This window comes from Alcaligenes sp. Lyrl_28 (assembly GCF_051948705.1).
GTDB classification, from domain to species: domain Bacteria; phylum Pseudomonadota; class Gammaproteobacteria; order Burkholderiales; family Burkholderiaceae_B; genus Alcaligenes; species Alcaligenes ammonioxydans.
Genome location: NZ_JAYJLG010000004.1, coordinates 285,709 through 341,955 on the forward strand (window position 1 = coordinate 285,709; position 56,247 = coordinate 341,955).

Genomic DNA, 56,247 nt, shown 5'->3' on the forward strand with positions numbered 1-56,247 from the left:
ACACCTTCCTGGAAGTATGGGTAAGATACGGGGGGCTTGCTTTACTGGCGCTGACTGGGGTGATAATCAGCTCGGCTTGGCATTTTCTGAGGTATCTGCGCCATCCCGATACTATTGTGCGCAGCTACGCTTTGGCAGGCGTTTGCTTGATCCTGGGCTACGTCGTGTACAGCCAGAGTCAGGTTATGCTCATACGCAACAACACGTTGATGTTCTTTTTATTGATGCTAGCGGTATTAATGGGGCTGCTGAGCCAGCGCTGCTTGCTCTTGGAGCAGCGCTGACTTAGCGTGCGCCAAATCCTGTTAGCACCGTGCGCGCCGTCAGCAGCAGTATGTAGATGTCCAGATAGATCGAAGCGTGCTTGATATAGTAGAAATCGTGCTCGATTTTTGCCTGTGTATCGCTTTCGTCTGCCGCGTAGCCGTAGCGCACTTGAGCCCATCCGGTAATGCCGGGCTTTATGACATGGCGGTACGTATAAAACGGTAGGGTTTTGTCGAACTGTTCCACGAACTCGGGCTGCTCCGGTCGAGGGCCGATAATAGCCATTTCCCCCTTAAGTACATTCAGTAATTGGGGGAGTTCGTCAATACGCAGTTTGCGGATGATGTGGCCTACCCGAGTGATGCGTTGGTCGTCTGTTTGGGCAAAACGGGCCTCTTTTTGTAGGCACGCCTCGGTCCTCATGCTGCGAAATTTATAGATGCGAAAAGGCTGATTGCCTCGGCCAATCCGCATTTGTGTGTAAAAAATAGGGCCTGGGCTATCAAGTCGTATGCATAGTGCGGTGATCAACACTAGCGGCAGCAACAACGGCAGGGCCAAGATGACCATGCAGAAGTCCAGCAATGTCTTCAGTCGTTCGTAGCCACGCGATGGCAGCAGGGCGCCCAGGTTGTTGTCCGCCATGCGCACTAGGCGCACGCGGCCTGTAATGGCCTCGTACATAGCTCGTGCGTCGTAAACCGCAATGCCGTTCAGAACGCACTGAGTAATGAAGCGTTGCCATGTGCTGTCGAGGCCGTTGAAGTCAGCCACTACCGCGTCGTAGCGCACTCCGGCCAGATTTGGGGCGCTCAGCACTCGGGAGTCGATCTCGCCCAAGTGAATCAGCTCATTGGCCATGCCGCCTGGAATGATGGCGATCTTCGCTCTAAGATAACGCTTGGTAAGCAGGTGTTCAGCAATGAACCAATTGATGCTGATGAATGTACTGGCAAATAGCATGTACCGGGACAGCTCGATGCGCAGGAATAAGGTGGTCAGTGCTCCAGCCAAGTAGATAAACAAGACATTCGAGATAATAAGGCCCATGCTTTGCCCACCCGGATAATTGTTCACCGTGCGGGAAATGCTTACATAACACATCAGTAGACAAACAGAGGCAAGAGTGATTGCCGTCCAGCGTCCTGGATCCTTGGCCTCCCAGAAGGGGTGGCCCCAGTACACGGTGGCCGGGATGGCCACGGTCAGAAGCCATCCGCATAGGAACGAGAAAGTGCGCGAAAGCAGGATCTGTTCGTGGAGCCGGGTGTAGCGTCTAGTGTGCAAATGGGTCATAAGAAGTGTTAAGCAGGCGGTGGCAAAGTTTACACGACTTGACCCGCCTTGGACGTTGAACCGGGTATGCGCTCTTGCTGCGCGGAAAAGGCTTAGGGGGACTTAGAACAATGTGTAGGCTCTTGGGGCTTACGATACGCTAATCCCTTCGTAAAAATAGGAGATTTTTCCGGATGCGGTTAAGCATATGACGGTTTTCTTGCAAGGCAATGTAGTGATCTGGCTGCGTTGTTTTATTGCACTGCACGGCTGGCTGTCATGGGACGTTGTGTTACAAACATAGACTGTTTTACCCATCGATTCCCGTCATCATGAAAGCCTGAGGCGCTTCCCAAACCGCGCGGTCGTTTTCCACCCCGATGCTCGCGAAAGGCCCTGCGCACTTTCTTTGCTTGTTATGTCCATACCATTCAGTTTGCTGATGTCCACTTATCACGGGGACCATCCAGAGTATTGCCGGCAGGCCCTTGAAAGCGTTTGTCAAGGAAGCGTGGTGCCCGATGAGTTGGTCTTGGTGCTGGACGGGCCCGTGCCACAATCACTGCGTACCATAATCGATTCATTTCTGGAACGGTTGCCTCTCGTGCTTGTGTCCCTGCCAGAAAATCGTGGCTTGGGTCCCGCCTTAGCGGCGGGCTTGCCATACTGCCGTCACGATTGGGTGGCGCGCTTTGATACGGATGACCTGTGCATGCCTGATCGATTCGAGCGCCAGTTGGCCTTCATCGACTCGCATCCGCATATTGATGCCTTCAGCTCGCCTATATGGGAGTTCGAGCATAGCCATCTGGAGTCGGGCCTGCTTCTCAAGTCCGTGCCAGTGGGGCAGGCTGAGCTGGCTCGTTATGCCCGGTTGCGCAATCCATTCAATCATATGACGGTCATGTTTCGCAAGCAGCGTGTTCTGGATGCGGGCAGCTATCAAGATGATCGTTATTTTGAGGACTATGCGTTGTGGGTGCGCTTGCTGCTTGACGGCGCGCAGTTGGACAATATGCCTGAGCCTACTGTCTGGGCACGTGCAGGTCGGACCATGCTAGCCCGCCGCGGTGGCTGGCATTATGCGCGTCTTGAATATGCCATTCAGCGTAAATTCTTGCGATGGGGGTTTACCAACATTTTTGAGTTCACCCGAAATTTAAGTATTAGAATTCCGGTGCGCTTGCTTTCGGACTCCCTGCGGGGAGCCATCTATGCCGGCCGGTTGCGGCGTCGGGCCTGAATACAGGCTGACAGGCTGGTTTTTTTCTAGGTTAGGGAATGAATCGATTTTTCAGTGTTGGCTACCAGGATATGGCGCAGAGTCTGCGCTCCAGTAGCCTTTGGCTTTTGCTGGGTTGGGTGGAAATCCGCCAGCGCTATGCTAGGTCCAAGATTGGGCCGTTCTGGTTGACGATCAGCATGGCCATTCTGGTGACGGCCTTGGGGTTGGTATATGGAACCTTGTTTCAGGCAAAGCTGAGTGAGTATTTGCCTCTGCTGGCCATTGGTTTCGTATTCTGGGCCTTCATCTCGACGTCGATCAATGACGGCTGTAATGCCTATATCAGCGCCAGTCCTTATTTGAAGCAGGTGCCGTTGCCGCGAGGGTTGTTCATCTTTCAGACGCTATGGCGCAACATGATTGTGCTGGCACACAACTTCGTTATTGTTATCCTGGTTCTGGTGATTTTCCAGATCGATTTCATTCATCAATTGCATTTCTTCATATTGGGATTTGCGCTGGTGGTATGGAACTTGATGTGGGTAGTTACGCTGTTGGCATTGCTGTGCGCTCGTTTTCGAGACTTGCCGCAGATTGTGGCGAGCTTCATCCAGGTCATTTTCTATATCACGCCTATTCTGTTCAAGCGTGACATGCTGCAGAAGTATCCGCTGCTGATCGACTTGAATCCATTCGCCCATCTGATCGAAGTGGTGCGTGGGCCGTTACTGGGCACGTCCGTTCCGCTGCTGAGCTGGATGGTTTGTCTGGGGCTGGCTGTTGTCGGGACCCTGTTAAGTCTTTTCATGCACGGTAAATATCGTGCGCGTATTCCGTACTGGGTCTAGGAGCAGCCAAATGTCACATGTAATAGCAAAGAATCTGGTTGTGGAGATGCCGGTCTACGAACTGAGCGGCCGTTCCATGAAAATGCGTATGCTTAACAAGCTGGCCTCGGGTCGGATCGGAGCGGGCGACAATGGCATCACGGTGGTACGAGCCCTGCAGGACGTCAGCTTCGAATTCGGTGATGGCGATCGGGTGGGGCTGATAGGATCGAACGGGTCGGGCAAGTCCACTTTGCTCCGTGTGCTCGCCGGTATCTATGAGCCTTCGGCCGGGCATCTGGAGGTTCAAGGCAAAGCGGTCGCTCTGTTGGAAATGGGCTTGGGCATGGATGACTCCATGACGGGCTATCAGAATATCAAGTTGCGTGGCATGCTGCTGGGCATGTCGCCCGAAGAAGTCGAGGCCAAGACGGCCGAAATCGCTGAGTTCACCAGCTTGGGCGACTACCTGCATCTTCCCATTCGCGCTTACTCGTCGGGCATGCGCATCCGCTTGGCCTTTGCCATTTCTACGGCGGTTGAGGCCGAGTTGCTGCTACTGGACGAGGTTATCGGCGTTGGTGATGCCGCTTTTCTGGAAAAGGCTAACGCACGCTTGAAAGCGTTTCAGGACAAAGCCAATATTGTGTTTATTGCCTCTCATTCCGGAGCGGTGATTTCCGAAATGTGCAATAAAGTCATGTGGCTGGAAGGCGGCCACTTGAAGTTTATCGGAGATGTTGCTCAAGGACTTAAAGCATATTCGGATTACTTGGAGCAGAAATGAGCGTTGGCGTTGATTCGCCGGCTGCCGCATTATCTGTAACGGGCGATGTGGTGGTGAAACCGCGCAAGATGGCTTTTGTCGTGGACATCCGTGGCTGGGCCTTCGATACGATTGCCCGCTCTATGCAAGCCAGGCTGGCGCCCCTGATGGATGCGTGCGAAATCATTTATTGGGAAGACTTCGACGATCCCAACGCGCTCGTCACGCATGTGAATGGGCAAGAGCTGGATCTGGTGCACTTTTTTTTCCGAGAGCATCTGGATCTGATCCTGAAAACCGCTGCAGGGCAAAGCGACGCCTTTTTTGCGTTCTGCCGTCATGCCTTTACCACGCATATCCCCGACTACCTATATTCAAGCAGTCATGAGCTGGCGGCCCGTGCGACTTTGTTTGATTTTGTCGACGGCTACTTCACGACTTGTCAGGATTTATTTGATGTTTATGCCCGTGACCCACTGATCCGTGATCCGGATGGTGTGATCTTCGATTGGCCCGACGTTGCGGCCCCGACAACCTTTCCTACGAAATCAGGGGGGGGGAGATTGCGCGTTCTGTGGTCCGGCAACTCGAAGTGGGGGGAGTATGCGGGTTTTGTTGATTACAAAGGTTTGGATTCCGTCATTCGTCCCGCGTTGAAGCAGGTGCAGGCTCGATCTTCCGATGTGGAGTTCGTGTGTTTTGATTCGGCAGAGCAAAAGGTATCCCATGAAACGATCCTGTCGGAGCTGGAAAGGGCGGATGTTCTGCTGATTGCCTCCGAAAAAGAAGGAACGCCTCTGACCTTGATCGAGGCAATGTCCCGTGGCTGCGCTGTGGTGACAACGCCGGTAGGCATCGCTCCGGACGTGCTGCCTGAGATTCAACAACAACTGATTTGTGCGCGTAATGCGGATTCTTTTGCGCAGGCTTTGATAAGTTTGTGTGAACAGACCGAGCTGTTGAATTGCATCCAGCAAAGTAATTGGCAGACTTATCAAGAAGCTTTTGGCCCAGGCAGCCCCTTGTTAGACAAATGGGCACAGTTTTTGAATTCAGCCTATGCGCGGCATCAAGAGCGGGGATTGGCGCGCAAGCAAGCTATTGCCAAGGCCGCGACGGGCAGTGCAGTTCGTCGACTGGTCGTTACGGCCCTGAGGTCAGGGGTTCGAGTTGCCAAGCGTTTTGGGCTTGTCGAGCGCTTGAACCGCTTGTCGCCGCACTTCGCCGGCTTTTATAACCGGGTCTTGCATGGCGGCATCCAGCAGGGTGCGCCGGATTATGAACGTATTGGTTTGTCTTACCAAGAGCAGCTACAGGATTGGCCAGCGGATAAACCGTTGGTTGTGTATGCGCCAATGTGGAAAGGCGTGGCGGCCTCGACCGAGTCTTTGTTTGGGGAACAGGCATTGCGCTTTCCCTACTTTGACTCCGAGTTTCCTGAGGTGGAAAGCCATTCCTATCTGGATAAGCTGGCTGCTCTGCTGGCCGATAAGCTCCGGACACCGTTAGTGTATAGCGGTGGATCGGTATTGCATTTGGCGTTGGCGCAGCGTCTGCATCAATTGAACCCCCAGATTCGTCAGTTCTTCATGTGGCATGGTTCGCCCGCGCAATGGGTGGATAAGGGGCAGGCGGCACATTTTCAGATGTGGCATACCGCTTATCGCAATGGGACGATTCAGGGAATGGTGACGGTCAAGCCGGGGCTGCACCTGACGTTGGAGCGCATCGGCATTCGAGCCTGGGATATCTTCAATCCAGTGCCGGACTTGTCTGTTAGCCATCAGCAGAGTCAGGGCGGAGATTCTATCGTTCAGATCGGTCTCTTTTCGGCAATCAGCTCTTGGTATAAGAATCCGTATGTTCAATTGCTTGCTGTAGCTGGGCGGCCAGATGTTGTATTGAACACCAATCTGCATGAGGATGATGTACGACATATGAATCTGGGCATCAAGGCGATACGGCATTATCACCACATGCCGCGCCCCAACTTTTTGCAGTTGATCGCTCAACAAGATTTGAATCTCTATGTCACCAACACGGAGTGTTCCCCCATGACTGCGCTGGAAAGCTGGGCATTGGGGGTGCCGTGCATCGTGGGGCCCGCTGGCGACGTGTATTCGGCTGTCTCAGCGCGGCTGGCAGAGTTGCTGGTTGAGCCGAAGGTGGATAATCCGACGGCTATTACTGCGCGTATTGATCTGGTGTTGGCGCATCGAGATGAGATTGTGAGCCTTTTATCACAGCATCGGGCAAACTATAACGCTTTATTCCGGCAGAAAATGGACGGTTTGCTGCAAGAGCTCTGCAGTGCATGAGCTGTAGACTCTACCCATCTGTTAAATAACATGTTTCTTTCGAGGCTTAGGTTGGCTGAAGAAGACGACACGCATTCACTAACTTGAAAAATAAATTATGGAACGCTTAGATCTGTCTGCCCGTCCCGAGCATTCGACGCAGGAGTCGACGATTCATCTGGCGCGCTACGCCTGCATCCTGCCTTTCGTCAAAGATAAGGTGGTGCTCGATATTGCATGTGGCGAGGGCTATGGTTCGGCTTTGATGATGCGAGCAGGCGCCAAGCGGGTTGTGGGTGTTGATATCTCGGCCGAAGCTGTGGCTAAAAGTCAGAAAGTGTTCGCCGATTCCAAGGCTGAGTACATCCAGGCAGATGCCACCCGTTTGGAAGAGCTCTTCGAGCCTGGTACGTTCGATGTCGTGGTCTCGATTGAGACCATTGAACATGTCACAGATGATGAAACCTATTTGATCGCACTGAAGCGAGCGGCCAAACCAGACGCAGTGTTCTTGATCTCCTGCCCGAATGATCATTGGTACTATCCTCAGCCAGACCAAGCGAATCCTTTCCATCTGCGCAAGTACCGTCTTGAAGAGTTTCAAGCTGTTAGCACTAAGGTCTTGGGCAATAATGTGCATTGGGGGGTTGGCTCTGCTGTCTTCGGCTTTGGGACTGCTCCACTGGAGAAAAAAGAGTTCGAGCCTTTATATGATTCGTGGATGAAGGCAAATCAGGTTGGTGCATCGTTTGTCGTTGAAAACGACGAACTGGAGCCATTGGGTGCGCAAAACAGCAGTTATTTCATGGGGATCTGGAATGCACAGGGATTTTCCTACGGGGCTGCTTATTTCGGCGTAGGAATGGATGCGTATGCCCGGATGTTTGATGCCTTGGCTTATGATTCTGTGAAAAGCCTGAAATTTGCTCTGAATGATGAGGTCAGCGAGAAGGACGCTTTAGCCCTGCGTTGTAAGGAGCTGGAGCAAGACCTAGATAAGATAGTTCAGGAGTTGGAGCAGGAGAATCGCGAGGTGCGCAACAAGACACTATTGTTGGCAGCGGTTCAGTCTGAGAACAAGCTCATCCGTGAAAACATCAATGGGTTGTGGGACAAGATATGCCTTTTGGAAGGCACGGTCAGCGAGATGCAGACGGGGTATTGGCGCTATCGTCGTATTAGCGAAAAAATTCCCGAGTCACTGCGTCGTGCAGTGATCAAGTGCGTGCGTGCTTTCAAAAGGTAAGCTGGATGGACAATAAATTAAACCTGGTTGGGGGTCTGGCCGCGCTTCCGTATGTATATGAGCCTAATCACCGCTTGCTTAGCAAGGATCTGATTGGCAAGGGCGGCGCAAATATCGGACTTAATGGGGAAAATCTGACAATTACTTTTTTGTCGATGAATCGGGTGTCATTGTCAGAAAAGTTGATGCAATCGATTTGCTCCATGATCCCCGGATATAAGGGAAAAGTTCTGATCATTGATAATGGTTCAGAAAAAGAGGAGCTGAACAAGCTGCGCGCCATTTCAGAACAGCTTGATCTGGATATAAAAATTGTTGAGCTGGGCAAGAACTACGGCGTCAGTGGCGGACGCAACAGGACGATCGAGCACGTCGAGACCGAGTGGATCATGTTCTTGGACAATGATATCTACTTCGTTCGTAACCCGTTGCCGCGCATTCAAAGTGACCTCGAAGTATTGGGGTGCCACTTTATGAGCTTGCCTTTGCTGAATCCAGACGGCAAAACGCTGTTTGCCAAGGGCGGCAATATCTACGTCAGCTTTGATGACGAGCATGTTCACGTGGGTGCCGGCAGCGCGACGCCTCAAGTTGAAACAGCAGATTTTGATGGGCAAGGGTTTCTGTCTACCTTTTTGTTTGGCGGTGCGTGTGTTCTGAAGAAGCAGTCCTTCCTGAAAAAAGGGGGGTACGACGAAGCCATGTTTATTGGCTTTGAAGATATAGATTTTTCCATACGATTGTTTCAGGAAGGTGTCAAAGTCGGAGCCAGTGGTGCCGTTGCATTGGTCCATGATCACCCCAAGCCGGTTACGACGGAAGACGTTGCTTACGAACGAGCCCGTTTTACAAGGGATATCCTGCATCAGGCCGCTTTGCACCTGCAACGCAAGCATGGCTTTCAGTTCTGGTCCACTGGGGTGGAGTTCTGGCTGGAGGACAAGCATCGCTCATTGGATATTTCAGCCGGAACTCATCTGGAGGGCAATGAGCAGGTTGCTGAGCCTGCTGTTGCACCCGGCTACGTTCTGGGCAAGCCCAAGATCGCGTTGATCGTTGACTCGGACAACTGGGCATTTGCCAATATTGCCCGGCAAATCGTCAAGCACTTGGGGCACCGCTACGACTTTCAGATCATTCCGACGGAAGTGGTGGACAACATCGCCCAGATTTTGATCATGACCGCTGATTGTGCTGTTACCCACTTTTTCTGGCGTGAATATTTGAATCTTGTCCGACACGAGTTTGCCCAAGGTTATGCGCGCTTGCTAGGGTTTGCTCCTGGCGAGTTTATCGAGAAGTACGTTTATAACCGCGTCATCACAACATCGGTCTACGATCATCTGTTTTTAACAGACGATGAAATCCAAGCACGCATCCCGCTGTTCAATGATTTGTGCAAGGGATATACCGTCAGCTCTCAACGCCTGCTGGATATCTATAACGATATTGATGTTTATCCGGCGCCAGTTGAACTGGCGGAGGATGGCGTGGATTTGGGTTTGTTTGGACCTGTGAATCTTGAGCGCTTTGACTCCTTGGGCAAGCGTACTCTTGTTATCGGTTGGGCAGGGAACTCAAAGTGGGCGGCAGGGGCTGGCGAGGACTTCAAAGGGTTTCATTCAATTTTGAAGCCCGCTGTTGAGCAGCTTCAGCAGGAAGGCTTGGATATTCGTCTGGAGTTGGCCGATCGTCAACAAGGGTTTATCGCTCACAAGGACATGCCTGCCTATTACGCTAAATTGGATGTCTATGTATGTCCATCGAAGATAGAAGGTACACCAAACCCTGTACTCGAGGCCATGGCGTGTGGTGTGCCCGTCATAACGACGAATGTGGGCGTGGTTCCGCAGGCATTAGGTGACGATCCATTCTCCTTGATACTGCCTGAACGCAGTGTAGAGGCTCTGAAAGAGCGCTTGCGGACATTTTATCGGGGTGGTGCGGCGGAAGCGCAGAGCATATCGCAGGATGGGTTGAAGAGAATCCAGGAATGGGATTGGTCCAAGAAAGTAAAAAGCTTTGAGCGTTTGTTTGAGCGTTTTATCGGTTAAGGTATTGACCATAAAGTCTATTTTTATAGATTTTTGTGATTCTATTTCTAAATCGGATTTCTCTTTTTAATTAGATATGACATCTCAGCGTTTTCCTTTTTTTGAGCGTTTTTTGTGGGCGCTTTTTATTGCGCTGCCGATTGCCTATCTTTTGACTATATTTTTGCTCCCCAGGCTTAGCGTGGTGGTGTACGGGGATGCGCCTATCCGGATTTCCGTGCAGGCTTTGGGAGAAAGTTCACGGTAATCCCCCCACAAAAGCGATGCAGTCAGAAGTAGAATTTTCTCATTGAGGAGTTCTACAACATGAAGCGATCAAGATTCACAGATAGCCAGATCATAGAGGCCATCAAGCGAGTGGAGTCTGGCTTGGCGGTGCCGGAGCTATGCCGGGAGCTGGGCATCAGCTCAGCGACGTTCTACAAGTGGCGCTCGAAGTACGGCGGCATGGACGTGTCGCTGATGGCGCGCATGAAGGAGCTGGAAGCCGAGAATGCGCGGCTACGCAAGATGTATGTCGAGGAGAAGCTCAAGGCCGAGATTGTGACGGAGGCACTCGAAAAAAAGTGGTAAAGCCATCTCGTCGCCGCGAGATGGCCCAACGTGCCGTACAAGACCGAGGCCTATCCGTGCGTTTGGCCTGCGCGGCGTTTGGTATCAGTCAGACCTGCTATCGGTATGTCGCCAAGACCGACGTCGAGAACGAGGAGATCGCCCATTGGTTGCTGCGTCTGACCGACAACCATCGCAGCTGGGGCTTTGGACTATGTTTCCTGTACCTGCGCAATGTGCGAGGATTTGGCTGGAACCACAAGCGTGTATATCGGATCTACCGCGAGCTTGAACTGAACCTGCGGATCAAACCCCGAAAACGTCTGGTTAGGCAGGCTCCTGAGCGGTTAACGATACCGTCGCATATCAACCAGGTCTGGTCGATGGACTTCATGCACGATCAACTTGCGGACGGGCGCAGCATCCGCGTACTCAACGTAATCGACGATTTCAACCGCGAGGCGTTGGGTATCGAAGTGGACTTCTCGCTGCCCTCTGAACGGGTGATCCGCACACTAAAGCAGATCATCGGATGGCCAGGCAAGCCTTCAGCCATTCGCTGTGATAACGGTCCGGAGTACCTGAGCACAGCCATCGTAGAATGGGCGGGCGCATGGGACATCAAGCTCGAATACATCCAGCCGGGCAAGCCGCAACAAAACGCCTACGTTGAGCGGTTCAACAGAACCGTTCGATACGAATGGTTGTCCCAGTATCACTGGGACGATCTGGATCACGTTCAGCGCGTCGCCACGCAGTGGATGTGGTCATACAATCATGAGCGCCCAAATATGGCCTTGGGCGGAGTTACCCCAAAACAGCGGTTGGCCATGGCCGCATAGCATGCCTACTTCTGGCAATTGCTAAAAATGGGGGGATTACCTTGAGTCAAAGCCGTAATTCAGTCGTCGTGATTCTAGCTGTTCTTGATTAATTATAATTTGAAATTGGTTTACCAAAAATAAAACGTCGTATTAATTCTGTAATAGAAAAAAATAATAATATTGCTGTGCAAAAATAAGAGTAATAAAGATAGCGATAGTCGGCAGCCGGAGCGATAAAAATATGGGGTAACACGAAGGCTAAGGCTGAACTTCCTAGGTTGATCACAAATGTTCGTTTCCAATTCAGTGTGATCAGTACGGCCATTGAGCCGAGCATAGCTAACATATATAGCCAGGGAAAGAACATCCAGGGGTGGTGGTATGTGTGAGAGCCAAGCCAGTCGGCAATTTTATTACTTTGATAGCTGATATTATAAGGGTTCTCAACGATTGTAGGGCTAGCAACAGCCGCAGTCGTTTTTTCTTTCCATCGCATCAGTGCCGAAAAGTTTTCTAGGCGATGTTTCAGGTAAGGGCCAGGGTACTCTAAAATCGCGTTTAACCAACGCGTGTTGAGGTCAGATAGCTTAACTGGGTCTGAGGTTTGTATGTTGCCATATGCATTATAAAATAATAAATTATTTCCTCCGGAAAAATAAAGAGAACTAAGCTCTTTGGATGTGTTTCCGATTCGTTCATTAATATAATTCGGCAATAGATTTTGTTGTGTTTTGACGGAAATAGCTAATAAATCATAAGTCTGTGTGTATTGAAGTGGGTATGTTTTAATGATGTGGTTGGCAGATAAAAGGGTTGTTGCGCTAATTGTGGTTATAAGGACCAGAGATGCGCAGAGCCCACTTCGTAAGAATAGGTTGTTTCGCTTCCAGCCTTCGATATGCGTCCAGTACCAGAATAGAAATGGTAAAACTAAGACGCCATTGGTTTTTACGCCAAATGCAAATATGGAGAGAATAAAAATGCTTAGTCGCTCATGCCATCTTGGTTTTCGATATGAGCATTGAGCATTGAATAGCAAAGCCCAAGAAAAAAAGATGGAACATGCAAATGCAATGTCTTTCCATATTTGCCCCAATGGGAAAAGTAACCCTGGCCAAAAACCGAGAAAAGGGATAAGCAAAGCCCATTGCCCTAGCCACCGGCGACTGGCAACAGAAAAAAGATACCAGGATCCCCAATAGAGAATTAAGTTCTGTATGAGAAATAAGCCAGGCCCTGTATAAAGAGAATCGAGATGTCTCCACCACCAAGCCATTAATACGGGGTGCCAGTCATAATAGATGTCATTCTTTGCGTCCCCATACTGAGCTACAGAGTCGGGACTCATCCATCCTGGAAAAAACGCTAATACACTGTATAGAAAACCGATCAGGCAAACGATTGCCAGAGGCCGGACGCTCGTCAATGTTCTTCTAGTCGTGCCGGGTACATTGTAGGTTCCCACACATGCGAGCAGAAGGGTGGTCAGAACTTTCATGTTTCCTCGAACAGCGCTGATTTTTGTGGGTACCTCGCCTTCAGGATAAATGCGACTGGTCGATAGCTCCTGGCAGCGAAAACCCATTTGCGGTACTCGATGTGAGAGGTAAGCGAGCAACTCATACTCGCGGAAAATATCTCGAAATGGGTTAATCTCCGGATCTAGCAGCATCTTTCTGCTATACGCGCGAAAGCCCTGAGTCGTATCGGTCCACGGAAAACCTGAGCTGAATGATAGGGCTGGCGCATGAATCAAGCGAATTGCCAAGTCACGCGATTTGGGCGTATTGACCGCAACTCCGCCTGGAAGGAAACGCGAGGCCTGTACAAAGTCGACTCCTTCCTCTAGCGCGGTTATAAAGTTCGGGATAGCTCTGGGATCATCTTTATCGTTACCGTCAATGCTGACTATACCTTGATAGCCCTGATCCAACGCGAACGCGTATGCGCAGCGTAACTGTGAGCTGAGCTTTCCCGGGCCGGTCTTTACCAGAAGGCCACTAACGCCTTGTTCTTGTAAATATTGCAGTTCAAGAGAACCATCCGTGCTGCCGCCGTCGACAATGATGATATCGGCAATACTGGCAATTTGAGCTTTTGCCATCTGTGCGAGTAAGCTCCTGATCCGGTTGCCTTCATTGATGACAGGAATGACTACGCACCATCGATGTTTACGGCCCAGCCATAGTGGTGTTTCAAAAGTAGGTACTTCCCACGTACTGCGGGCTACAGGATCAATATCCAGAGTATTCATTTTTATCATCAGCAGCATGAATCGTAAAAATGTAAAGAAATTGCAATTACATATACGATTTCTGATATTAGTGTTCAGTAGAAAAGATTGAAGGCAGTGAGATTGTTGCTAGTGCTTTTGAAATCAATCTGAGATAAATCAAATTAAGTGAAAAGTGGGCTGATGCGGCAACATCATTATGAACTTCAGCGGAATGTTGGTAGAGGTATTCGAGAGAATGCTTTGCAACAAGATAATCTAATTCAAGTGTAGGCCTACGTTTTCATGATCCGTAGATATTCAATGCAACATTTAATGCTCGTTTGATGGACTGTATATGTGGCTCATTTTTGGTAGCGACCATTTCGATCGAGACGATATGGCTCGGCAGGTATTGCTTCAAAGTCAAACTGATCTGCTCATGGTCGGTACCTCCGTCACCCAAAGGTAATAACTCTGGTTCGCTGGCATGCACATGTCCGATTAAAGCGGCACATTCGTTCAATACCATCAGCGGATTTTCACCATTGATGGTCAGGGCCCCAGTGTCAAGCTGCATGCGGATAGCCGGATGATCGATTGCACGGACCACTGTAGCTGTCTCTGCGCTGGTAGTCATAAAATTAGCGCCGTAACACGTAGGATTGGGCTCAAGGCAGATTGTCACCCCGTGGGAAAGAGCAATATCCCCAAGTCGCTTGAAGAACGGCACAGCGACCTCTAGTGCCTGTTCATCGGTGAGGCCACTACGGTCACGATTTTTTGGTGAGCCGAAAACTATCCTGGTAGCGCCTAGGCCAGTGCCAATACGGCACACAGCAGTCAAGTGCGCCAGTAGATCTTCTTGAGATCGCTGTGTACCAAAGACATTCAAACCAGTGGTACCGAACAACAGAGCCTGCATTCCTGTAATTTCTATACCACGTGTTTTCCACCAGTTTTTGACTTGGCGAATATCGCTCTCAGATACTTTTGAAAATTCAGAAAAGTATTTTCCAGGTGCGATATCGATCGCATCAATGCCATGGAGCTCAAGTAAATCGGCGACGGCTTCGTCTTGGTTTACCTCCCAAGCAATATTGGAAATTGCTAATCTCATTTACTTGATCCTCAATTCGTTTTCACGACGAGTTGCTCGGATTGTGCATAGGAGCGAACTGCTAAAAAAGTCTCTCGATCGCTGTATTGGTAGCGGCCAGAGCCACCAAATATCTTCGCATTAGAAGTTTGCATATCATAGCTGGCTGGGGGATTAGGCAATATATTATTAAATACTTTTCCAAAGCCTTTTTGAGAAATATCAGCCACACTGACGGGTTGTGCGGTCAGATGCACTAATTTCAGACCCGCATTTCGAGCTATCTCAATATCCTGCCAGAGATTTACCATTGGATAGAATTGGAAAACTCCACGGCTATCTATAGAGTCCAGATTGTTCTGGTTCAAGAAATCAAAAATTATGTTTTTTCGTAAACCAGGCCCTACGAGTCCTGGCAGGCGCACAATTAGGTAATTCGTGAAATGCGCTTCAACGAATTTTTCCAGGAGTCTGCGGTGTAAGCCGTACGCCTGCAGCTTCGATTCATCGACTGGTGTATTCTCATCTGCTCCCGCTGAGTTGCTAAAAACGTCAACTGTGCTGATCAGAATGAAGCTCTTGCACTTGAGAGTCTTGAGATGGGCAATCAAATTTTCAATTTTCTTCTTGTCCGCTTCAGGGTCGCGATTGGCGATCCATTTTTGTGCAGGAGCACCAGCACAGACTACGGTATCGAACTCTCGTCCATGGATATCATCAATATTGGTCGAGCGATACAGGGCATTAAAGACTGATTGCTTTAGTAGTGTGCTGCCAACAAATCCCGTAAACCCGATAAGCGCGTCAGCCATTCATAACTCCAGATTTGATGATGTCTTAATTATCAGTGGATGAAAGTTGTTCAGTATCGAGTTTTTCAAGAACATCATAAATATTGTCGATTTTTCCGCCGAGTATCGAGTAACAACCGAGAAGCTCTGTGTGCTTCTCAAAAAGAATAGGCCTTCCGTCATCACCCTCGTTTTTCACTAGTACTGTTTTTACTTCGAATAGCGAATCAACGTGGTAGGCATCCAGTAGAGCCGGGATATAACGGCTCACATCTCGCACCATCCTATCAACTCGGGTATCAAGCGGGTACTTGCGAAGCTCCTCATAGGGGTTGAGGCCGCGCTGATCACACCAATGCATATGAGGCGTATAGCGTACGTGGGAAAGGGTATGCAGTCCGCGGGCGGGAAAAGGCATCATAGAAAAGAATGGGCCGTCCATGACGGTAATACCGACTTTTTCAAGCTCCGGAGGCATTTTCATTAGTGCCATTTCGGTGATTTCCTGTTTTAGCTCGGTACGAAGCATAGGAAAGTCCCCGGAGATTTGATTGAGACCACTGTAGGTGCAATTGAATACGTAACGGCACGAAATTTGTTCCGTATCGCCGCCAGGCCTCTCCATCTGCACACTAAGGATGTGTCCTAGGCCATTGAGGACTGCCTTTGCTTTTGTCGAAGTAAGAACTCGAACACCGCACTCTGTTAGCTCCTGCTCTGCCCAATCGGCTAATTTTGTCGAATCAAAGGCGTATTCTTCGACCAGAAACACGTCTTCGATTAGTCTTGGCTCAAACAGTTTTCGTAACGTAGGGTCAACTGGTTGAATGGTGGCACTAATCTCCCGGCAAAACCGTTCGAATTGCTTGGCTGTGACTTTGGAGTTGCGTCGTGCAATGGCGTATAGCTTGGTGAAATCCTGCTTTACTGCTTCTGGCCAATCACGCACGAACTTGGGCAGGTTGATCCGGCTGCGATAAGCAGTCGTGAAGCTGCGCGGATAATGATAGCCATTGTGTACCCGCGCTTGATTGTTGTATGAGGCCCGTTTTAATAAGCTTGATTCCTGCTCAAGCAACAACACACGTTTTAGCTTGCGTTGTTTGGTAAGGTAGATTGAAATAGCGGCACCGTAAAATCCACCTCCAATTACTACAGCATCAAAATCGGTTGCAAGGTCTGTCATGAGACATTTCGCTCACTCTGCGTTTCACCATTAACGCCTAGCGTTTGAACTTCTTCGATGTTTAGCTTCTCATGACGAGTCATGCGAGCACTCGTGAACTCTTGCCCTACATGATAGAGAGGCCCTTCATTGGACAGACTGGCCATGTTCAGAATGTATTCTCCTAGTACTAGAAGCACGAGAGAAATCAGAAAAAACATTCCCGATTGTTGTAGCGAAAAACTGATCCAGCCCGGAGCTACATCTGTCTTGAATAATGCGATTACAACTACATAGATGCTATAAAGCAAATTAGCGACCGCACCGAACAACGACAGAGCGGTTACTACGCGCATTGGTGCTCGAGTGGTGGACACCAATAAGCGTATACCGCGATCAATACTATCTCCTAGGCGTTTTGAACCAGAAGCCTTCGGCTGTGCGCTATAGGTTAAGTACGAACGAGAAAAGCCGCCGGTCGCCGGCAGGTGCCGGTAAGTCATAGCAGGCTGAGGGTGCTGCAGAATGAAATTAATGACTCGCTTACTGAGTATGCGATATTGCGGCGCCTCGCGGGCAAGGTTAACTCCATTAAATCGCTTATACAGCCAATGGAATATTGCGTTGGCGCTACGATACGCTCTGCTTTGGGCAGGCTTTTGTTGATTGTTTGCAAACACCACGTCAGTGCCCCGCACAGCATGTTCGAGCATGTCAGGAATAAAGCGAATATCGTCGGACAGAGGGTCAATCACGGCGACGAAGTCCCCGAGCGCATTTTCCAGGCCAACCCACGAAGCGGTATCTGTGTCGACCTCTTTGGTTAAGGCATAGACCTGTAAGTTCGCGAGTCCATCGACGCTTGTTAATCGCTTGAGTACAGAGATACTGTCATCCTCAGACGCATTATCGACTACTATTAATTCGTAATCACTGACCGTATGGGCGACAATGGTGGTCGCGTCCGCTAGTATCTCTTCAATTGCTTGAGATTGATTGCGAACGACAAACACTACTGATAGAAAGCACGGAAAAGACGCCATTCGCAATTTTCCACTAAAAAAAACGGCCATGGAAAGGGGGCTTGTGAGCCCCTTAAAACCAATGATCTTATCGCACTTTCATGCCTAATGCTTAAGGTTTTGGCTAGAATGCCAAGTGCCTCGGCTGATGACTTGAGCCGTGAGGTTACTTTATGCTCTCAAACAGACCGTCATTTGACGAAGCTATCTGGTGCGGCGAAAGCTCTGTTGCTCGAATCTAACCGTGGCCCAATGGGTCGCTATTGGGTACTCGTATCTGAATACATTTAATTTTGCTAGCAGAAGATAAATTACGTCTAGGCTACGATAACGCAGTAGATATGGCTTCACTATCATGAGCCTTCGCCATGAGGCATTACATAGATTTTTTTCAAGCTGAATCGCCCCGGGTTTTGCGGAGGCTCCACACTTTGAGAAAATGGAGCCACTATGAGCAAGCAAAACAAATTTTCCCCGGAAGTGCGCGAGCGCGCCGTGCGCCTGGTGCAGGAGCACCGTGGCGAGTATCCGTCGCTGTGGGCGGCAGTCGAGTCTATAGCGCCGAAGATTGGTTGCGTGCCGGCCACGCTGCTGGACTGGGTCAAGCGCAACGAGATCGACAGCGGCATACGTGATGGCATAACCAGCAGCGAACGCGAACGCATGAAGGCGCTGGAACGCGAGGTCAAGGAACTGCGCCGGGCCAACGAGATATTGAAGTCGGCCAGTACTTTTTTCGCCCAGGCGGCGCTCGACCGCGAACTGAAGAAATAAACACCTATATCGACCAGCACCGGGACGTCTACGGGGTCGAGCCGATCTGCAGGGTGCTGCAGGTAGCCCCATCGGCGTATCGGTGCCACGCCGCCCGCCAACGACGTCCAGAGCTGCGCAGTGTACGCAGCCAACGCGACGAGGGTTTGATGGCAGAGATTCGACGTGTCTGGCAAGCCAACATGCAGGTCTACGGTGTACGCAAGGTCTGGCATCAGTTGCAGCGCGAAGGCATAGCCGTAGCCCGCTGCACGGTCGAACGGCTGATGCGCCGGCTAGGTTTGCAGGGTGTACGGCGGGGCAAGCGGGTGCGCACCACGATTGCCGACAGTGCCCAGGCTTGCCCGCTCGATCGCGTCAACCGCTATTTCCATGCCGACAGGCCCAATCAGTTATGGGTGTCGGACTTCACCTACGTGTCGACCTGGCAAGGCTGGCTGTATGTGGCCTTCGTCATCGACGTGTTCGCCCGCCGCATCGTCGGTTGGCGCGTGAGCAACACCATGAGCACAGACTTCGTATTGGATGCTCTGGAACAGGCCCTGTATGACCGACGACCCACTGAGTCCCTGACTCACCATTCCGACCGAGGATCGCAATACGTGCCCATCCGCTACACCGAACGCTTGACCGAGGCAGGCATCGAACCATCTGTCGGCAGTCGAGGCGACAGCTACGACAATGCACTGGCTGAAACCATCAACGGACTGTACAAGGCCGAGCTGATCCATCGCCGAGCGCCTTGGAAAACCAGGGCTGCTGTGGAGTTGGCAACGCTGGAATGGGTCGCCTGGTACAACCATCAGCGTCTACTCGGGCCCATCGGGTATATTCCTCCTGCACAGGCTGAAGAGGTCTATCAACGTGCACACTCTGAAGCTGTGCCGATCAACGCTGTACTTTAACCAAACAGCCTCCTCGATTCCCGGGGCGATTCAGTCTAGTGATGATCGGCCTTGAACAGCAACAGTTTCATTTGTAGGTAATTGATGACCATGCCCGCCAAGCTGCCCAAGGCCACACCCAGAATTGGATAGTCTCGAACCGTAGGCAGATAGTGGATGGACAGGGCATAGGCCATATAGTTGACGGCGCCGCCCAACAGCATCATCGTCAAGTAACGGATGAACTCCTGACCTAAGGACAACTGGGATGAGCGGTGCTGGAAGGTCAGGTTGCGATTGATGAGCCATGTCCCCAGCACTGCGCACAGAAATGAGACGGCGCGGGCTAGGTAGAGGCCCATGGCGCCTTTTAGTGCATACAGCACCGCACTGTCGATCAGAAAGCCTGCTGTGCCAGCGAGTCCGAAAAGAAATAGTTCCTTAAGCCTGGGCATCGTGCTTGGGTGTCCTGTGCAATGGAACGGTGAGATAAGCGAAGCGTCGCATCTCCCGGTGTGCGCGAGTCAGTGAATCCAGACTGATCCCGGCTACGAATATCAGCAGGCTGACAATGGCTAGGTCCGTGGGCAATATGGCCGTCGGAAGCCGGGGAACCATTCCGTTGTCCAGGTAATCGATCAGCAAGGGGGGCGCCAGGATCAGTGCCAGCATTGCCAACAGAGCGCTGATGAGACTAAAGCACGCCAGTGGGCGCTCGAACATGTACAGCCGTCCTATGATGGTGCGTAGGATGCGTATCCCGTCGTGATAGGTCGACAGCTTGCTGTAAGACCCCTCTGGGCGAGCCCCATAGGTCGTGTCCATTTCTCCATAGGGCATTGCTCTTTCTAGGGCATGGACAGTCAATTTGGTTTCGATTTCGAAGCCGGCGGACAGGCTGGGGAAGAATTGGACGTAGCTATGGGAAAAGACCCGATATCCGGTCAGCCTGTCGGCGAACTCGCCGTCGAAAATATTTATATTCTTGACCGAGCCGGTCAGTAGTCGATTACCGAATCGGTGGCCACGCCGATAATTGGCTTTTTCGCCGCCATCCGTGCGGCACTCCATCAGCATGTCCAGGTTGTTCGCAACCGGTAGGCTCACCATGTCGCCGGCGCACGACGTGTCATAGGTCGCATCGCCATCCGCCATGATGTAGTAGTCGGCGTCGATATTTGCAAACATGCGGCGCACGACATTGCTTTTACCCTTCTTCTGCACTTGAAATTCCGTAGCGCCGGCTGAACGCGCTACCTCTTGAGTCCGATCTGTGGAGTTATTGTCAAAAACATAAATGGAAATAGACGGAATGGCTCTCTGAAAGTCTTGTATGACAGTGGCGATAGCCGCTTCTTCGTTATAGCAAGGGACAATCAGGGCGATGTGATGTTTGGAGAGTGAGGGCATGGCGACATGGACAAGTGATTAAAAAACACTGCATGGGACGACCTGTGATGCGCCTTGAATATTGTTTCTATATGTAGGCTATCAATAAGTATAGCGAGTGTTTCCCTGCGACCAGCAAGGTTTATTATTTCTTGAGGTTATTAACTAATAAAGATAGGTCTCGCCAACAGGTTTATGCTTCAATTTTGGCCTGTTTTTCGAGTTTCTAATGCTTTTTCGTTATGTAGCCGCCAGCGTACTGGCTTTGTCCGCTGTCCTGCCTGTGCATGCTGCCGAGCAGCCCCTAGAAATCGGCTATCTGCCTATTTTGCCTGCCGCTCAGCTGTTTGTGGGGCTGGAGTCCGGCGATTTGCTGCCGGAAGACGAGCCTGCGCCCAAGCTGGTGTTGTTCCAGAGCGGACCGGCGCTGACGCAGGCGCTGATCGCAGGCCAACTGGATGTCGCCTATGTGGGCATTGGCCCAGCGTTGGTGGCCAAGGCCAAGGGCGCTGACATCAAGGTGGTTGCCTCCAATATTGTGGAGCAGGTCAATGTGTTGGCCATCGGCGAGCTGGCGAACTACTTCGATGGCGATGAGCCTGATTTTGCAGTGGCGGTAGCCCGATTTACCCAGGAAAAGGGCCGCAAGCCCATGATTGCCAGCTACCCCAAGGGCGCCGTACCGGAGGCGGCTTTGCAGTATTGGCTGCGTAATGTGGTCAAGCTGCCGGCTGACGCCGTTGAGCTTATCTATCAAGGCGAGGCGCAGATTCAGCAGGCCTTGAGCAACCAGGCGGTGGATGCCGCGGCGATTCTCGAGCCTACGGTCAGTCAGATCCTGAAGCGCCAGCCCGATGCCAAGGTGCTGGCGCAAGGGGCGCAGCTGTTTCCCAATCAGCCGGGCGCTGTGTTGCTGGTGCGCGAGTCACTGATCCAGTCCAAGCCTGATCTGGTGCAGCATATGGTTAATGCGCAGGTGCGCTCCACGGCTTTGTTGCGCGATGACCCTGCCAAGGCCACGCCTTATGTGCAGAAATACGTCGGGGGCGGCCGTCTGCCCAAGGACGTGGTGCAGGGTGCGATCGAGCGCTCGCACGACCAGTTCCAGGCGGATCCGGGCAAGATCATCAAGGCGACGGGCGAGTTGCAAGATTTTCAGGCGTCGCTGGGGACCTTGGGTACCAAGCTGGACGATGTCCAGGGCTTGTTTGATACCCGTTTCTTCCAAAAGGCGGTTCAGTAATGAGCGCCGTCAAACAAGCCAGTCTGCCCGCGCAATCCGCGCCGGCTGCGGGAGCCTGGGCGGATGCCTTGTGGCGCCGCGGGTTGGAGCGGGTCGTGTATGGTCTGGCGGGCCTGGCCTTGTTCATCCTGGTCTGGCGCCTGGCGTATGTTCTGGACTGGGCGCCGCGCGGCACCTTGCCCGATCCGCTGGTCTTGCCTTCGGCCTTGGTGGCTGAGCTGGAGTCGGGTCGCTTATGGCCCGCTGCCCAGTCCAGTCTGGTGCATTATTTCTGGGGCTTGGGCATTGGCACCATCCTGGGGATTGGGTTTGGTCTGGCTGCGGCAACCATCCATCGCTTTGACTTGTTGCAGGCCTACCTGGTGCGTCTGCTGCGTCCCATCCCGCCACTGGCCTGGGTGGTGTTTGCGATTGCCTGGTTCAAGGTTAGCCATACCGGGGCGGCTTTCGTAATCGCTATTGGCGTGTTCTGGCTGAACTACTTTGCCACGTATAGTGCTGTGCGCTCGGTAGATCCACGCTATTACGAATTGGCGGCTGCCTTCGGGCACCACTCTTATTTCTCCCGCGCCTGGACGGTAGTTTTACCTGCCATCAGCCCCGGATTGCTCAGCGGCGTGCGCGCCGGCATCGGACAGGCATGGATGACGCTGATTGCAGCCGAGCTGCTGGGTGTTCCTGGCATGGGACAGGAAATGAATGCCGCAGCCGGGGTAGGGGCTTACGATGCGGTCGTGGTCTACATGCTGATCATCTCGGTGGTTTACACCTTGTGCGACATGCTATTTCTGACTTTTAACAAATGGGTACTTCAGTGGCAGCCTTGATTCAGTTCCAGGGATTTGGTTTTCAATACCCCGGTGCGCCGGCGCCGGTGATCCGTGATGTGAACCTGGATGTTCAGGCCGGGCATTTTGTGGCGATTGTGGGTGGCTCCGGTGTTGGCAAAAGCACCTTGTTGCGGGCTGCTGCTGGTTTGAGCCAACCCAGCTTCGGACATTTGCGCTCCAATCTGCACGATAGCCCCGGTCGGCGCGCCAATGCGTTTGTCTTTCAGGACAGCCGCCTGCTGCCCTGGCGACGCATTGCTTCAAATGTGGCGTATGGGCTGGAAGGACTGGGGCTGTCGCGTCAGGAGCGCGAGCAGCGAGTTGAGGCGGCCTTGAATCAGGTAGGGCTGGCCCACCTGAAAGACCGTTGGCCGCATCAATTGTCGGGTGGGCAGGTGCAGCGGGTGGGTATCGCTCGTGCTCTGGCCGTACAGCCTGATTTACTGCTCATGGACGAGCCTTTTTCGGCGGTCGATGCCTTGACCCGTCAGGCTTTGCAGGATGAGCTGGTGCAGGTGTGGCAGCGTAGTTCAGCGGCCGTGTTATTTGTGACGCATGACATTGATGAAGCTGTCTTTTTGGCCGATACCATTATCGTGCTGGGAGGCAGTCCGGCAGGGGTCAGTGCTCGGATCGAGGTGGACCTGCCTCGCCCACGAGACCGCACGACGCCCCGTTTTGGCGAGTTGGTCAAACAGGTTGGGCAGGCTTTGTAGCACCGCCTGTTGTCTTGCCTTGAAAAGGCCCCGGTGTGGGGCCTTTTTTTGTCTTTCATCTGCCGTCCATGGACGATGACGTACCGGACATAAACCTCGTGTTCACGTTCATTTTGCCCGTGTGCGTTCTACACTGCTTGTTTGATGCCCACGCAGACCACAAGGAGAGATAGGATGCATCCGGTCAATACATTCAAGCAGGCTTTGCAGCAAGGCAGGCCACAGATCGGTTTGTGGCATGGCTTGGCCAGCCCGTACGTGGCGGATTTGTGTGCTGGCCTGGGGTACGACTGGATCTTGCTCGATGGCGAGCACGTTCCCAACACGGTGCAGACCTTGCTGGCGCAGTTGCAGGCGGTCGCGGCCCACCCGATCGCGCCGATTGTCCGTCCCAGCTGGAATGATCCCGTGCAGATCAAGATGCTGCTGGACATAGGGGCTCAGAACCTGCTGATTCCCATGGTGCAGGATGCCGAGCAAGCCCGGGCGGCCGTGGCGGCGGTTCGCTATCCGCCCCACGGTATCCGGGGTGTGGGTGCTGCCTTGGCTCGCGCGGCCCGCTGGGGTGCCACGTCTGATTATCTGGAGCGGGCCAATCAGGAAATGTGCGTGCTATGCCAGGTTGAAACACGGCAAGCCCTGGAAAACCTGGATGAGATTTTGGCGGTGGAAGGCGTGGACGGGGTTTTTATTGGTCCGGCTGATCTGGCCGCCAGCATGGGCTATTTGACCGAACCAGGACATCCGGCGGTTCTGGCGGCGATTGAAGAGGCAATTGTACGTATACGTCAGGCAGGAAAGGCGCCGGGTATTTTGCAGGCGGATGTTCAGGCTGCGCATCGCTACCTGTCCTTGGGAGCCCTGTTTGTCGCCGTCGGCGTGGACGCCGTGTTGCTGCGGCAAGCCGCTACGGTGTTGCTGAGTCAGTTCAAGGATGAGATTGCCGTGCCTGTTGCTCAGCCAGGGGCAGCGTACTGAGCTAAATGCCAGGGGCTTCGGACCTGCCCATGACGGGGTGGCAGTTTGACCGCCTGTCGGGCACAGATTGCTGCTGCCTCCAGAGAGCTCGTGCTCAGGTACTGCTGTCCAGCAGAAAGCTCAGCAAGGTTTCAGCGCTGGGCTGCAGATCATCGCGCCGACGTACTCCAATCAGAATTTCCCGTTGACTCCATGTTTCGTCCAGTTCAATCATGCGTGTATTGGGGATCTGGTAAATGCTGGCGCTCTTGCGTGGCAAGATGCCAATCCCCATTCCGGCGTTGATCAACAGGCACATGGCGTCGTAGCCCGATACTTCGGTACGAATGCGCACGGAGCGGTTGGCCTCCATGGCGGTTTTGGTGATCTGGTAATGCAGCTGTGTTCCGCTTAGCAACGTGATCTGCTCATGTTCCAGAGTCTGCTCAAAACGTACTTTCTCGTGCCTGGCCAAAGGATGATGGATGGGCGCCAGTACCACCAGCTTGTCACTGCGAAACGGATAGGCCTGGATATCGGCGGCGTAAGGCAGGCGGGTAAACACTCCCAGGTCTGCTTTGCCCTCTGACAGGGCGCGAATAATGTCCAGGCTGGTTTGTTCTTCCAGTTGCAGGGCAATCGCCGGATGTTGACGCCCGAATTCGCCCAGCGGTTCAGCCAGAAATTGTGAGATGGCGGAGGTATTGGCCAGAATATGAACCAAACCTTGCAGGCCTTGGGAGAAGGCCTGCAGGCGGGTTTCGATTTCCTGCGCACTATTGAGCAGCGCCCGGGAGCGGTACAACAACTCCAGACCTGCGGCGGTTGGGCTGACCCCTTTGTTGGTGCGCAGCAGCAAGGTCGTGTTCAGAGACTGTTCCAGATCCGCGATGCGGCGGCTGACCGCGGCGGCGGCAATGTGCTCACGTTCAGCCGCCTGGCTGATCGTGCCTTCTTCCAGTATTCGGACAAATAGTTTGAGGGTCAGAAGGTCCAGTTTCATGCTGGCATCATATCGTTTTTTTCAGCATGTCTGCATAAGCTGCGGCCTTCAAGACGTTCCTTAGCGGCGGTGGTAGGCAAGCCGCGCGTTTAGGTGACCGCGTGCGCTGGAGTGTTCATCCTCATGGGGGCATGCCCCTCTGTTGAAAACTGATCAGGCATTAAAAAACCCTGCCGATGTAAGGTCGACAGGGTTGTGCGTCACCAGGCTGGCTGGATCAGGCTTGTGGCTTGACGCCTGACAGGATGTGGCCTGCGTTGGGAACGCGGGTTTCCAGACCCAGTGTCTTGAGCATCTGGTACACGGTACACACTGCGGCGGACAGAACGGGTTTGCCGATCTGGTCCTGGGCACGCTGAATGGCAGGCAGGGAAGGCATCTGCACGCAAGCGGACAGGATGACGGCGTCCACGCCGTCGTGGTTCAGACGTTTGACGTGCTCGAGCAGGTTTTCTGGATTCAGCAGACCCACTTCCAGGTTGTCCGACACTTCCAGGCTGATGGAGTCTTGAACTTCGATGCCTTCTGCTTCGATGTAGTCGGCCACGCGCTTGGTTAGCGGCTTCATGTATGGCGTGATGATGGAGACTTTCTTGTAGCCGAATTCTTTCAGGGTATCGACCAAGGCACCGGCCGAGCTCAGCACGGGAATGTCCACGCCGTTGTCTTTAACGGTGTTCTGCAGACGCTCTTGCGAGACGCGGTGGTAGCCGTCGCCTTGGGCCATGATGGCCACCAGGCAGGCGTAGGCCATCACGTTCATGCGGGCGTCGCTCAGCTCAACCGCGCAGCGGTCGCTGGCAATGTCCATGGCTTTCAGTTCTTCGGGGTTCACGTGCATCATGCGCATGCGCGACGAGTGGAACGTAAAGCGCTCTTCAGGAAACTCGGCGTAACGTGCCTGCAACATGGCAGGAATCTCGGTTTCCATCGTGGTGTTGGAGCTGGGAACGATCTGGCCGATGCGATAGGTTTTCATGGGAATCTGTCTCTGAGGGTGGTTTTTAGATTGACACCTTTATTCTAGGACCCGTTTTCTTCCTTGCAAATCAACCATCTGTCAACGTGCCATCGCCAATGGCGATGGCACGCATGCAAAGGTCAGGCCTGCCCCGACTGCCAGCGCCAGGCATCATCACACATTTCCTGGATGTCCTTGTCCGCAGTCCAGTTCAGCTTTTCGCGGGCCAGCCGTGTGTCGGCCCAGCACGAGGCAATGTCGCCTGGACGGCGTGGTGCGATGGTATAGGGGATGTCGCGGCCGCTGCTCCGAGCGAACGCCCGGATCATTTCCAGTACGGAGTAGCCGCGGCCAGTGCCCAGGTTTACAGCCAGCAATTCGGGTTCGTTATCTTGCAGGTAGCGCAAGGCGGCGACGTGGCCCTGGGCCAGGTCCATGACGTGGATGTAGTCGCGCACCCCGGTGCCATCAGGCGTGTCGTAGTCCTGGCCGAAGACTTGGACTTGCTCACGTTTCCCGCTAGCCACTTGGGCGACATACGGCATCAGGTTGTTGGGCACGCCCTGCGGGGCTTCACCGATCAGTCCGGATGGATGTGCGCCCACGGGATTGAAGTAGCGCAGCAGTCCAATGCGCCAGCCCGATTCGCTGCGGTAGACATTGCCCATGATTTCTTCCAGGACCAGCTTGGTGTGGCCGTAAGGATTGGTTGCCGAAAGGGGGTGGTCTTCAGGAATAGGAAGTTGTTGCGGATCGCCGTAGACCGTGGCCGACGACGAAAATACTAGGCTGCGCACGCCAGCCTGTTGCATGGCCTGCATCAGGACGACGGTGCCAGCAATGTTATTGTCGTAGTACTTCAGCGGCTGAGAGACGGATTCGCCGACTGCCTTCAAACCGGCGAAATGGATGACGGCGGCAATGTCTTGCTCTTGGAAAATGCGATTAAGCAGGATGCGGTCTCGGATGTCGCCGTGGATGAACTCGGGCCGGGTGCCGCTGATCTGCTCAAGCGCGTCCAGTACGCTTTCCTGACTGTTGGATAGATTGTCTAATATAACTACCTGATAGCCGTCGGCGATCAGTTTAAGACAGGTGTGGGAACCGATGAAACCGGTTCCGCCGGTCACGAGAATCTTGTGGGTCATCGGATGTGTCTCCAATAAGATGACGGTGAAGGAGTTAATCTTGGTGCTTGAGCGCCGTCTTGTAGTGCGCAGCGCGCTCTGTGTAGGCTTGGGCGTTCTGACGCAACTTGGCAATGTCTTCATCGCTGAGGGTGCGCACCGCTTTGGCGGGCGAGCCAATGATCAGGCTGCGTTCAGGGAAGACTTTGCCTTCAGTGACCAGCGCGCCGGCACCCACCAGACTATCGCGACCGATGACGGCCCCGTTCAAGACCACAGCCTGAATGCCGATCAAGGCGCCTTCACCGATCGTGCAGCCGTGCAGCATGGCCTGGTGGCCGATGGTGACATGGTCGCCAATGGTCAGCGGGTAGCCCGGATCGGTGTGCAGGACGGCACCTTCTTGGACGTTGGAGCCTGCTCCTACGGTGATGGTTTCGTTATCGCCACGAATGACCGCACCTGGCCAGACACTGCTGTGCTCTTTCAGTACGACCTTGCCAATCAGTGTGGCCTCGGCGGCAACAAAGCTGCTGTCGTCAATTTGCGGGGCATGTTGATCTAATTGGTAGACGGGCATGACAGATCCTTGGAATGGTGCCCGGCTGCCCATGCCCGGTGTTGGGGCGGGGACAGTTGGGCAAGAGTACGGGACGGTTAAGGGCAGCTTGATGTATAGCGCCCGTGTCAGCAGAGTGACACGGGCCTGTTTGAGCCATCGGGGCTGGTCAGCGCTTAAACCTGTTCGCCAAACAAGTCATATTCACTGGAGTCGGTAATGCGCACGCGCACCATTTGACCGGGTTCCAGGGTTTGTGCGCTGGTGATGAAAACGTTGCCGTCGATCTCGGGGGCGTCGGCGCTGGAGCGGCCTACGGCGTCGCCGTCCTCGTCGATCTCATCGATCAGTACATCCATCTCGCGGCCTACCTTGGCAGCCAGGCGAGCGGTGGAGATGGCTTGCTGATGTTCCATGAAGCGTTCCCAGCGCTCTTGTTTGACCTCGTCAGGGACGATGCCATCGAGTTTGTTGGCCGGTGCGCCTTCGACGGGCGAATACTGGAAACAGCCCACGCGATCCAGTTGCGCCTCGCTCATCCAGTCCAGCAGGTACTGGAAGTCGTCCTCTGTTTCGCCGGGGAAACCAACGATGAAGGTCGAGCGTATGGTCAGATCCGGGCAGTCCTGGCGCCACTGCTTGATACGCGAGAGGGTGCGGTCCTCAAATGCAGGGCGTTTCATCGCGCGCAGCACCGAGGGGCTGGCGTGCTGGAAAGGGATGTCCAGGTAGGGCAGCACCTTGCCTTCGGCCATCAGGGGAATGATGTTGTCTACGTGTGGATAGGGATAGACGTAGTGCAGACGCACCCAGGCGCCCAGCTCGGACAGGGCAGCGCTTAGTTCCACCATGCTGCTCTTGACCGGGCGGCCATTCCAAAAGCCGGTACGCTGGCGGATATCCACCCCGTAGGCGCTGGTATCTTGGGAGATGACTAGCAGTTCTTTGACGCCGGCTTTGACCAGACGCTCGGCCTCGCCCAGTACCTCGCCTACCGGGCGGCTGACGAGCTTGCCACGCATGGAAGGGATAATACAGAAGCTGCAACTGTGGTTGCAGCCTTCGGAAATCTTCAGGTAGGCGTAGTGACGCGGGGTCAGCTTGATGCCTTGTGGCGGTACCAGATCAATGTAGGGATTGTGGTCCAGCGAGGGCGGGGCGGCTTCACGCACGGCACGCAGGACTTGTTCATATTGCTGGGGGCCGCTGACGGACAGCACCGAGGGGTGCACGTCGCGAATCAGGCCTTCGTCCACACCCATACAGCCGGTGACAATGACGCGGCCGTTCTCAGCCAGTGCCTCGCCGATCGCTTCCAGCGATTCAGCCTTGGCGCTGTCGATAAAGCCACAGGTATTGACCACCACCACATCCGCATTGTCGTAGCTGGGGGTGATCTGATAGCCGTCGGTACGCAGCTGGGTAAGAATTCGTTCGGAATCGACCAGGGCCTTGGGACAACCCAGGCTCACGAATCCGACTTTGGGGGCGCTCATAGAGGGTCCTTCTGGAGCTTGAGGGCTCGAAATTGGGAAATAGGCTTGATTTTACCGTCCCATGCCCGGATGCGTGCGGATCTTGTGCGTTTGAGCCCGGTTTATGCGGTAAATAGTGCTACAGTCGCAGTCATATTTTTCTTTTCTAGCGGTTGTTCTGTGTCCGACACCCATCTTTCCCCCTCCTTGCCCCTGTCCGAAGTCATGCTGCTGAGCGCGCGCAATATTGAAGGCGTGCTGGCCGGCAAATCCCTGACTGAAAGCCTGGCCGCGACGCCCGCCGCGGCGCGTGCGGCCGTGCAGTCTGTCAGCTTTCATGTCCTGCGCCGTTTGGGCCACGCTCGTCAGATTCGTATCACGCTGGTGCCGCGCCAGCCCAGCAATAGCTGGCTGGATGCCCTGCTGATGGTGTCGCTGGCCTTGCTGGATACGGCCATGCGGGTGCAGGAGGATGCCCAGGCGTTTGAGGATCGCCCGGATGTGCCAGTGTATGCCGTCCATACCGTGGTGGATCAGGCGGTGCGAGCGGCAGACAGTCAGGCTGCGCTGCGTCTGTCCAAGGGTTTGGTCAATGGCGTGCTGCGCCGCTTCACGCGCGAGCGCAAGATGATCTTGTCTCAGGTCGAGAGCCGTCCCGAGGCACGCTGGAATCACCCCGGCTGGTGGGTCAAGGAATTGCGTCGCGCGTATCCGCGTGATTGGGAAGCCTTGCTGCAAGCGGCCAACCGCCCCGGTCCATTGACGCTGCGTGTTAATCAGCGCCGTTGTTCGGTAGAGCGTTTGCAGGCGGTGCTAACTGAAGCCGGGATTGCGTCGAGCAGTCCTGGAGTTGGCGCGGTGACTTTGGATAAGGCCATGCCGGTTCAGGCGATTCCCGGTTTTGATCTGGGCTGGTGGTCGGTGCAGGACTGGTCCGCCCAGCAGGCCGGTTTGCTCTTGCCGGTCAAGGATGGCATGCGGGTGCTGGATGCCTGCGCGGCTCCGGGTGGCAAGACGGCGCATTTGCTGGAGCAGGCCGATGTTTCCTTGTTGGCCCTGGACTCGGACGGCGAGCGGCTGGAGCGAGTGGGGCATAACCTGCGTCGTCTGGGTTTGGCCAGCGACAAGGTTCAATTGAAACGGGGTGATGCGGCGCGTCCGGCCCAATGGTGGGATGGTCAGCCCTTTGATGCGATTTTGGCCGATGTGCCTTGTACGGCATCGGGCATTGTGCGTCGTCACCCGGATATTCGCTGGTTGCGCCGCGAGTCGGACATTGCCGATACCGCCCGTCTGCAAAGCTCTATACTGGATGCCTTGTGGTCCACGTTGCGAGCAGGTGGACATTTGTTGTATTCGACCTGCTCGATTTTTCCGGCCGAAGGTCAGCAACAGGTCGAGGCGTTTTTGGCCCGTCATCCCGAGGCGCAGCTTTTGGACTCTCCTGGCCAGATTTTGCCCGGCGTTGCAGGACGATCTCTGGCAGATGGCGACGGTTTTTTCTATGCCTTATTTACGCGCCCGGTTTGACTTGTCACAATTAGGGCTCTGACTTTGTCCTTTTTGCGGTTAATCACGATGTGGCGCGTTTTCCTGTCTTTTCTGCTGATTTTCAACTGCGCGCTCAGCTCGGCCAATACGATTGTGCCGGTTGCCACGTCGGGAGAGCGGGTCGTCAAGGTCGAGCCCCATATTCGGGACGAAAAGCTGTATATCGACGCGGATATCGAGTTCGAACTCAGTCCGGAGTTGCGGACGGCTGCCGAGAAAGGGGTGCCGCTGTATTTCACGGTTGAAGTGGAGTTGGCTCAGCCCCGTTGGTATTGGTTTGATAAAAATGTTGTTAAAGAACAACAAACCTGGCGGGTTGTGTATAACGCGTTAACCCGACAGTGGCGTGTGGGAACCGGGGACCTGTCTTTGCCCGAATCCTCCATGAATGATGCACTGGCCATGCTGCGCCATATCCGTGGCTGGGCAGTTGCCTATGTGGCGGATCTGGACCGCGACCAGGAATACCAGGGTCGTGTGCGTCTGCGCCTGGATACCTCCTTGCTGGCTCGCCCCTTTCAAGTGGATGCCATCAATAGTTCTGCCTGGACATTGGCCACCCCATGGAAAACCTTTTCCTTTTCCGTCTCCGTCGACGAGCCCCAACCTTGATCCGCTGGATCTTGCGTACCGCTCTGTTTGGAGCGGGAGTCAGCGCGTTGGCGCTGTTTACGCTGCTGGTCTGGTCAACAGGCAACGCCTCGCGCTACGCACAGCAATATGATCTGTTGCTGGTGCTCAACGGCGTGCTGGCGGCCACCCTGATTTCCTGGGTGCTGATGCTGACGATTCGCCTGTTCAGGCAAATACGCAGGCGCCAGTTTGGGGCCCGCATGACGGCGCGCTTTGCTTTTTATTTCACACTGATCGGGATTATTCCGGGTGCGCTGATCTATCTGCTCTCGGTGCAGTTCATGTCGCGCTCGATCGAGTCCTGGTTCAACGTACGAGTGGATTCGGCCTTGGAGTCAGGGCTGAGTCTGGGGCGGGCGGCTCTGGATTCGCAGCTCAGCGAGCTGGAAGGCCGCGCCCAGGAAATGGTGGCGGCGCTGAACAAAGCCGATAGCGCCCAGTACAGCAGTCTGCTGATCTCATTGCGGGAAAACAGCGGTGTGACCGAAGCCATGGTGTTTTCTGGCAATGGCCGCTTGATTGCCTTTTCGTCCTCACGGTATGACACCTTGCTACCGGACATGCCCCCTTCCAGCGTGATGAATCAGTTGCGTATTTCGGGTCGTTACGCGGCGGCTGAAGTGGATGATGATGCCCCGGTACATGACAATGGCCTGGACGAGGGGGGGGTGCCGGCAGAGTCGACCGGCTTGCGTTTGCGGGCGGTGCTGCCGCTGGCCGATCCCAACCGTTTTACAGCAAGCCTGAGCGGTACGGCGGACTCGCGTTGGCTGCAGGTGATCCAGCCTGTGCCCGACAAGATCGCCCGTAATGCCAACCAGGTCCAGCAGGGGTTTCGGGATTATCAGGAGCTGGCTTTGTCCCGTCAGGGCTTGCGCAAGCTCTACGGCATCACCTTGACACTGGCCTTGATTCTGGCGGTATTTACCGCTGTGGCTGCGGCCCTGGCCCTGTCTCGCCGTCTGACGCGCCCATTGCTGACGCTGGCTGCCGGGACGCAGGCGGTAGGGGTGGGGGATTACCGGGCCTTGCCTGAACCGCCCGCCAAGGACGAGGTCGGCCAGTTGACCCGCTCGTTCAATGCCATGACCCGGCAACTGGATGAGGCGCGCCGCATGGTCGAGAAAAATCGCTTGCAGCTGGAGCGCTCCAATATGTATCTGGAGTCAGTGCTCAGCAATCTGTCCAGCGGGGTGTTGGCCTTTGACGAAATGTTTCGCGTGACCATGTTCAACCAAGGGGCGCAACGAATCCTGCAAGTGGATTTGCGCTCCATAAAAGGTCGCCCGCTGGAGACCTTGGACGGAGCGCTGACGTTTGCATCCGTCATACGCGAAGCGTTTTCCACGCATCAGGCCATGGGGTCCGATCATCCTTATTGGCAGCAGCAGTTTGAGCTGGACATGAAAGAAGGCAATGAGGCGCGTGATACTATCGTCACCGTTTTGGCTCGGGGCACCTTGCTGCGGGTCGACGGCCAGCCCACGGGTTATCTGGTGGTGTTTGATGACATTACTGACGTGATTTCTGCCAGCCGTCTGGTGGCCTGGAGCGAAGTGGCCCGACGCCTGGCGCACGAGATCAAAAACCCCTTAACGCCTATTCAGCTGTCTGCCGAACGTCTGGCCATGAAGCTGGAATCGCAACTGGACGAGGTGCATGCGGCCATGCTGCTGCGCTACACCAATACCATCGTCAACCAGGTTGCCTCCCTGAAAAAGATGGTGGAGGATTTTCGTGAGTATGCCCGCAAGCCCGCCACTCAGATGCAGGCTTTGAATCTGAACGAGCTGATTACCGAAGTGCTGACTTTATATGGTTGGGACCCGGAAGAAGGCATGGTTCGGGACGACGGTTACAGTGTGGCGATTGACGTGGAACTGGACCCGGATTTGCCGATGGTCCTGGGGGACCCCACACAGTTGCGTCAGGTTATTCATAATCTGCTGGCCAATGCTCGGGAAGCCGCTGCCCAGGATCAATCACTTGACCAGGCGCATGTATTTGTTAAAACCATGATTGCAGGCGTAGAAGGTTCCGACTCGGCTACGACGGTCAGTTTTGTGGTCTCAGATAACGGGCCGGGTTTTGATCCGCAGATGCTGGTGCGTGTTTTTGAACCATACGTAACCACCAAGCCCACCGGCACGGGTCTGGGACTTGCTATAGTTAAGAAAATCATCGAGGAGCACGGCGGCAGAATCGATGTTTCCAATCGCCGTGAGGGGGGGGCTCGCATTTCCATCCTCTTTACCCGGCTTGCTGGCCAGCATATTCGTCTGGACTCTGGGCGGCGAGCAAACGATAATGCGTAAAAATCACGTAGGTGACGTTTTATGGCCAGAATTCTGGTAGTTGATGACGAAATCGGCATTCGGGAACTTTTGTCGGAAATTCTTTACGACGAAGGACATACCGTGCAATTGGCAGAGAATGCCGCCCAGGCTCGCGAGGCACGCTTGCGGGGCCGCCCCGATCTGGTCTTGCTGGATATCTGGATGCCAGACACAGACGGTGTCAGTCTGCTCAAAGAGTGGGCTTCCCAAGGCTTGCTGGATATGCCGGTGGTCATGATGAGCGGCCACGCCACGGTGGATACGGCGGTGGAAGCCACCCGTATCGGTGCAGTGGATTTCCTGGAAAAGCCAATCACCATGCAGCGTTTGCTCAAGACCGTTGCTTCCGGTCTGGAGCGTACCGTTGCGCCCAAGACATTGGCAGCGGCAGCTCGTCCGGTGGTGCAGGGTGGGGAGCGTCGTCCTGAGGCAGCGCCGATGGCGCCTGGCATGGCCCCTGCCATGACCGTACCCGAGGTCGAGCAGGATGAGTCCCAGTTGGGCAGCATTTCCCTGGATTTGCCCTTGCGTGAAGCGCGTGACGAGTTCGAGCGCATTTATTTTGAATATCATCTGCGCCGTGAAAATCACAGCATGACTCGCGTGTCCGAGCGTACCGGTCTGGAGCGAACCCACTTGTACCGCAAACTCAAACAGTTGGGTATCGACTCGTCGCGCAAGCGTAACCAGTCTTGAGACGGGCCGTGCCCCAATAGGGGTCGACAGGGTTTGAGTCTGTCCCGACGCTGCCAGGAGCAGCGGGCCGGGGGGATGGAGGGGCGGCCTGACAGGCCGCCTTGTCGTTTAGAGCGCGGCGACCTGTGCCACAGGCAGGGACTGCAACTTGGCGACGGTATCCAGACACGTGCGGGCCGCTTCCTGGCCCTTGATCACAAAGTGACGATGGAAGTAATCGTGGTGCTCCTTGCCATCATGGAAGTGGTGCGGAGTCAGCACGACTGAAAACACAGGCACATTAGTGCTGAGCTGCACTTGCATCAAGCCCTGAATGACTGCGGTGGCCACAAAGTCGTGGCGATAGATGCCACCATCTACGACCAGGCCCGCCGCTACAATCGCCGCGTATTGTCCCGATTGGGCCAGACGCTGTGCATGTAGCGGGATTTCAAAAGCACCGCCTACTTCAAAGAAGTCGATCAGGCTGCTGTCATGGCCCAAGGAGGTGACTTCGTCGATAAAGCCCTGGCGGGCCTGATCCACAATGTCCTTGTGCCAGCAAGCTTGAATAAAAGCGATGCGAGGGGCCAGACGATTGGCTGGGGTAATGCTGTTCATGTTGGTTTCCTGTTTTATGACAACAAAAACAGGGCATGCAGGAAGCAGGACAGCTCAAGCCCCCAACAGGATGGCTCCTGTACAGGGGTGAAGATATCCCGTTCTCTCTTTATCCGGACTATACCGTCGGCCCCGGAATCACACCGGGTCTGCTGTCCCTGACACAAGGTCAGGCGCTCGCGGGCTAGGCTGTGCCATTACCGCCGGTGGGGACTTGCACCCCGCCCTGAGAACATTGTTAGCCAGCTTGGCTAACCGCAAAAGTGTACCCCTAAACCATTTTTTTGTCAGAGAGGGCCCATCTGCTTGCCCATCCTTGGAACGGGCTTGGGGGTGCCGCCTATTCCTGAGGCTTGGGACGGCGGCTGATGGTGGAGATGGGTACGCTCACCTCTCCATGAGTGCTGCGGCGACTGCGGGCACGCCAGGCATGTCCGTACGCTATTTCCAGGCTCAGGTGCAGGGTTCCGTCCATGTGGCGCTGCTTTTCCAGCGCATTGAGCAGACGCTGACGCCAGGGCAAGGTGCTCAGGCTAGCCTTGCGCTGAGGGTGCGGGTTGCCGCCCAGCAGGCGCAGATCATCCAGCAGTTTCTCGGCGCTGCGGTACGTAAGGGTGACGAGTTCCTGATCCATGACAGGATCGGCAAAGCCGCTTTCCAGCAGCAGATCACCAAAGTCGTGCATGTCCACGAATTCCAGCGTTCTGGTGCCCAGGTCTGCCTGCTCCATGGCGCTGCGCAGTTCGGCAAAAGAACCGGGCCCCAGGCAGGAGAACATCACCAGCGTTTCAGGTTTGAGCAGACGATTCCATTCGGCCAGTACCCGATGGGGCTCGGGGTGCCAGTGCAGGGCCATATTCGACCAGATCAGTTCCTGGCTTTCAGCCGGTAGGCCGGTATCGGCCATATCAGCCTGAATCCAGCTGGCAGCCGGGGTAGGCTGATTGCGCAGTTTCTGCCAAAGGCTGGGTTTGGACTGGTAACGCTCGCGAGCCACGTCCAGCAACTTCGCGCTGCGATCCAGACCGGTGTATTTCATGTCCGGATAGCGTGAGCGTAACGGTTCGAGCGCGTGGCTGGCGCCACAGCCTGCATCCAGAATATGCGTGGGCTGTAACCGTACCAAGGCCAGCCGGGACAACATCCGCTGGGCGACTTCACCGTAGAGAAACTGAGCGTGATCCAGGGGAGCGCGGCGATTGAATTGCTGCTCGACGTGGGCGGAGTTGATAGGCAAAGAAGGTAACTGGGACATAATTGCGCGGACGTTGCTGGCGTGGATCAGGAGCTTGTGCTGTGATCGGATCAGCCTGGCTCTGAAAGGTAATGATCTATTATGGCGCATCCCCAGTTCGGGCGCGAGTCGCTCCATCGTCTTGTAGGGCTTCCCCTGCTGGCCCGCCCCTGCATGCTGTGTGGCTTGCGTTCACCAAGCGGGGCGTTGTGTCGCTGGTGTCGTCACGCCCTGCTCAGGCCGGTTCATGACTTGCGATGCCCACGGTGTGCGCTGGCCTTGCCGCCCCTGGCCTTGCTGGCCTGCCCGGATTGCGGAGCGGGGCAATTTTCCTTGCAAGCCACCGTGGCCGGGTTTGACTATGAACATCCTGGCGATATGTTGATTCATGCGTTTAAAATTTCCCGTCGGCTGGAGGTGGCAGCGGTGCTGGCGGAATTGATGTTGCAGCAATGGCGCCGTTACGGGCCAGCACTGGATGATGGGTGTCGGGTCATAGCGGTTCCCTCACAACGCGACGCCTTGCGCCGTCGGGGTTTTAACCCGGCAGCCGTGCTGGCTCAGCGCGTAGCGCGTCGTTTGGGTTTAGCGGCATGTCTGCATGTCGTCGCATTGTCGCCACGTCAGGACGTGGCCCAGAAGTTTCTGGGGCGTCAGGCTCGCAGGCAAGCCATGCGGGGTGCTTTTCAGGTGCTGGAGCCGCTTGACGGGCGTGCCGTGCTGCTCATCGATGATGTGTTGACGACGGGGGCCACGCTGGATGCACTGGCGCGTGCCTGTCGTGTGGCCGGCGCCGGCCCGGTGTATGCCTTGGTCGCGGCCCGGGCGCCCTGGAAGTCAACGAGGTTCTAGTCTTTTCTGTTGCGTCGCCAGCTGGCGGCTTTTCTGTGTTTTTTTGGGTTCTTCATGTTTCATATCGTCCTGGTTTCGCCCGAGATTCCTCCCAATACGGGCAATGTCATTCGTCTGGCGGCCAATACAGGCTGTGTCCTGCATCTGGTACGGCCTTTGGGCTTTGAGCTTGAGGACAGCAAGCTGCGCCGTGCCGGCTTGGACTATCACGAATGGGCCCAGGTCAAGGTGCATGACAGCCTTGAAGAGGCGTTGCGCGCCACCGGCACCGCGGCCGATCGGGCTTTTGCTCTGACGACGCGCGGCAGCCATTTGCTGGCGGAGCAAAGCTTCAAGCCGGGTGATGTGTTTGTGTTTGGTCGTGAAACTGCAGGTTTGTCGGCCGAACAGCTTGCATTGTTTCCTCAGGAGCAGCGGATTCGTTTGCCCATGCTGGCTGGGCAGCGTAGTTTGAACCTGTCCAATGCGGTGGCGGTCTGTGTGTTTGATGCCTGGCGGCAGGCAGGCTATGAGGGCGGGGTGTAAAGGGGGGCTGGTCTGCTTCGCCATGACACGGGGGCTGGCAGTGAGGCGGCACAGTCCGTTGAGCTTGGACGGACTGTGCGTGATGGTGGTCGAATCCACAGAAAGATGGCCCTGCAACCAAGAGGTTCGCAGGGCCATTTGCAGAGGAATGAGTCGAGGCTTTTATTCCAGCGACAGATTCAGGCGTTCGATCACCTCATCCCAACGAGCTTTGTCGGCCACGATCTTGTCCGTCAGCGCTTGGGGGGTGGAGGGTTCGGACGAAAAGTAAAAGGCCTTGAGCTTGGCCTTGATATCGTCGCGTTGCAAGATGGTGGTGATTTCCTGGTTCAGACGTTTGACGACATCCTCCGAGGTGTTGTGGGGGACAAAGAAAGCATCCCAGGAGATTGCCTCGAAGTTTTCCAGACCGGCTTGTGCCATGGTGGTTAAATCCGGCAGCAATTCGCTGGGCTGCAGGGACGTCACGGCCAATGCCTTGACTTTACCAGCCTCAACCTGCGGCATGGCAATGCCTGGAACCATGAAGGCGGCGTCAATGTCTCCGCCAATAATGGCCGTCAGAATTTGTGGAAAACCGGAGTAGGGGATTTGCTCCAGCTTGATGTCGACGGCATGCTCGAGCATGGCCATCGCCAGGTGGGCCGAGCTGCCGGGGCCGACAGAGCCGTAGTTCAATTCACCGGGGCGGGATTTGGCCAGGGCAATGAACTCCTCTACTGTATTGGCGGGTGAGTCAGCCGGTACGACCAGAACGTTGGGGCTGGTGCCAATCATGGAGACAGGCTGCAGATCGTTCAGCGGGTCGTAGCCCAGCGAGGTCTTGTAAAGGGTGGGAGCCGTCACCATGGGGCCGTTAATGGTCAGCAGCAGAGTGTAGCCGTCGGGCTTGGCATGAGCAACAAAGCGGGTGCCGATATTGCCGCCAGCTCCCGGGCGATTGTCCACAATGATGGTCTGCCCCAGGGCCTGGGAAAGGGGTTCGGAAATGGCACGGGCCAGCGCGTCAGGCGAGGAGCCTGCCGGGAAGGGCACCACCATCTGAATGGGACGTTCAGGCCAGCTGGACTGGGCCTGAGCAGCCTGCGCCAGCAAACCGGTGCAGGCCAGCCCCAGCACGGAGCGGAGCAGAAGATCACGAGAACGAGCAAGCAATGACATTGTTTTGATGTTGAATAAAAAGACGGTTGACCGCCGGCCTGACAAGGAGAAGCCAGACCAGATGGCAAGCGGGGTTAATGGCCTTCCTGCTTGGCCTCGCGAGTGAGCAAGGCGTGGACGGCTTCACGCGGGGAGAGCTGTTCAAACAGAATCTGGCAGACCGCGGCGGTAATGGGGAGTTCAATGTGGTGCGCCTTGCCCATCTCCAGAACCGCGCGGGCGCAGCGTACCCCCTCGGCCGTAATGCCGGTGGCCAGGATGCTGTCCAGGCTTTCTCCGGCGCCCAGCGCCAGGCCAACTTGCCGGTTGCGGGAGAGCTCGCCGGTCGCGGTCAGGACCAGATCTCCCAGACCGGCCAGTCCGAAGAAGGTTTCTGCGTGACCGCCCAGAGCGACACCCAGACGCTGCATTTCAGCCAGGCCTCGGGTAATCAGGGCGGCACGGGCGTTGTGGCCCAGGCCCAGTGCGTCGGCAATGCCGCAGGCAATTGCCATGATGTTTTTGACAGCGCCACCGACTTCCACACCGATCATGTCGGTGCTGGTGTAGAGGCGGGCTTGCTTGCCATGCAGAGCGGCCAGGGCGATGTCCGCCATGGAGGCGGGTTGGCAGGCCAGGGTCAGGGCGACAGGCAGGCCTTTGGCCACTTCCAGCGCGAAAGAGGGACCAGACAATACGGCCCGGCCTAACCAGGGGCGCTCAGGCAGGCTTTCGCGCACAATCTGATGGGGTAGTAAACCGCTTTCCTGATGAAAGCCTTTGCAGGTCCAGACCAATAGGACAGGATGACGGCGTGTGGCGGGCAAGTGCTGCGCCAGGTCCACACAGGTCTGTGCCAGACCACGAACAGGCACACCCAGAATGATGAGGGCGGGCCCGGTATCGTCGGCCAGTGCGAAATCCATGACGTGCTTCAGATTGTCGCTGGCTTGTAGCGATTCGGGGAGCAGGACATCGGGCAGGTAGGCGGGATTGCGATGATCCTGCCCGATGGCATGAGCTGTGGATGATTTGCGCGCCCACACCATCGTGGGAGCCTGGAGGCTGGCCAGGGCGGCCAGCGCCGTGCCCCAACTGCCTGCGCCCAGGACTGCGACACGAACAGGAGTGTGCGCGTTTGACATCATCAGGCCTGCAAAGGCTGGCCGTCAGTTTGGGCTGCGCCCTGTTGCTGAGCCAGGCGCTGCTCGTACAGGGACTGGAAGTTCACTTCCGTCAGATGCAGGGCAGGCAGGGACGTACGGTTGATGGCGTCGGCCACGGCAGCGCGCAAGTATGGGTACAGCATGGTGGGGCACACAATGCCCAGCAAGGGCTCGAGCTGCTCTTCAGGAATGTTGGCAGCTTCAAAAATACCGGCCTGGGTGGCTTCCACCAAGTACATGACCTTGTCGCCAATGCGTGTGGTCACTGTGGCGGTCACGGTGCTTTCGTAAACCGTGTCAGCCAGGCGCTGGCCGCCCACATTGATGGACACTTCCACGGAAGGGGCCTCTTGCTCCAGAAAGATCTGGGGGGCATTGGGCATTTCGATGGACAGGTCTTTGATGTAGGTGCGCTGCAGGCTGAAGCTGGGTTGTTGAGCTTCTTGTTCAGCGGCTGTGTTGTTCTGGTCGGCCATGGGTGATCCTATGGGATAAAAAAATGGTTAGAAAAAAAATCAGGCAGCCAGCAAAGGCAGCAGACCACCTTCACGGTCCAAAGCGGCCAGATCATCGTAGCCACCTACATGGGTGTCGCCAATGTAGATTTGGGGAACCGTACGTCGACCGGTACGCTCCATCATCAGGGCGCGCTGTTCCGGTTCGCGATCAATCAGGATTTTATTGATTTCGGTGACGCCGCGTTGTTTGAGCAGCATTTCAGCGCGCACACAATAAGGGCACACCATTGTGGAGTACATCGTGACTTTTGCCATGAGAGCCTCGTAGAAGGAGAGCTTACGATTTTTTGACGGGCAGACTGGCCTGCATCCAGCCCTGGATACCGCCTTCCAGTGTGTAGGCCTGCTCAATGCCATGTTTGCGCAGAACCGCAACGCTGCGTTGGGCGCTACGGCCAGTTTCACACACCAGGATGACAGGTTTGTCTTTGGGCAGGCTGTTGGCCTTGGCGTCAAGGTCGGCAGCCGGGATGTTGCGCGATTGCGCAATTGCCGCGGTCTTGAACTGATCGGCGCTACGTAGATCAATCAAAATAGCGTCTTTCTGGTTTACCATCTGTACCGCTTCAGAGCTTGAAACTGCGCGCCCGGCACGGCCTTTGAAAAAGCTGGGTATTAACAGCATAATGCCGGCAAGCACCGCAATTGCTAAAATTAGAAGATTGTTCTGACTTAAGATGAAGTCCACGTTAAATCCTGTTGATTACCAAGAAAAGCAAGAAAAAAAGGTCGGATCACACGATTATAGAGTGGCGCCAATTTTTCAACCTCGAGGCTGTTTTTACCATGTATAAACTTGTATTGATGCGGCACGGCGAAAGCCAGTGGAACCTGGAGAACCGGTTTACTGGCTGGACCGATGTCGATCTTACCGAAACCGGGCGCCAACAGGCAAAGCAGGCCGGTGATCTGCTCAAAGAAAACGGCTTTGAGTTCGACCTGGCTTTTGCCTCGGTCCTCAAGCGCGCTATCCGTACCCTTTGGATCGCCCTGGATTCGATGGACGCCATGCACACTCCTATCGGTTTGAGCTGGCGTTTGAACGAACGCCATTATGGTGCTTTACAAGGCTTAAATAAAGCCGAAACCGCACAAAAGTACGGAGAGGATCAAGTTCTGATCTGGCGTCGTGCCTATGCAATCGCTCCTGATCCCGTTGCCGAGGATGATCCACGCAACCCACGCTTTGATGCTCGTTACGCCCGTGTGCCGGCCGATGAATTGCCGCGCACCGAATGTTTGCAAGACACCGTGGCCCGTGTCGTGCCGTTCTGGGACGAGTCCATTGCGCCGGCCATCCGTTCCGGACGCCGTGTTCTGGTAACCGCTCATGGCAACAGCCTGCGCGCTTTGATCAAGCATCTGGACGGCATCTCCGATGAGGATATTGTTCACCTGAACATTCCGACCGGTCAGCCACTGGTATACGAGCTGGATGAGAACCTGCGTCCTATCCGCCATTACTACCTGGGCGACCAGGAAGCGATTGCGGCCCAGATGCAAGCGGTCGCCAATCAGGGCAAGGCGCAGTAAACAATGTGGCGCTACAGCGTTTGCCTGTTGCTGGCAGCCTGGACCTTTCCGGTACTGGCTGTGGACCCGGATCTGGCCGCGCGCCAGGCCCAGGCTCAAAAGCAGCAGGCAGAGCTGCGCCAGAAAATCGAATCCTTACGCAAGAGCATTGACAGCAGTGAAAGCTCTCGTCGTGATGCGGCCAATGCCTTGCGTGAATCCGAGCAGGCGATCTCCGATATCGATCGCACGCTGGCCCAGATCGAACAGCGGCAAGAGCAGTTGCACGAGCAGCTGGGCACCCTAGGCAAGCAGATTCGCGAACAACAGGCGCTTAAAGCGCAGCGTCAGCAGGAACTGGCCGAGCAGTTGCGCGCGCAGTACGCCAATGGCGTCTCTCCCTGGGCCGCCCTCTTGTCCGGCGATGACCCCAACGCCATCAACCGCGAGTTGTATTACTTGGGCTATGTGTCGCGTCAACAGACCGAGCAGGTGCATCAGGTGCGTCGTACTGTAGAGCGACTGGATCGCCTGCAGGCTCAGCTTGCCGCGCGTGAAAAAGAACAGGAGCAACTGGCTGCTGAGGCGGCTGCCCAGAAAGTGGCCTTGCAGGAACAGAAAGAAAAGCGGGCCAAGGTGGTGGCGGACATCAGCGCGGAGCTCGAGCGCCAGCGTGGCCAGGCAGCCAATTTGCAAAGCAATGACAAGCGCCTGGGAGACTTGATCTCTGGGCTGGAAACCGAGATTGCCCGCCAGGCCGAGCTAGCTCGCCGTGCTGAAGAGCAACGTCGCCGGGAGGCCGCTCGTCGTGCCGAGGAGGCGCGCAAGGCCGAGCAGCTTCGCCAGCAGGAATTGCGTCGCAAGGCCGAGCAGGAGCAGGCCGCCCGTGAGCAGGCGCGTCTGGAACGCGAGCGGGAGCTGTTGGAGCGCGCCCGCGCTACCCAGCCACCATTGCCGCCAGCCCTGCCGCCCAGCAAACCGGCGCCAGCAGAGCCGGCGCAAGCCATTCCGCGTCCGCCCTTGACCTACACGCCACCGACGACAAACGAGCGGTTGCTGTCTGATAGTCTGGAGGCCTCATCCGAGCCTAGCGAGCCGATTGGCAAGCCTGTTGCTCCCAAGGTGCGGGAGGTGCAGGTGGAGGAAGAGCCTGTGGAGCAGTATGCCGCGCCTGCCTTGGAGCCCGAAGGTGGATTTCAGGGCTTGAAGCGGGGCTTGCCCTATCCCGTGCGGGGACAAGTGCAAGGCAAGTTCGGTGCCGAGCGGCCTGACGGCGGTATTTGGCGCGGTATTGTGTTGCGGGCGTCAGCCGGCACTACGGTCCGTGCGGTGGCCCCCGGTCGGGTGGTCTTTGCCAGTTGGATGACCGGGTTTGGTAATTTGCTGATTATTGATCATGGGCGCGACTACCTGAGCGTTTACGCTTATAACCAGAGCACGCTCAAGCAGGTCGGTGATGTCGTGGGGCGCGGAGACGCTGTTGCGCGGGTGGGGGCGACTGGCGGGCAGGTTGAGCCGGGCCTGTATTTTGAGTTGCGCCATCAGGGCAAGCCCATTAATCCGCAGGTTTGGCTGGGGCCCTGAGTTTTTTTGGGCCGCCGTTTACTTTTGCTCGCATTTGTAGCGCAGGGTAGCGACTCAAGCCCAGTTCACGCTGGTCGGCGCTTTACGCTACTCTTATAATGCATGGTCGGGTCAGCTCCGGGAGGTGGCCCCGTCTTGAATCTGAAAATAATGGGAATGTGCATGAGCACTCGAAGGATTGGCAGCATTGGACTAGTGGCAGCAGGTGCTGTGGGCGGTATTTTGATCAGCCTTGGCATTACTGCGGTCGCTCAACGCGGCGAGCCATTGCCTTTGCGCGAACTGCAACAGTTCGCCAATGTGTTCGCTGCCATCAAGAACACGTATGTGGAACCTTTGACGGATCAGACCCTGGTCAATAATGCGATCAAGGGGCTATTTACCGATCTGGACCCGCACTCGGCCTATCTGGATGCGGATGCGTTCAAGGAAATGGAAGCCATGACCCAGGGCGGGTTTGGCGGTCTGGGCATAGAAATCGGTAGCGAGGACGGGATGCCCAAAGTCATCTCGCCGATTGAAGACACACCGGCTGCCCGTGCCGGCATTCTGGCTGGCGACATCATCACGCACATCAATGGCAAACCGACCAAGGATTTGAGCCTGAATGATGCAGTCAAGCAAATGCGTGGCGAGCCCAATACATCGATCAAACTGACGATTCGTCGTGCTGGCCGGGACAAGCCGCTGGAATTTAATCTGGTGCGCGATGTCATCAAGGTGCGCAGCGTGCGCTCCAAGATGCTGGCTGACGACGTGGCCTACGTGCGCATTGCCCAGTTCCAGGAACGCACGGCGGCTGATCTGATCAAGCAATTGTCCGAAGTCTACAAAGGCCCTGGCGCACCGAAAGGTTTGGTCATTGACCTGCGCAACGATCCTGGTGGCTTGCTGGAAAGCGCTATTGGCGTCTCGTCCGCCTTTCTGGATTCGGGCGACCTGGTGGTATCGACCAAAGGCCGTATCCCCTCGTCCAATCGCGAGTATTACGTCAAGTCCATGCAGTCCGTGCTGGGCGAGCTCGACACGGATGCGGATGTCCTGAAAAAGCTGGACTGGCTCAAGACCGTGCCTATCGTTGTGCTGGTGAATGTGGGCTCGGCCTCGGCCTCGGAAATTGTGGCTGGTGCTTTGCAGGATCACAAGCGCGCCACCATTATTGGTAATCGCACCTTCGGCAAGGGCTCGGTGCAGAGCGTGGTGCCGCTGTCCGAGGACTCAGGGCTGAAGCTGACCACCGCTTTGTATTACACGCCTAACGGCACGTCGATTCAGGTGACGGGCGTTCAGCCAGATGTGGTGGTGGACGATACCGCACAAGGTAATTTGTTCCGTCTGCCTCGTGAGGTGGATCTCAAACGCCATTTGCTCAACAGTAAAGTGGATGAAAGCACCGAAGAAGAACAGCCTGATCTGGGTATGAGCCCCGAATTCAAGATGTTCGAGTTTGGTGGTGACGACGATTATCAGTTGCAGCAGGCGCTGAACCATTTGGCGGGACGTCCGGTCATGAAAAATGATCCGGCCAAAGTTGCTGCCGCCAAGCAGGCTGCTGCCCAGCGCGAGAAGGACGTGGCGTCCGAATCGACTGAAAAAAAAAGTCCCCTGAATCAGCAACCCAGCGTTGAGCGGTTCCGAATCACCCCGAAAGGGCTCGAGCCGGTAACTCCGTAAACACAGGCTCTTGACGTGGAAGATCAGCAATTACTGCGCTATGCGCGGCATATTCTGCTCGACGAGTTCGGGGTGGAAGCGCAGGAGCGGGTGCTGGCCTCCCGCATCCTGGTAGTTGGAGCCGGAGGCCTGGGCTCCCCGGTGGTGGCGTATCTGGCAGCTTCGGGGGTGGGCTCCATCATTCTGGTCGACGATGATCAAGTGGAATTGAGCAATCTGCAACGCCAGATTGCTCACACCACTGATCGTCTGGGCTGGGACAAGGTCGAGTCTGCCAAGCTGCACATTGAGCAGCTCAATCCTGAAGTCAAGGTCACTCCTGTCGTTCAGCGTCTGGACGAAGCGGGCTTGATGCATTGGGTTCGGCAAGTCGATTTGGTGCTGGATTGCTGCGACAACTTTGCGACCCGCCACGCCATTAACCGCGCCTGCGTGGCCCTGCGTAAACCATTGGTGTCCGGTGCGGCGATTCGTTTTTCGGGGCAGGTCAGCACCTATGACCTGCGTCAGCCCGACGCCCCTTGCTACCACTGCCTGTTCCCCGAAGCCGATGATGTTGAGGAATTGCGCTGCGCTACCACAGGCGTTCTGTCGCCTTTGCTGGGTATGGTGGGTAGTGCGCAAGCAGTCGAGGCCTTGAAGCTGTTAGGCGGCTTCGGAGAGCCTTTGGTCGGCCGTTTGTTAAGCGTGGATGCCTTCAACATGAATTGGCATACGGTGCGTTTTCGCAAAGATCCGGCCTGCCCGGTATGCGGTGCCGAAGCGGTGGAACAGCGCCATCAGGTCTGATTTTTTTCTGACCGCTGTGTATGTCGGTGAGTCAAGAGCAGCAAAATGGCCGCTCTTGACGACACATCACTGAAAAAGGGAATTGGCTCGCTATCGTGACAGGGATGGTAAGGCCCTTAGAGGCGTGGCCAGTTCTTGACCAGTTGGGCGATGCGGTTGATGCGGTGATCGACATAAGGGCTGCGGCCATGATACATGGCGCTAAAGGGAGTGCCCGCGTTATAGATGTGGATGGTTTGCATCCCCAGTTGTCTGGCGCTTTTCAGATTGCGCAAGGTATCTTCCACCAGCACAATGTCGCGAGCCTGCGCCTTGAGCATGGCCAAGGCCTGCTTCATCAGCGCCTGCGAGGGCTTGGGGCGATAGCGACCTTGCAGTTGCATGTGCTCAATAGCCCACAGGCCATCAAAAACCGGTAGCAAATTCAGTGCCTTCAGAACACGATGTGCGTAGTCCTGGGGCGCGTTGGTCAACAACAGCTTATAGCCCGGTAGGCGGCGCAGCTGGTAGGCAAGGCCCGGCTCGGCACTGATCAGGGAAGGCACATCAAAATCGTGCGCGTGCTTGAGGAAGGCCGCCGGGTCGGCGCCGTGATGGCGATGCAGGCCAATCATGGTTGCGCCATAGCGTTGCCAGTATTCCAGACGCAGCCGGTCGGCCTCGTCCATGTCTACACCCAGGGTTTGCGCCACGCCGATGCGCATGCGCCCGTCAATAGCCTGAAAAATGCCTTGAGAGGCATTGTGCAGGGTGTTATCCAGGTCAAACAGCCAGATGGTCTCATCGGGCTGGCAGGCAGACAAAGGCCGTGCCCAGGCATGGGCACGGATTGGAGCGCGCACGGATTAATGCGAGCTGATCATGGTGCCAACACCACGGTCAGTCAGGATTTCCAGCAGCAGGCAATGGGGAACACGTCCGTCGATGACATGGACGGAATTGACCCCGTTGCGGGCGGCATCCAGAGCCGAGGAAATCTTGGGCAGCATGCCACCGGAGATTGTGCCGTCGGCAAAGAGCTCGTCAATCGTTTGAGCCGACAGGCGGCGCAACAACTGGCCTTCCTTGTTCAGCACGCCGGGGGTGTTGGTCAGCATGACCAGTTTCTCCGCACTGAGCACCTCGGCCATCTTGCCGGCCACCACGTCGGCATTGATGTTGTAAGCCTGACCGTCCTCGCCGTATCCAATCGAGGAGATCACGGGGATGAACTGGTCATCTTGCAAGGCTTTGACCACCTCGGGCTGAATGCTTTCGATATCGCCCACAAAACCGATATCGAGCAGTTGGCCGGGGTGCTCGGCGTCAGGCAGCATTTTTTTGGTGACACGAATCATGCCACCGTCCTTACCTGTCAGACCGACGGCCTTGCCGCCGGCTTCATTGATCATCATGACGATGTCTTGCTGTACCTGACCACCCAGAACCCACTCCACCACTTCCATGGTTTCAGCGTCGGTCACGCGCATGCCCTGGATAAAAGTGCCTTCCTTACCCACGCGCTTGAGGGCGTCGTTGATTTGGGGGCCGCCACCGTGCACCACAACGGGCTTGAGGCCAACCAGCTTGAGCAAGACCACATCATGGGCAAAGCTGCGCTGCAAAGCTTCTTCGGTCATGGCATTGCCACCGTACTTGATGACAACGGTTTTGCCGTGGAAGCGACGAATATAGGGCAGGGCCTCGGACAAAACTTCTGCTTTGACGGTCGAGGAATAATTCTGCGGATCTGTGGTGCTCATTGATGCGCTCACTTGAAGAAAACCCGGGTCCACTGCTGGTACCCGGGGTTATGTGGCTGGGGCAAAAACAGGAGCTTAGCTGCTGGCCAGGGCTTTTTCGACAGTAGCAATGAACTCCTGCTTGTCGTAGTTGCCCAGGTAGCGCTTGATGATGTGACCCTGTTTGTCGAGTAAAAAGGCAGTGGGCGTCAGACGGACGTCCCCAAAGGCCTTGGCGAGATCGCCCTTGTCGTCATGGACAACCGTGAACGGCAGTTGGCGGGACTGGGTGAAATTGCGCACGTAATTGATGGGGTCGTGCTTCATGGCGACGGCCACGATATCAAATCCCTTGCTGGACAAGGCATTGAAGTTCTCAATGTTGTCGGGCATTTGCGCAACGCAGGTGGTGCAGTCCGTGGCCCAGAACTTCACCAGGACTACTTTGCCTTGCAGATCTTTGGTCTCAAAGTGTTTGCCATTGAGGTCGGTGAAGGCGACGTCCGGGGCGCTGGCCTTGGCGCTGCCGGACATGGTCCATACGCCCAGACCTACAGCGATGGCAACGACAAAGGCAATGATGACTACTTTTTTCATTGGACAGGCATCACTTCTACAGAAGAGGCGGGAGCAGGCTGTGCTGCCGGAGCCGCTGTGCCAGCGGGGGCAGTGCTTGGCTGATTGTTGGTGCTAAAAGGTTGTGCCAGGCTTTCGGCGCTGACGTACTCAAAGAGCTTGACCACTTTGTTCACGCCGGGCACGCTGGAGGCGGCAATCGCGGCGCGTTCGCCCTCTTCGTGAGTGACACGGCCCAGCAGGTAGACTACGCCACGCTCGGTTGTGGTGGAGATCGTGCGGCTAGGCACGTCCTTGGCGTTCAGCAAGGCGGTGCTGACCCGGGTGGTAATCCAGGAGTCGTTCGAACGCACACTCAACGGGGTGGGCTCGCCCACGCGCAATTCATTGACCACGCGAGTGACTTTGTCGACTTTGGAGACCAGACGTCCCGCCTCTTCCTTGTCAGCCTGGGTGGGCACATCCCCCGTCAGCAGGGCAAGCCCGGCGTAGGAGGTGGTGTTGATGCGACCTTCCTTGTTCTCCAGCAGGCGACGTGTTTCCGCGCCGGCTTTCATGACAATGGTTTTGTCCTCGACCTGTTCGCCTGTGGTGCGACGGTCGGTAGCTACGACAGCGGTCGTGGCGGCAGCGCCGCCGACCACCAGTAGTCCGCAGCCGGTCAGTGTGGTGCTGGCCAGCAGGGCGGCCAGAATCAAACGGTGTTTCATAGGGGATCTCCCAGCAGCAGGGCATCAATGCCATCGCACATGGCATGCAACAGAACAATGTGTACTTCCTGAATACGCATGGTTCGATCGTGCGGTACGCAAAGATGAATGTCTGTGTCCGAGAGCAGCTCGGCGATTTTTCCGCCGCCTTTGCCTGTCAGGGCAATGATGACCATATCGCGCTCGCGGGCGGCCTCGATGGCGCGGATGACATTAGGCGAGTTGCCGCTGGTGGAGATGGCCACCAGAATGTCGCCAGTCTGGCCCAAGGCACTGACCTGGCGTTCAAAAATACTGTCAAAGCCGTAATCGTTGCCCACCGCCGTCATGATCGAGGTATCGGTGTTCAGCGCAATGCCGGCCAAAGGCAGGCGGTCGCGCTCAAAACGGCCCACCAGCTCTGCAATAAAGTGCTGGGCGTCGGCTGCTGATCCGCCGTTTCCGCAAGCCAGAATCTTGCCGTCGTTAGCCAGGGTGGCAAACAAGAGCTCGACAGCGGCGGCCAAAGGTTCGGCCAGTTCGCGGGTGCTGGCTTTGAGGGTATCGACGGAATCGTCGAAATGCGAAGTCATTAAGGCGATAAGGTCCATAGCGCGCATTATCGCACGGAGAATTTCCCTGTGGGGCAGGCAGAACGTGTCATGTTGAAAAAAACGCCACGGTATTGAAACCAGATGCTGTATCCGGATTGAAATAGGGGCAGGTGCCCGATTTTTTCTATAGGACAGTGTCCTTGCCGAAAAATTCCCAGCTAGTCAGGCCTGGTTGGAACGGGCTCAAGTTTGTTCGAAGGCCTGCTGGACCCAGGTCAGGGTATCGCCTTCAATCGCGATCACGTCAAAACGGCAGGCTGGCAGCCGGCCATGAAAATAGCGTTGGCTCAGGATTGGCAGCCAGTGTTGGGCGGCCAGGATCAAGCGCCGTTGCTTATCCCGGTTTACACTGGCAAGCGCCCCTCCGTAGGTCTTGTGATTGCGCTGGCGCACTTCCAGAAACACAAGTTGCTCTTGATGGCACAGGACCAGGTCAATTTCCCCAAAGCGAGTACGTAATTGGCGGGCCAGAACGCGGGCTCCATGAGCGAGGACATGTTCGCAGGCGCGCTGTTCGGCCTGATCGCCACTTGTCTGACTGGGAGAGCGCCTGGGCTCAGCCTTTCTGCTTGCTGGGCGACGCTGCGGTTTGCGTCGCAGTTGCCGATTTTGAGCCTGGCGGGCGTAGTCAAAGAGGTTCATAGGGATACACGATGATGAATAAGCAGGATCGAGCATGAGCGATACCGAAAACCGGACAGTGAACGCGGCAGTCTGGCAAAGCATGATGGACAAGGTACAGGGCCAGGTCTGGCCATCCTCTTGTCTGTATGTGGTGGCCACGCCCATTGGCAATATGGGAGACCTTAGCCTGCGCGGCTGGCAGGCGCTGGAGCTGTGTGACATTATTGCGGCCGAGGACACACGGGCAACGCGCCCTTTTTTACAGGCCTGGGGCATACAAACGCCGTTGATGGCGGCTCATCGTCACAACGAGGCGCAGGCGGCTCAGGCCATTATTCAGCGTCTGGAGCAAGGGCAGCGAGTGGCCTTGGTGTCGGATGCGGGGGCACCTGCTGTCAGTGACCCGGGTGCGCGTGTGGTGCGCTCAGTGCGACAAGCCGGGTTTCAGGTCGTGCCTTTGCCCGGAGCCTCGGCCGTTATTGCCGCCTTGATGGGTAGTGGCGCCACGAGCGACGAGAACCCTGCATTTGCGTTTGCCGGCTTTATGCCGCCCAAGACGGTGGCGCGTCGCAAGTGGCTGCAGCATTGGTCCAGCCTGGGCATGCCGGTGTTGATGTTCGAGTCGCCCCACCGCCTGCGTGCCGCCGTGCGCGATATGCAAGAGGTATGCGGCCCAATGCGGGAGCTGACTTTTGCGCGTGAACTGAGTAAACGTTTCGAGCAGATTCACACCGTGCCCCTGGGGCAGGCTCTGGCCTGGCTGGATGAGGACAGTCACCGGGAGCAAGGGGAGTTTGTGCTGATTTTGCATGAGGCCCCGCGAGAGCCTGATGAGGATGCGCCTGTTCTGGATGCAACTACGCAGCGGTGGATGAAGGCCCTGCTGGAGCAGGTTTCATTGCGGGACGCCGCCCGCATTGCCAGTCAGGCAACCGGGATTTCCCGCGATGTACTCTATGCCTGGGGCTTGGCAAACGCGCCCCAAGGCTAGTGAGCTGGAGCCGGTCGGATTGCTTCTCCCAATACCTTAGCGCACAGCGACAGAGGGGCTCAGACCGGTTTTTTGCTTGATGCGGTAGGCCGCGTTAATCGCTTCGGTGCGATTGGGGTAGGGCCCGATCTGTACGCGGTACAGATCGTTGTGGGTCTGAACCTGGGCATCGCGGTATTCCACCTGCGCTATCTGGCGATTGAGCTGTTGCGCCAGGGCGGCGGCATTCTCTCTTGCAGAGAATGCGCCGAACTGGAGGTAAACCCGGCTTTGACCCGAAGGAGCCTGCGGCTTGCTGGTGTTTGTTGTCGTCGCCTGCACAATCAACTGCTGATCGTTGGCATCGCTGCTCCAGCTGGGGGAATCATCCAGCTCTATCGTCAGCTCTTCTTGCGGCAGGGCAGACAAGGCATCGGGCGTAGGCTCCAGCGTTTCCGTGATGGTCAGGCTGGATTGGGGTTCGGCGATGGCCAGTGTGTCGAGGGGTGTTTCAGCCTCGGCCTGGGCCAGCTCAATGTCGCCCTGCTCAAAGCTGCCATTACGTATTTCTTCCTCGGTAATCGCTTCCACCAGGACAGTGCCGCTGCCGGGCGCAATCAAGTCCAGCTTGGCTGCCGCGACGTAGGATAAATCGATGATGCGTGAGCTGTGAAAGGGGCCGCGATCGTTGATGCGCACAATGACAGATTTGCCTGTCTTGGGCCGGGTCACACGCGCATAGCTCGGAATAGGCAAGGTGGGATGGGCCGCCGTCATGGCATACATATCGTAGGTTTCGCCATTAGCGGTTTTCTTGCCGTGAAACTTGCGTCCATACCAGGAAGCGGTGCCGGTCTGGGTAAAGGCTTTGTGGGAAGTATGAGGAACAAAGCTTTTGCCGAGCACGGTATAGGGACGGGTATTGCTGCGGGCGATCGGTTCTATGCGAGGGGTGGCGTTGGGAGTGGCGTGCAGATTGGCCGGTATGCGAGAGTGGGGGCCATCGTCTTTGTAATAACCTCCGCCTCGCGGCGCTGAAACGGTGGCCCCCGGTTTGGCTTTGGGTTTGGCGCGCTTGGGGCTGGATGAGCACCCGGCCAGCAAGGCCAGTATGCTCAGCACGGCGCCTAATTTGTAAAAAAGGGAATGACTCATGGGACGGGATTGATAGGCGGTTGGTTGCGATGGCGTACCAGCAAGGGCGCATAATCGGCAAAACGCAGTGCCAGTTGTTCCGCTACATAGACAGAGCGATGCTGACCGCCCGTGCAACCAATGGCTACAGTCAGATAATTGCGAGTGTCCTGCATATATAAAGGTAGCCAGCGCCGCACGAAACCCGCGATGTCATCGATCATGGTTTCCACGGAGCCGAACTGGGCCAGCCATTTGGCCACTGGCTCGTCCCGGCCTGTCATGGGACGCAGTTCGGGGTCGTAGTGCGGGTTGGGTAGACAGCGCACGTCAAATACCAGATCGGCATCGCCGGGCACGCCACGTTTGTAGGCAAAGGACTCAAAGGTCAGCACCACGCTGGCCCGATCGGCCTGCACCAGATCGCGAATCCAGGCGCGCAGCTGGCCGGGTGTCAGGTCCGTGGTGTCGATAATGTGGCCCAGTTCGCGCAAAGGAGCGGTCATTTCCCGCTCTGCTTCGATGCATTCCTGCAGCGAGGGGGAGCGGCCGTCCTGACGGAGGCGGTCTGTCAGCGGGTGACGGCGACGCGATTCCGAGTAACGCTGCATCAGAGTGTGATCGCTGGCATTGAGAAACAGTACGCGCAGGGCATAGCCTTCTTCGTTCAGCTTGCTGATGACTCCGGGCAGGATGTCCAGATCACCGGCGCCGCGCACGTCAATGGCGACGGCCAGTCGCTCCAGCCCCTGTTCAGCAGAACGCTGAACAAATTCGGCCAGAAATCGGGGAGGCAGGTTGTCTATGCAGAGATAGCCGGTATCTTCCAGCAGACGCAAGGCAACTGATTTTCCCGAACCGGATATGCCGGTAATCAATACAACTTTCAGCATTGTGGCAAAAGGCTCCGAGTCGCTGCCCGGCAGGCGGGCGGCGGTTAGGTGAAACAGGACAAAGCCCTCAGGGCACGCTGAGTGCGAATGGCCCTGGGGTGCCTAGTCTTCGCGGCTATTCATGATAGCCAGTGCCTGGCGTTCGATGAAATCGCCCATGGTGTCAATGCCGCGGAAAGCGAGGATGGTATTGCGCACCGCCGCTTCCACCAGCACCGCAAGGTTTCGGCCTGCGGCCACCTGGAGCATGACACGTTTGATGTCGACCCCCAGCACTTCCTGCGTCTGGTCCTGGGTGGGCAGACGCTCGAAACTGTCGGGGTTGGAACGGACCAGGTGCACGATTAGTTTAAGCTTCATTCTACGACGAACGGAGGTTTCGCCGAAAATGGTGCGTATGTCCAGCAGACCCAGGCCCCGTACCTCAAGCAGATTTTGCAGTAGGGGTGGGCACTGACCGTCAATCATGTTGGGGGCGGTGCGGGACAGTTCGACCGCATCGTCTGCCACCAGACCGTGACCACGCGAGATCAATTCCAGCGCCAGTTCGCTTTTTCCCAGTCCCGACTCGCCGGTAATCAGTACCCCCAAACCCAGCACATCCATAAAGACACCGTGCATGGTGGTTTTCGGGGCCAGACGTCTGCCCAGATAAATGCGCAGCAGATCAATGAGCTGGGCGGCATCAATAGGCGTGTAGAGCAGGGGTACGCCTTGTTCTTCGCAAAACTGGATCAGGTCGTCGGGAGCGACGGCGTCATTGGCGATGAACAGGGCGGGAACTCCGCCTTGCCTGAGATCATCCAGGTGATGCAGGCGACGCTTGACGTCAAAGCGACTGTAGAAAGAGAGCTCTTCGGGGCCGAAAACCTGAATGCGGCCCGGATGGATCAGGTTCAGATGGCCGACCAGATCCGCGGCAGAAGCACCAAGGTCGGGGATGGGGCGCAGGGCAGCATGTTTTCCGGCTGCCCAGCTTACCTCGAGCTTGTCGTGATTATCATTGACCAGTTCTTGAACTGTCAGCATCGGAATGTTCCGCGTTGAGATCGGGGGTCTGGGTCAGGAGCTGGTGTATTTGAACCGGGTCCGTTTCCTGTGCCAGTGCCTGACGGATATCCTGATCGGCCATCAGGCGGGCGATCTCGGCCAGCAAGTCCAGGTGGATTTGAGTGGCCGTCTCGGGAACCAGCAGAAAGAACAGCAGGCTGGCGGTACGGCCATCGCTGGGATCGAAACGCACCGGCTCGGCCAGACGCATGAAAACGGCACAAGGCTCCTTGAGGTCCTTGATCCGACCGTGCGGCACAGCAACGTCGTGACCAAGAGCGGTGGAGCCCAGGCGCTCGCGAGCGATCAGGCTATGGAAAACGGCTGTCCGGGCAATGCCGTGATGGTTCTCGAATATTAGTCCGGCTTGTTCAAAAGCGCGCTTCTTGCTGGTGACAGCAAGATCTAGAACCACGTTGGACAAAGGCAATATACGCGACAAGAGATTCATGACGGCCATTATAGGGGGGAATGTTTTTTAGCTAAACATTTTTTGGATGGCTAACAACAGGCGGACAGATACGCCCTGAAACACAAAACCCCGAACTTATGAAAAGTACGGGGTTTGTTGGCAGGGCTATGCCTGCTGTACCAGTTCGGCGTGATCAGGCAGCCGGAACTTCGAGCCGCTTGGCGGGCTCATGCGCATGGCTGTTTGCCTTTTCCTTGTATTTCAGGATCTGTCGGTCAATCTTATCGGCCAGCAGATCAATCGCGGCATACAAGTTCTCGTCTGAAGATGCGCAATGAATATCTTTGCCGGGGACACGGACGGTCACTTCGGCAGTGTGCTTCAGACGTTCAATGGAAAGCATAACCTGCGAGTCAACCACGTTGTCGAAGTGCTTTTCAATTCGACCAATTTTGCTTTTGACGTAGTCGCGAATGGCAGGAGTTATGTCAAGATTACGGCCAGTGATGTTAAGGCTCATATAGGCTCTCCGTAGTAGTCAAACAACTTGTTCTAGAGGGGGGATATCGTCGTCTTTAGCCTCCTTACTACTGATCTTGGATATCCCAGTATACCTATATGTGGGTCAGATAACATGACCTGAATCAATCTGTGATGTGCAGGAAAACCCTTGGCCCCGCCCGGTCCGGTTACCAGGCTTGAAATTGGCTTACATCCGGAAGTTCGATCCCAGATAAACCTTGCGCACAGCTTCATTGTCGATGATTTCGGACGGATGCCCGCTGGTCAGAACGGTGCCCTCACTGATGATGTAGGCCCGGTCGCAAATGCCCAGTGTCTCGCGCACGTTATGGTCGGTAATCAGCACGCCGATGTTGCGCCCCTTGAGAAATTGCACAATGCGTTGAATCTCGATCACGGCAATCGGGTCCACCCCGGCAAAGGGCTCGTCCAGCAGAATAAATCGCGGGTTGCTGGCCAGCGCACGGGCAATTTCCACGCGTCGCCGCTCGCCGCCTGACAGGGAAAGGGCGGTGTTTTGCCGGATATGCCCGATCTGCAGCTCGTTAATCAGGGTTTCCAGGCGCTCGTTGATGTCTTGCTTGCTGATGTGGCGGCCGTTCTCGTCCAGTTGCAGTTCGAGTACGGCGCGGATGTTTTCCTCTACGGTCAGACGTCGAAAGACAGACGCATCCTGCGGCAGATACGAAAGG

At 55.7% G+C, this 56,247-nt stretch carries 56 protein-coding genes, 1 riboswitch and 1 other annotated feature (2 of these 58 cut by a window edge); of the genes, 24 read left to right on the forward strand and 32 right to left on the reverse strand.

Annotated elements, in window-relative coordinates; all coding sequences use genetic code 11:
* Positions 1-284, forward strand: the end of a protein-coding gene (locus tag VF694_RS11940; RefSeq protein ID WP_440164445.1) for an O-antigen ligase family protein. Its footprint begins 967 nt before the window's first position; only the last 284 of its 1,251 coding nucleotides appear in the window; its start codon lies off the left edge, out of view; the stop codon is at positions 282-284.
* A 1-nt stretch (position 285) separates the two neighbouring features.
* Here VF694_RS11940 and VF694_RS11945 read toward each other — a convergent pair whose 3' ends face one another.
* Positions 286-1,563, reverse strand: coding sequence for an exopolysaccharide biosynthesis polyprenyl glycosylphosphotransferase (locus VF694_RS11945; protein ID WP_426345332.1), 1,278 nt, complete (start codon positions 1,561-1,563; stop codon positions 286-288).
* 421 nt (positions 1,564-1,984) lie between these two features.
* Between VF694_RS11945 and VF694_RS11950 the strand changes: the two genes are divergently transcribed.
* The 7 genes from VF694_RS11950 (at position 1,985) to VF694_RS11980 (ending at position 11,351) form a co-directional block, all read left to right on the forward strand.
* A complete protein-coding gene (locus tag VF694_RS11950) occupies positions 1,985-2,785 on the forward strand; it encodes a glycosyltransferase (RefSeq protein ID WP_440164447.1) in 801 nt (266 codons plus the stop codon).
* A gap of 38 nt (positions 2,786-2,823) precedes the next feature.
* A complete protein-coding gene (locus tag VF694_RS11955; RefSeq protein ID WP_440164448.1) occupies positions 2,824-3,615 on the forward strand; it encodes an ABC transporter permease in 792 nt (263 codons plus the stop codon).
* A 10-nt stretch (positions 3,616-3,625) separates the two neighbouring features.
* Positions 3,626-4,381 carry an ABC transporter ATP-binding protein gene (locus VF694_RS11960; RefSeq protein WP_440164450.1) on the forward strand — a complete coding sequence of 252 codons (756 nt, stop codon included), beginning with the start codon at positions 3,626-3,628 and terminating at the stop codon, positions 4,379-4,381.
* Positions 4,378-6,678 (forward strand): glycosyltransferase, encoded by a 2,301-nt coding sequence (locus VF694_RS11965; protein ID WP_440164452.1) that lies wholly within the window; start codon positions 4,378-4,380, stop codon positions 6,676-6,678. The genes VF694_RS11960 and VF694_RS11965 overlap by 4 nt, the downstream gene beginning before the upstream one ends.
* A 97-nt stretch (positions 6,679-6,775) precedes the next feature.
* Positions 6,776-7,903 (forward strand): class I SAM-dependent methyltransferase, encoded by a 1,128-nt coding sequence (locus VF694_RS11970; RefSeq protein WP_395028882.1) that lies wholly within the window; start codon positions 6,776-6,778, stop codon positions 7,901-7,903.
* Positions 7,904-7,908: 5 nt separating this feature from the next.
* A complete protein-coding gene (locus VF694_RS11975) occupies positions 7,909-9,957 on the forward strand; it encodes a glycosyltransferase (protein WP_440164453.1) in 2,049 nt (682 codons plus the stop codon).
* Positions 9,958-10,263: 306 nt separating this feature from the next.
* A protein-coding gene (locus VF694_RS11980; RefSeq protein WP_440164455.1) for an IS3 family transposase occupies positions 10,264-11,351 on the forward strand; the annotation gives its coding sequence in 2 pieces (ribosomal slippage) (positions 10,264-10,516 and positions 10,516-11,351; 1,089 coding nt in all).
* Between the two features lie 88 nt (positions 11,352-11,439).
* Here the strand turns inward: VF694_RS11980 and VF694_RS11985 are convergent.
* The 5 genes from VF694_RS11985 to VF694_RS12005 form a co-directional block, all read right to left on the reverse strand.
* Positions 11,440-13,587, reverse strand: a complete 2,148-nt coding sequence (locus VF694_RS11985) for a glycosyltransferase family 2 protein (RefSeq protein ID WP_440164456.1) — start codon at positions 13,585-13,587, stop codon at positions 11,440-11,442.
* 262 nt (positions 13,588-13,849) lie between these two features.
* Positions 13,850-14,665 carry a sugar phosphate isomerase/epimerase family protein gene (locus VF694_RS11990; RefSeq protein WP_440164457.1) on the reverse strand — a complete coding sequence of 272 codons (816 nt, stop codon included), beginning with the start codon at positions 14,663-14,665 and terminating at the stop codon, positions 13,850-13,852.
* Positions 14,666-14,676: 11 nt separating this feature from the next.
* The gene (locus VF694_RS11995; protein ID WP_440164458.1) at positions 14,677-15,456 is read right to left on the reverse strand and encodes an NAD-dependent epimerase/dehydratase family protein; all 780 of its coding nucleotides are present in this window, start codon (positions 15,454-15,456) and stop codon (positions 14,677-14,679) included.
* Positions 15,457-15,481: 25 nt separating this feature from the next.
* Entirely contained in the window at positions 15,482-16,621 is a 1,140-nt protein-coding gene (locus tag VF694_RS12000; protein WP_395028875.1) for an FAD-dependent oxidoreductase, read from the reverse strand.
* A complete protein-coding gene (locus VF694_RS12005) occupies positions 16,618-17,643 on the reverse strand; it encodes a glycosyltransferase (RefSeq protein ID WP_440164459.1) in 1,026 nt (341 codons plus the stop codon). Before VF694_RS12005 ends, VF694_RS12000 begins: the two co-directional genes overlap by 4 nt.
* Before the next feature lie 429 nt (positions 17,644-18,072).
* On the opposite strand from VF694_RS12005, the gene VF694_RS12010 reads away from it, so the two are divergent.
* Positions 18,073-19,301, forward strand: a protein-coding gene (locus tag VF694_RS12010; RefSeq protein ID WP_440164461.1) for an IS3 family transposase whose coding sequence is annotated in 2 segments (ribosomal slippage) — positions 18,073-18,352 and positions 18,352-19,301 — 1,230 coding nt in all. Because the reading frame shifts where the segments join, the coding sequence is not laid out codon by codon here.
* Positions 18,351-18,467 (forward strand) — a sequence feature (AL1L pseudoknot). It overlaps the preceding gene by 117 nt.
* Positions 19,302-19,336: 35 nt before the next feature.
* Here the strand turns inward: VF694_RS12010 and VF694_RS12015 are convergent.
* Both VF694_RS12015 and VF694_RS12020 read right to left on the reverse strand, forming a co-directional pair.
* Positions 19,337-19,735, reverse strand: coding sequence for a GtrA family protein (locus VF694_RS12015; RefSeq protein ID WP_252605585.1), 399 nt, complete (start codon positions 19,733-19,735; stop codon positions 19,337-19,339).
* Positions 19,722-20,690, reverse strand: coding sequence for a glycosyltransferase family 2 protein (locus tag VF694_RS12020; RefSeq protein ID WP_440164463.1), 969 nt, complete (start codon positions 20,688-20,690; stop codon positions 19,722-19,724). Before VF694_RS12020 ends, VF694_RS12015 begins: the two co-directional genes overlap by 14 nt.
* Positions 20,691-20,898: 208 nt before the next feature.
* Between VF694_RS12020 and VF694_RS12025 the strand changes: the two genes are divergently transcribed.
* The 4 genes from VF694_RS12025 to hpaI all read left to right on the forward strand — a co-directional run bounded on the left by VF694_RS12025 (position 20,899) and on the right by hpaI (position 24,436).
* Positions 20,899-21,912, forward strand: coding sequence for an ABC transporter substrate-binding protein (locus tag VF694_RS12025; RefSeq protein ID WP_440164465.1), 1,014 nt, complete (start codon positions 20,899-20,901; stop codon positions 21,910-21,912).
* A complete protein-coding gene (locus VF694_RS12030) occupies positions 21,912-22,739 on the forward strand; it encodes an ABC transporter permease (protein ID WP_426345314.1) in 828 nt (275 codons plus the stop codon). The genes VF694_RS12025 and VF694_RS12030 overlap by 1 nt, the downstream gene beginning before the upstream one ends.
* The gene (locus VF694_RS12035) at positions 22,715-23,458 is read left to right on the forward strand and encodes an ABC transporter ATP-binding protein (RefSeq protein WP_230406214.1); all 744 of its coding nucleotides are present in this window, start codon (positions 22,715-22,717) and stop codon (positions 23,456-23,458) included. The genes VF694_RS12030 and VF694_RS12035 overlap by 25 nt, the downstream gene beginning before the upstream one ends.
* 174 nt (positions 23,459-23,632) lie before the next feature.
* Positions 23,633-24,436, forward strand: coding sequence for a 4-hydroxy-2-oxoheptanedioate aldolase (hpaI, locus tag VF694_RS12040; protein WP_219235189.1), 804 nt, complete (start codon positions 23,633-23,635; stop codon positions 24,434-24,436).
* A gap of 94 nt (positions 24,437-24,530) precedes the next feature.
* Here the strand turns inward: hpaI and VF694_RS12045 are convergent, their stop codons facing one another.
* From VF694_RS12045 to rimO, 5 genes are all read right to left on the reverse strand, one after another.
* The gene (locus VF694_RS12045) at positions 24,531-25,418 is read right to left on the reverse strand and encodes a LysR family transcriptional regulator (RefSeq protein WP_003802176.1); all 888 of its coding nucleotides are present in this window, start codon (positions 25,416-25,418) and stop codon (positions 24,531-24,533) included.
* A 217-nt stretch (positions 25,419-25,635) separates the two neighbouring features.
* On the reverse strand, positions 25,636-26,397 hold the full coding sequence (locus VF694_RS12050) for a maleate cis-trans isomerase family protein (RefSeq protein WP_003802175.1): 762 nt from the start codon (positions 26,395-26,397) through the stop codon (positions 25,636-25,638).
* A gap of 122 nt (positions 26,398-26,519) precedes the next feature.
* Complete coding sequence (gene galE / locus VF694_RS12055; protein WP_240209458.1) at positions 26,520-27,527, reverse strand: UDP-glucose 4-epimerase GalE; 1,008 nt, start codon at positions 27,525-27,527, stop codon at positions 26,520-26,522.
* A 34-nt stretch (positions 27,528-27,561) separates the two neighbouring features.
* Positions 27,562-28,086, reverse strand: coding sequence for a gamma carbonic anhydrase family protein (locus VF694_RS12060; protein ID WP_240209457.1), 525 nt, complete (start codon positions 28,084-28,086; stop codon positions 27,562-27,564).
* A gap of 155 nt (positions 28,087-28,241) precedes the next feature.
* Positions 28,242-29,561, reverse strand: a complete 1,320-nt coding sequence (rimO, locus tag VF694_RS12065) for a 30S ribosomal protein S12 methylthiotransferase RimO (protein WP_440164467.1) — start codon at positions 29,559-29,561, stop codon at positions 28,242-28,244.
* A gap of 204 nt (positions 29,562-29,765) precedes the next feature.
* Here rimO and rsmB point away from each other — a divergent pair, with 204 nt between their 5' ends.
* The 4 genes from rsmB to VF694_RS12085 are packed head-to-tail and all read left to right on the forward strand — an operon-like array spanning position 29,766 to position 34,756.
* The gene (gene rsmB, locus VF694_RS12070; protein WP_051010435.1) at positions 29,766-31,070 is read left to right on the forward strand and encodes a 16S rRNA (cytosine(967)-C(5))-methyltransferase RsmB; all 1,305 of its coding nucleotides are present in this window, start codon (positions 29,766-29,768) and stop codon (positions 31,068-31,070) included.
* Between the two features lie 48 nt (positions 31,071-31,118).
* Positions 31,119-31,703 carry a DUF4390 domain-containing protein gene (locus tag VF694_RS12075; protein WP_003802169.1) on the forward strand — a complete coding sequence of 195 codons (585 nt, stop codon included), beginning with the start codon at positions 31,119-31,121 and terminating at the stop codon, positions 31,701-31,703.
* Entirely contained in the window at positions 31,703-34,039 is a 2,337-nt protein-coding gene (locus tag VF694_RS12080) for a sensor histidine kinase (protein WP_165477574.1), read from the forward strand. Before VF694_RS12075 ends, VF694_RS12080 begins: the two co-directional genes overlap by 1 nt.
* 21 nt (positions 34,040-34,060) lie before the next feature.
* The gene (locus tag VF694_RS12085; RefSeq protein WP_003802167.1) at positions 34,061-34,756 is read left to right on the forward strand and encodes a response regulator; all 696 of its coding nucleotides are present in this window, start codon (positions 34,061-34,063) and stop codon (positions 34,754-34,756) included.
* A gap of 108 nt (positions 34,757-34,864) precedes the next feature.
* On the opposite strand, the gene VF694_RS12090 is transcribed toward VF694_RS12085, so the two are convergent.
* Both VF694_RS12090 and VF694_RS12095 read right to left on the reverse strand, forming a co-directional pair.
* Positions 34,865-35,356: a 6,7-dimethyl-8-ribityllumazine synthase gene (locus VF694_RS12090; protein WP_003802166.1), complete on the reverse strand. Its 492-nt coding sequence runs from the start codon at positions 35,354-35,356 to the stop codon at positions 34,865-34,867.
* A gap of 96 nt (positions 35,357-35,452) precedes the next feature.
* A riboswitch (FMN riboswitch) is annotated at positions 35,453-35,594 on the reverse strand.
* A gap of 102 nt (positions 35,595-35,696) precedes the next feature.
* Entirely contained in the window at positions 35,697-36,611 is a 915-nt protein-coding gene (locus VF694_RS12095) for a methyltransferase domain-containing protein (RefSeq protein ID WP_059318214.1), read from the reverse strand.
* Positions 36,612-36,692: 81 nt separating this feature from the next.
* Here VF694_RS12095 and VF694_RS12100 point away from each other — a divergent pair, with 81 nt between their 5' ends.
* Both VF694_RS12100 and VF694_RS12105 read left to right on the forward strand, forming a co-directional pair.
* Positions 36,693-37,442, forward strand: a complete 750-nt coding sequence (locus VF694_RS12100; protein ID WP_440164468.1) for a ComF family protein — start codon at positions 36,693-36,695, stop codon at positions 37,440-37,442.
* A gap of 54 nt (positions 37,443-37,496) precedes the next feature.
* On the forward strand, positions 37,497-37,967 hold the full coding sequence (locus tag VF694_RS12105; protein WP_003802159.1) for a tRNA (cytidine(34)-2'-O)-methyltransferase: 471 nt from the start codon (positions 37,497-37,499) through the stop codon (positions 37,965-37,967).
* Between the two features lie 162 nt (positions 37,968-38,129).
* Here the strand turns inward: VF694_RS12105 and VF694_RS12110 are convergent, their stop codons facing one another.
* The 5 genes from VF694_RS12110 to VF694_RS12130 form a co-directional block, all read right to left on the reverse strand.
* Positions 38,130-39,128, reverse strand: a complete 999-nt coding sequence (locus VF694_RS12110; protein ID WP_003802156.1) for a Bug family tripartite tricarboxylate transporter substrate binding protein — start codon at positions 39,126-39,128, stop codon at positions 38,130-38,132.
* Between the two features lie 74 nt (positions 39,129-39,202).
* Positions 39,203-40,255: an NAD(P)H-dependent glycerol-3-phosphate dehydrogenase gene (locus tag VF694_RS12115; RefSeq protein ID WP_003802154.1), complete on the reverse strand. Its 1,053-nt coding sequence runs from the start codon at positions 40,253-40,255 to the stop codon at positions 39,203-39,205.
* Positions 40,255-40,749: a protein-export chaperone SecB gene (gene secB / locus VF694_RS12120; protein ID WP_003802152.1), complete on the reverse strand. Its 495-nt coding sequence runs from the start codon at positions 40,747-40,749 to the stop codon at positions 40,255-40,257. Before secB ends, VF694_RS12115 begins: the two co-directional genes overlap by 1 nt.
* A 39-nt stretch (positions 40,750-40,788) precedes the next feature.
* Complete coding sequence (grxC, locus tag VF694_RS12125) at positions 40,789-41,046, reverse strand: glutaredoxin 3 (RefSeq protein WP_003802150.1); 258 nt, start codon at positions 41,044-41,046, stop codon at positions 40,789-40,791.
* Between the two features lie 22 nt (positions 41,047-41,068).
* Positions 41,069-41,416 carry a rhodanese-like domain-containing protein gene (locus tag VF694_RS12130; RefSeq protein ID WP_237714429.1) on the reverse strand — a complete coding sequence of 116 codons (348 nt, stop codon included), beginning with the start codon at positions 41,414-41,416 and terminating at the stop codon, positions 41,069-41,071.
* Positions 41,417-41,577: 161 nt separating this feature from the next.
* Here VF694_RS12130 and gpmA point away from each other — a divergent pair, with 161 nt between their 5' ends.
* From gpmA to VF694_RS12150, 4 genes are all read left to right on the forward strand, one after another.
* A complete protein-coding gene (gpmA, locus tag VF694_RS12135) occupies positions 41,578-42,324 on the forward strand; it encodes a 2,3-diphosphoglycerate-dependent phosphoglycerate mutase (protein ID WP_219235183.1) in 747 nt (248 codons plus the stop codon).
* Positions 42,325-42,327: 3 nt separating this feature from the next.
* Positions 42,328-43,887 carry a murein hydrolase activator EnvC family protein gene (locus VF694_RS12140; protein WP_440164471.1) on the forward strand — a complete coding sequence of 520 codons (1,560 nt, stop codon included), beginning with the start codon at positions 42,328-42,330 and terminating at the stop codon, positions 43,885-43,887.
* 162 nt (positions 43,888-44,049) lie between these two features.
* A complete protein-coding gene (locus VF694_RS12145) occupies positions 44,050-45,561 on the forward strand; it encodes a S41 family peptidase (RefSeq protein ID WP_039943413.1) in 1,512 nt (503 codons plus the stop codon).
* 15 nt (positions 45,562-45,576) lie between these two features.
* Positions 45,577-46,350 carry a HesA/MoeB/ThiF family protein gene (locus VF694_RS12150; RefSeq protein WP_003802145.1) on the forward strand — a complete coding sequence of 258 codons (774 nt, stop codon included), beginning with the start codon at positions 45,577-45,579 and terminating at the stop codon, positions 46,348-46,350.
* 116 nt (positions 46,351-46,466) lie between these two features.
* Here the strand turns inward: VF694_RS12150 and VF694_RS12155 are convergent, their stop codons facing one another.
* The 6 genes from VF694_RS12155 to VF694_RS12180 all read right to left on the reverse strand — a co-directional run bounded on the left by VF694_RS12155 (position 46,467) and on the right by VF694_RS12180 (position 50,592).
* Positions 46,467-47,192, reverse strand: a complete 726-nt coding sequence (locus VF694_RS12155) for a pyrimidine 5'-nucleotidase (RefSeq protein ID WP_003802144.1) — start codon at positions 47,190-47,192, stop codon at positions 46,467-46,469.
* Positions 47,193-47,195: 3 nt separating this feature from the next.
* On the reverse strand, positions 47,196-48,092 hold the full coding sequence (argB, locus tag VF694_RS12160) for an acetylglutamate kinase (RefSeq protein WP_003802143.1): 897 nt from the start codon (positions 48,090-48,092) through the stop codon (positions 47,196-47,198).
* Between the two features lie 75 nt (positions 48,093-48,167).
* Positions 48,168-48,668: a peroxiredoxin family protein gene (locus VF694_RS12165; RefSeq protein ID WP_240209455.1), complete on the reverse strand. Its 501-nt coding sequence runs from the start codon at positions 48,666-48,668 to the stop codon at positions 48,168-48,170.
* On the reverse strand, positions 48,665-49,357 hold the full coding sequence (locus VF694_RS12170; RefSeq protein WP_003802139.1) for a BON domain-containing protein: 693 nt from the start codon (positions 49,355-49,357) through the stop codon (positions 48,665-48,667). The genes VF694_RS12165 and VF694_RS12170 overlap by 4 nt, the downstream gene beginning before the upstream one ends.
* On the reverse strand, positions 49,354-49,947 hold the full coding sequence (locus VF694_RS12175) for a phosphoheptose isomerase (protein ID WP_003802136.1): 594 nt from the start codon (positions 49,945-49,947) through the stop codon (positions 49,354-49,356). The genes VF694_RS12170 and VF694_RS12175 overlap by 4 nt, the downstream gene beginning before the upstream one ends.
* 186 nt (positions 49,948-50,133) lie before the next feature.
* The gene (locus VF694_RS12180) at positions 50,134-50,592 is read right to left on the reverse strand and encodes a YraN family protein (RefSeq protein ID WP_059318215.1); all 459 of its coding nucleotides are present in this window, start codon (positions 50,590-50,592) and stop codon (positions 50,134-50,136) included.
* A 34-nt stretch (positions 50,593-50,626) separates the two neighbouring features.
* Between VF694_RS12180 and rsmI the strand changes: the two genes are divergently transcribed.
* Complete coding sequence (gene rsmI / locus VF694_RS12185) at positions 50,627-51,565, forward strand: 16S rRNA (cytidine(1402)-2'-O)-methyltransferase (protein WP_003802132.1); 939 nt, start codon at positions 50,627-50,629, stop codon at positions 51,563-51,565.
* 36 nt (positions 51,566-51,601) lie between these two features.
* On the opposite strand, the gene VF694_RS12190 is transcribed toward rsmI, so the two are convergent.
* The 6 genes from VF694_RS12190 to lptB all read right to left on the reverse strand — a co-directional run.
* Complete coding sequence (locus VF694_RS12190; protein WP_003802130.1) at positions 51,602-52,699, reverse strand: septal ring lytic transglycosylase RlpA family protein; 1,098 nt, start codon at positions 52,697-52,699, stop codon at positions 51,602-51,604.
* Positions 52,696-53,571, reverse strand: a complete 876-nt coding sequence (gene rapZ / locus VF694_RS12195; protein ID WP_003802127.1) for an RNase adapter RapZ — start codon at positions 53,569-53,571, stop codon at positions 52,696-52,698. The genes VF694_RS12190 and rapZ overlap by 4 nt, the downstream gene beginning before the upstream one ends.
* 102 nt (positions 53,572-53,673) lie before the next feature.
* A complete protein-coding gene (gene hprK / locus VF694_RS12200) occupies positions 53,674-54,600 on the reverse strand; it encodes an HPr(Ser) kinase/phosphatase (RefSeq protein WP_003802126.1) in 927 nt (308 codons plus the stop codon).
* Positions 54,572-55,072, reverse strand: a complete 501-nt coding sequence (locus tag VF694_RS12205) for a PTS sugar transporter subunit IIA (RefSeq protein ID WP_059318337.1) — start codon at positions 55,070-55,072, stop codon at positions 54,572-54,574. Before VF694_RS12205 ends, hprK begins: the two co-directional genes overlap by 29 nt.
* A gap of 154 nt (positions 55,073-55,226) precedes the next feature.
* Positions 55,227-55,553, reverse strand: a complete 327-nt coding sequence (hpf, locus tag VF694_RS12210) for a ribosome hibernation-promoting factor, HPF/YfiA family (RefSeq protein ID WP_003802121.1) — start codon at positions 55,551-55,553, stop codon at positions 55,227-55,229.
* A 189-nt stretch (positions 55,554-55,742) separates the two neighbouring features.
* A protein-coding gene (gene lptB / locus VF694_RS12215) for an LPS export ABC transporter ATP-binding protein (protein WP_003802120.1) crosses the window boundary here: on the reverse strand, positions 55,743-56,247 show its 3' portion. Its footprint extends 287 nt past the window's final position; only the last 505 of its 792 coding nucleotides appear in the window; the start codon falls outside the window, past its right edge; it ends in the stop codon at positions 55,743-55,745.

Coding starts and splice junctions, on each gene's coding strand:
- VF694_RS11945 (WP_426345332.1), bottom strand. CDS start 1,563: ATGACCCATTTGCACACTAGACGCTACACCCGGCTCCACGAACAGATC.
- VF694_RS11950 (WP_440164447.1), top strand. CDS start 1,985: ATGTCCACTTATCACGGGGACCATCCAGAGTATTGCCGGCAGGCCCTT.
- VF694_RS11955 (WP_440164448.1), top strand. CDS start 2,824: ATGAATCGATTTTTCAGTGTTGGCTACCAGGATATGGCGCAGAGTCTG.
- VF694_RS11960 (WP_440164450.1), top strand. CDS start 3,626: ATGTCACATGTAATAGCAAAGAATCTGGTTGTGGAGATGCCGGTCTAC.
- VF694_RS11965 (WP_440164452.1), top strand. CDS start 4,378: ATGAGCGTTGGCGTTGATTCGCCGGCTGCCGCATTATCTGTAACGGGC.
- VF694_RS11970 (WP_395028882.1), top strand. CDS start 6,776: ATGGAACGCTTAGATCTGTCTGCCCGTCCCGAGCATTCGACGCAGGAG.
- VF694_RS11975 (WP_440164453.1), top strand. CDS start 7,909: ATGGACAATAAATTAAACCTGGTTGGGGGTCTGGCCGCGCTTCCGTAT.
- VF694_RS11985 (WP_440164456.1), bottom strand. CDS start 13,587: ATGAATACTCTGGATATTGATCCTGTAGCCCGCAGTACGTGGGAAGTA.
- VF694_RS11990 (WP_440164457.1), bottom strand. CDS start 14,665: ATGAGATTAGCAATTTCCAATATTGCTTGGGAGGTAAACCAAGACGAA.
- VF694_RS11995 (WP_440164458.1), bottom strand. CDS start 15,456: ATGGCTGACGCGCTTATCGGGTTTACGGGATTTGTTGGCAGCACACTA.
- VF694_RS12000 (WP_395028875.1), bottom strand. CDS start 16,621: ATGACAGACCTTGCAACCGATTTTGATGCTGTAGTAATTGGAGGTGGA.
- VF694_RS12005 (WP_440164459.1), bottom strand. CDS start 17,643: ATGGCGTCTTTTCCGTGCTTTCTATCAGTAGTGTTTGTCGTTCGCAAT.
- VF694_RS12015 (WP_252605585.1), bottom strand. CDS start 19,735: ATGCCCAGGCTTAAGGAACTATTTCTTTTCGGACTCGCTGGCACAGCA.
- VF694_RS12020 (WP_440164463.1), bottom strand. CDS start 20,690: ATGCCCTCACTCTCCAAACATCACATCGCCCTGATTGTCCCTTGCTAT.
- VF694_RS12025 (WP_440164465.1), top strand. CDS start 20,899: ATGCTTTTTCGTTATGTAGCCGCCAGCGTACTGGCTTTGTCCGCTGTC.
- VF694_RS12030 (WP_426345314.1), top strand. CDS start 21,912: ATGAGCGCCGTCAAACAAGCCAGTCTGCCCGCGCAATCCGCGCCGGCT.
- VF694_RS12035 (WP_230406214.1), top strand. CDS start 22,715: ATGGGTACTTCAGTGGCAGCCTTGATTCAGTTCCAGGGATTTGGTTTT.
- hpaI (WP_219235189.1), top strand. CDS start 23,633: ATGCATCCGGTCAATACATTCAAGCAGGCTTTGCAGCAAGGCAGGCCA.
- VF694_RS12045 (WP_003802176.1), bottom strand. CDS start 25,418: ATGAAACTGGACCTTCTGACCCTCAAACTATTTGTCCGAATACTGGAA.
- VF694_RS12050 (WP_003802175.1), bottom strand. CDS start 26,397: ATGAAAACCTATCGCATCGGCCAGATCGTTCCCAGCTCCAACACCACG.
- galE (WP_240209458.1), bottom strand. CDS start 27,527: ATGACCCACAAGATTCTCGTGACCGGCGGAACCGGTTTCATCGGTTCC.
- VF694_RS12060 (WP_240209457.1), bottom strand. CDS start 28,086: ATGCCCGTCTACCAATTAGATCAACATGCCCCGCAAATTGACGACAGC.
- rimO (WP_440164467.1), bottom strand. CDS start 29,561: ATGAGCGCCCCCAAAGTCGGATTCGTGAGCCTGGGTTGTCCCAAGGCC.
- rsmB (WP_051010435.1), top strand. CDS start 29,766: ATGCTGCTGAGCGCGCGCAATATTGAAGGCGTGCTGGCCGGCAAATCC.
- VF694_RS12075 (WP_003802169.1), top strand. CDS start 31,119: ATGTGGCGCGTTTTCCTGTCTTTTCTGCTGATTTTCAACTGCGCGCTC.
- VF694_RS12085 (WP_003802167.1), top strand. CDS start 34,061: ATGGCCAGAATTCTGGTAGTTGATGACGAAATCGGCATTCGGGAACTT.
- VF694_RS12090 (WP_003802166.1), bottom strand. CDS start 35,356: ATGAACAGCATTACCCCAGCCAATCGTCTGGCCCCTCGCATCGCTTTT.
- VF694_RS12095 (WP_059318214.1), bottom strand. CDS start 36,611: ATGTCCCAGTTACCTTCTTTGCCTATCAACTCCGCCCACGTCGAGCAG.
- VF694_RS12100 (WP_440164468.1), top strand. CDS start 36,693: ATGGCGCATCCCCAGTTCGGGCGCGAGTCGCTCCATCGTCTTGTAGGG.
- VF694_RS12105 (WP_003802159.1), top strand. CDS start 37,497: ATGTTTCATATCGTCCTGGTTTCGCCCGAGATTCCTCCCAATACGGGC.
- VF694_RS12110 (WP_003802156.1), bottom strand. CDS start 39,128: ATGTCATTGCTTGCTCGTTCTCGTGATCTTCTGCTCCGCTCCGTGCTG.
- VF694_RS12115 (WP_003802154.1), bottom strand. CDS start 40,255: ATGATGTCAAACGCGCACACTCCTGTTCGTGTCGCAGTCCTGGGCGCA.
- secB (WP_003802152.1), bottom strand. CDS start 40,749: ATGGCCGACCAGAACAACACAGCCGCTGAACAAGAAGCTCAACAACCC.
- grxC (WP_003802150.1), bottom strand. CDS start 41,046: ATGGCAAAAGTCACGATGTACTCCACAATGGTGTGCCCTTATTGTGTG.
- VF694_RS12130 (WP_237714429.1), bottom strand. CDS start 41,416: ATGCTGTTAATACCCAGCTTTTTCAAAGGCCGTGCCGGGCGCGCAGTT.
- gpmA (WP_219235183.1), top strand. CDS start 41,578: ATGTATAAACTTGTATTGATGCGGCACGGCGAAAGCCAGTGGAACCTG.
- VF694_RS12140 (WP_440164471.1), top strand. CDS start 42,328: ATGTGGCGCTACAGCGTTTGCCTGTTGCTGGCAGCCTGGACCTTTCCG.
- VF694_RS12145 (WP_039943413.1), top strand. CDS start 44,050: ATGAGCACTCGAAGGATTGGCAGCATTGGACTAGTGGCAGCAGGTGCT.
- argB (WP_003802143.1), bottom strand. CDS start 48,092: ATGAGCACCACAGATCCGCAGAATTATTCCTCGACCGTCAAAGCAGAA.
- VF694_RS12165 (WP_240209455.1), bottom strand. CDS start 48,668: ATGAAAAAAGTAGTCATCATTGCCTTTGTCGTTGCCATCGCTGTAGGT.
- VF694_RS12170 (WP_003802139.1), bottom strand. CDS start 49,357: ATGAAACACCGTTTGATTCTGGCCGCCCTGCTGGCCAGCACCACACTG.
- VF694_RS12175 (WP_003802136.1), bottom strand. CDS start 49,947: ATGGACCTTATCGCCTTAATGACTTCGCATTTCGACGATTCCGTCGAT.
- VF694_RS12180 (WP_059318215.1), bottom strand. CDS start 50,592: ATGAACCTCTTTGACTACGCCCGCCAGGCTCAAAATCGGCAACTGCGA.
- rsmI (WP_003802132.1), top strand. CDS start 50,627: ATGAGCGATACCGAAAACCGGACAGTGAACGCGGCAGTCTGGCAAAGC.
- VF694_RS12190 (WP_003802130.1), bottom strand. CDS start 52,699: ATGAGTCATTCCCTTTTTTACAAATTAGGCGCCGTGCTGAGCATACTG.
- rapZ (WP_003802127.1), bottom strand. CDS start 53,571: ATGCTGAAAGTTGTATTGATTACCGGCATATCCGGTTCGGGAAAATCA.
- hprK (WP_003802126.1), bottom strand. CDS start 54,600: ATGCTGACAGTTCAAGAACTGGTCAATGATAATCACGACAAGCTCGAG.
- VF694_RS12205 (WP_059318337.1), bottom strand. CDS start 55,072: ATGAATCTCTTGTCGCGTATATTGCCTTTGTCCAACGTGGTTCTAGAT.
- hpf (WP_003802121.1), bottom strand. CDS start 55,553: ATGAGCCTTAACATCACTGGCCGTAATCTTGACATAACTCCTGCCATT.